Here is a 55,247-nt window from a genome sequence, read left to right on the forward strand (position 1 = left end):
CCGTGACCAAACCGTTGCATTCGTTACCTCGCCGTTATACAGTGATCACACGGTGAATGTTTGCTGTGGCACTCACCGCATGTGATTGCAGGACACTCTTGGTGCAAGGGACAAGGGCCGGTCGGGAGCCTCTCCGACCGGCCCTTTACTGTCCCCGCTATCCTGTGAGCATGACCGATCGCAAGCTCGCCCTGGAGGCATGGGAGAGCCTGTTCCGCGCGCAGCACGAACTGTTCGACGAGATGCTCGTCGACTTCGAGCACGGCGACCTCGCGCAGGCCGAGTACGACGTGCTGCTCACCGTCACCCGCGCCCCCGACATGACGGCCCGCCTGCGTGATGTCACGACGAACATGCTGATCAGTCAGCCCAGCGTCTCTCGTCTCGTCGATCGCATGGTCACCCGCGGTCTCGTCGCGAAATGCCCTGACCCGGAAGACGGCCGGGGCGCACTCATCCGCGCGACGGATGCCGGTGCCCGCACCTTCCGTGCCCTGGCCACGATCCACGGCCGCTCGATCGCCCAGCGCATGTCGCGGCTCGACGACGACGAGCTCCGCACCCTCCGCGACCTGGCCGAGAAGCTCCGCCGCGGCTGATCCTTCGCTCCCGTGGCACCTATGGCGGGTGCGGGGCACTTCTACCCGCCACGAGTGCCACCGGAACGCACGCGCGGCATCCGGCATCTGGCAGGGTGGACCCTGAAGGCGCGCAGCATCGCGCGTCGGGGGGAAAAGGAGACTCACTATGGAGATCGCCGGAATCATCGGCATCCTCGTCATCGTCGGCATCGCTGTCGTCGTCGTCGTCGTTCTGCTGCTCATCCTGCTGCTGTTCGCACGCAGCTGGATCAAGGTCGCCCGAGCGGACGAGGCGCTCGTCATCTCGGGACGCAAGCAGAAGGTGCAACTCGCCGTCCTGAGCGCTGACGGCTCGAGCCGCGACGAGATGACCGAGTCGCCCGTCACGGTCATCGTGAACGGCAAGGCCGTCGTCAACCCGATCACGCAGCGCCACGAGATCATCTCGCTGCGCTCGCGTCAGGTCTCCCTCAACGCCGAGGCGCAGTCGCTCGACAGCGTCACGCTGAACGTCGACGGGGTAGCGATCGTGAAGATCGGCTCCGACCCTCTGCTGGTGCGTCGCGCCGCGGAACGCTTCGCCTCGCAGGACTCCGCGATCGAGCAGTTCACGACCGAGCAGCTCGAGGGCGCCCTCCGCGGCATCGTCGCCACGCTCTCGGTCGTCGAGCTCATGCGCGAGCGGAAGAAGTTCTCCGACCAGATCGCCGCCGACGTCTCGCAGGAGCTCGCCGAGCAGGGTCTGATCCTCGATTCGTTCCAGATCAAGGGCATCACCGACAAGGTCGGCTACATCCAGTCGCTCGGTGCTCCCGAGATCCAGGCGAAGCGTCAGTCGGCGGAGATCTCGCAGACCAACGCCGACCGTGCGATCAACCAGAAGAACATCTCGAACCAGGAAGCCAACCTGATCGAGCAGACCGCGCTCGACACCAACACCGCCAACTCCAACGCCGGCATCGGCCGTGCGCGGGCGGAGGCGGAGCAGGCCGAGAACCTCGCCCGCGAGCAGGCGCAGCAGGCCGTTCTGCAGCAGCAGGCCGAGAACCGGCAGGCACAGCTGGATGCCGACGTCAAGCGCGTCGCCGACGCCCAGCGGTATGAGGCCGAGACCCGCGCGCAGGCCGAGCTGTACACACGCGAGAAGGCTGCCGAGGCCGCGTCGATCGAGCAGGTCAAGCAGGCCGAGGCCCGCACCCGCATCGCCGAACAGCAGGCAGAGGCCGACAAGGCCCGCGCCGCCGGTGAGGCCGCAGCGGCTGTCGCCAGCGCCACAGGTGAAGCCGACGCCCTGCGCTCCAAGGCTGAGGCCGAAGCGCACGCCCGACGGCTGCGCGCCAACGCCGAGGCCGATGCCATCCGCGCTGAGGGTGACGCCCGGGCCGCCGCGCTCGAGGCAGAGGCCAAGGCCATCGCCTCCAACCAGGACGCGTTCCTCTCGCAGCGCGTGCTCGAGGTGCTGCCGTCGATCATGGCCGAGTTCGCGAAGGGCTACTCCGCGATCGGCAACGTGTCGATCATCGGCAGCTCCGGCCAGGACGGAGCCTCAGACGTCGTCGGTGCCGACAGCGCGAAGGCACTGCGCTCGGTGTTCGACAGTGTCCACGCGGCCACCGGGCTCGACCTCGCCGGCATCATCCAGGGACAGGCTGTCGGCCGCGGAATCGGCGAAGGTGTGGTTGCGGCCGCTCCTCCGGCACCGGCGAAGACCCGCACGGCGAAGCCCACCACTCCTCCGCCCCCGCCCGCGCCGCCGGCTGCGGCCGAGTAGCACCAGTCACAGCGGATGCCGCGGCCGATTCGGTCGCGGCATCCGCTGTTCTCTCGGCCGGCACGCGTGCACAACTCAGCAAGAATCTCGAGAAACCGGCGAGATCGGCCTTGATCGGCCCGATCTGACAAGTTCTTGCTGAATTGTGCACGGGCATCCCGGCTGCCGGCGCCCGACGACCCCGACCCGACCCGGCAGACTGGGGAGATGACCCCCGCCGCCTTCGATCTCGCGACCATCGGCGCGGGCCTGTCGTTCGCGGCGGCTGTCGACGAGCTCTCGTCGACCCTGGACACCAGCACGTCGGCGGTCGTCAGCGCCCCTCCCGGCACCGGCAAGACGACGCTCGTGCCGCCGCTGCTGGCCTCGCGCTCCCCCGGCCGCGTGGTCGTCACCCAGCCGCGCCGAGTCGCGGCCAGGGCAGCCGCGCGCCGTCTGACGCAGCTCGACGGCTCGCCGCTCGGAACTCGAGTGGGGTTCACTGTCCGCGGCGAGCGCGTGGTCACCCGCGAGACCCGGGTCGAGTTCGTCACGGCGGGTGTGCTGCTCCGGCGCCTGCTCGACGACCCCGGCCTCGCGGGGGTGGATGCCGTGATCATCGATGAGGTGCATGAGCGGGCGCTCGAGACGGACCTGCTGATCGGCCTGCTCTCGGAGGTGCGCGAGCTGCGCGACGACCTGGTGCTGATCGCGATGTCGGCGACCCTCGACGCGGCACGGGTCGCCGCCGTCCTCGGCAGGGACGACCGGCCCGCGCCGATCATCCACCACGACGTCCCCGCCTTCCCGCTGACCGAACGGTGGGCCCCGAGCCCCGCGCCACGCCTCGATGAGCGCGGAGTCACCTGGGCCTTCCTCGATCACGTCGCAAGGACCACGGCATCCGCCGCCCTGGAGCAGAACCGCGACGACCCCACGGCCGACGTGCTGGTCTTCGCGCCGGGTGCGCGCGAGGTGTCGGAGATCGCGCGCCGCATCCGCGACGCGACCGAGGCGTTCGATGTGCGCGCGTTGCACGGCCGAATGCCCGCCGCCGAACAGGATGCCGTGATCCGCGGTCGCCGCCCCGACGAGCAGGCCCGCATCATCGTCACCACCTCGCTCGCGGAGTCCTCGCTCACCGTGCCGGGCGTCCGGCTCGTGGTGGACACCTGCCTCGCCCGCACCCCGCAGCGCGACGCCGCACGCGGGATGACCGGACTCGTGACCGTCGCCGCCTCCCGCTCCTCGTGCGTGCAGCGTGCCGGCCGCGCCACCCGCCAGGGACCGGGCATCGTGGTCCGCTGCGTCGACGAGCGCACCTATGCCGCGGCTCCCGCTCGCCCGACTCCCGAGATCGCCTCGACCGACCTCGCCGATGCGGCCCTGCTGCTGGCTTGCTGGGGCGCGCCGGGCGGCGCAGGATTGCGGATGATCGACCCGCTGCCCGCCGACAGCCTGACGGAGGCCGTCACGGTGCTGCGCGGCCTCGGCGCGATCGACGACGGCGGCCGAGCCACGGCAGAGGGCCGTGCCCTGGCTCGCATCCCGACCGATCCGCGGCTCGCCCGGGCCCTGCGCGACGGCAGCCCGGTCGTAGGCACCCGGCTCGCCGCCGAGGTCGTGGCACTGCTGGGCGGCGACGTTCGCAGCGCGGACGCCGACGTCGCGCAGACCCTCATCGCTCTGCGGGGCGGACGAAAGCCGGATGCGCGTCGGTGGCGCAGCGATGCCGATCGCCTCGAGCGCATGACGACGTCGGCTCCAGCTGTGCGCTCCGGTCTCGACGGCGTCGGCCTCGTGATCGCGCTGGCGTTCCCCGAGCGGGTTGCCCGGCGCGTGGATCGCACGGCCACCGGGGCGACCTTCCTGCTGGCATCCGGAACCCGCGCGGGAGTGACCGGCCCGCTCGCGGCGGTCGAGTGGCTGGCCATCGCGGATGTCGCCCGCGCCTCCGGGCGTGCGGCAGCCGGCTCCGGCGCGATCGTGCGGTCCGCGGCGACGCTGACCGAGCAGCAGATGGAGCAGGCGGCGAGCCACCTGATCACCGACCGCGTCGAGGCGGAGTTCGTCGGAGGTCGCATCCAGGCACGTCGCGAGCGCCGCGTGGGCGCGATCCTGCGTTCCTCCGCGCCGGTGCGTGCGTCGGCCGACGAAGGGCGGGATGCTGTTCGCCGAGAGCTACGGCGTGAAGGGCTGGGCCTGTTCACCTGGTCCGCGTCCGCTGTCGCGCTACGGAGCCGTCTGGCGCTGCTGCATCGCGAGCTGGGATCACCGTGGCCCGATGTGTCGGATGCCGGACTCCTCGCAGCCCTCGACGCGTGGCTCGCACCCGAGCTGGACTCCCTCGCCGGCGGGACCCCGGTGGCACGGTTGGATCTGACGTCGGCACTGGGCCGCCAGCTGCCGTGGCCCGCGGCGGCCCGTCTCGATGAGCTCGTGCCGGAGCGGCTCGAGGTGCCCAGCGGGTCCCGCGTCCGCATCGCGTACCCGAGCGTCGACGACCCGGACGCCCGGCCCGTCGTCGCGGTCAAGCTGCAGGAGTGCTTCGGCTGGGCGGAGACCCCCCGGCTGGTCGACGGCCGGGTGCCGGTGCTCTTCCACCTGCTCTCCCCCGGCGGACGCCCGCTCGCCGTGACCGACGACCTCACCTCGTTCTGGTCGGGCCCGTACGCCCAGGTTCGTGCCGAGATGCGGGGCCGCTACCCGAAGCATCCGTGGCCGGAGGATCCCTGGGCCGCCGCGCCGACACGGCACACCAAGCGCCGGGCCGGGGGCTGAATCTCGCCCCGCCGGGCGTTCGCAATTCAGTCAGTTCTGCGCGCGGCACCCCGAAACCGACCTCCTCGGCCGGCCTCGGCCACGTCCTTGCTGAATTGTGAACGCCGGACGCCGTCAGCGGATGCGCCGGACCACGGCACGGGTCCGTTCATCAGTCGAGAAGATGGCGAAGATACCGGTCCGGCTGGTCGAGGAACGAGCGCCAGTGGTTCACGATCTCGAGGTCGTCCCACTCGGCGGACCGGATGCCCCAGTCGCCGACCTCGAGGATCTTCGCGCCCGGCAGTGCGGCGAGCACCGGTGAGTGGGTCGCGCACAGCACCTGCCCGCCCTCGTCGGCGATGCGGCTCAGGACCGCGATCAGCGCGAGCGTCGAGTTGAAGGAGAGCGCCGCCTCGGGCTCGTCGAGGCAGTAGAAGCCGGGTTCGTCGAAGCGGCTCTCCAGCAGTGCGAGGAACGACTCTCCGTGACTCATCTCATGGAAAGGCACGTCGGGTGCGCTGGTCGAGGGGTTCTCCTCGAGATACGTGTAGAAGGAGTGCATCGTCTCGGCGCGCAGGAAGAATCCCCAGCGGCTCGATCCCACGCCGCGCTGCAGGCGCAGCCATTCCGACAGCGGAGACTCGGTCGGGCGCGTGCGGTGCATCGCCTGCCGGGATCCGCCCTCCGGCGACAGTCCGTACGCGATCGCGATCCCCTCGACGATCGTCGACTTGCCGCTGCCGTTCTCCCCCACCAAGAACGTCACGCCCGGGTCGAGTTCGATGCCCTCGCGCAGCACCTGGGCGACCGCGGGGATATCGGTCGGCCAGCCTGATCCGGCGGCCGGCGCGTCGTCGGACGGCTGCACGGTCACGACCGGCTGCTCGCGTCGTCGGCGGCTGCCGGCCTCCCAGATCGACTCCATGCCGCTCCCTCCGCCCACTCCGAGGATCCTAAGCGCGTGCACCGACACGGCCGACCGGCCCGTCTCTGTGCGAGCGGCCCCTCTGCGACGCGCCATAAAGGGGCGGCTCGCACACAACGGGAATGGTCGGCGTAAGAGAGCAGGGGCTCAACACTCGATGACGTTGACCGCGAGGCCGCCCTCGCTGGTCTCCTTGTATTTGGTCGACATGTCGGCACCCGTCTGTCGCATCGTCTCGACGACGGCATCAAGAGAGACGTAGTGGCTGCCGTCTCCGCGCAGCGCGAGGCGTGCGGCGGTGACGGCAGTGGAGGCGGCGATCGCGTTGCGCTCGATGCACGGGATCTGCACGAGACCGCCGATCGGGTCGCAGGTGAGGCCGAGGTGGTGCTCCATCGCGATCTCGGCCGCGTTCTCGATCTGCCTGTTCGTGCCGCCCATCACGGCCGTGAGGCCGCCGGCCGCCATGGCGCAGGCGGAACCGACCTCGGCCTGGCATCCGCCCTCCGCCCCCGAGATCGAGGCATTCGCCTTGAACAGCGACCCGAGAGCCGTTGCGGTCAGCAGGAACCGACGGATGCCGCGGCGGCGGTTCGCCTCGGCGACGAGCTCATCGTCGAGCGGCGTGCGTTTCGGCACTTCGTCTCGCTGCGCTCGCTCAGCACGGCGCTCGTCGCTGCGCTCCTCGCTCAACGACCGGCGTGCGTCCGTCGACGCCCCGCCCCCATCGAAGCCGAGCAGCGCGCTGCCGACGAGCTCGCCGTACGGGGTGACGGCGTTGCCTGCACCGAGCCCGGAGTCCGCCATGAACCGCCACCAGTACATGCCCACGGCAGGAAGGATGCCGGCGGCGCCGTTCGTGGGCGCCGTGACGACCCGTCCGCCCGCGGCGTTCTCCTCGTTCACGGCCAGCGCGAAGGCGCCGAGCCACTCCCCGGGAAGCTCGCGATGTCCTCCGGCCTCGGACTCCTCGAGCTGCGCGCGGATCGTCCCGGCCCGGCGCTTCACCTTCAGGATGCCGGGAAGCACACCGTCCGCGTGCAAGCCGGCCTCGACGCACTCGGACATCGCATCCCAGATCGCGTCGAGCCCCGTGGCGACCTCCTCCTCGCTCCTCAGCGCCGTCTCGTTGAGTCGCGCGATCTCGGCGATCGACAGCCCGCTCTCATCGCAGAGCGCGAGCAGCGATGCGGCATCCGCATACGGGTACGGGAAGCCCGCTTTCGTGAGGCGGGCCTCCTCGCCGTCGCGGCGGATGAAACCGCCGCCGATCGAGTAGTAGGTGTCTTCGGCAACGACCGCGCCGGCTGCGTCCGATGCGGTGAGGGTCATCGCGTTCGGGTGACCGGGGAGGCGCGTGCGCGGCGCGAACACGATGTCGTCCTTCGCGAACGGGACGTCGTGCTCGCCGTGCAGGCGCAGCATCTCCCCCGGCACGAAAGCGGTCCATGCCGACCGGACCTCCGCGGGGTCGCAGGTCTCCGGCGAGAGTCCGCGGAGCCCGGCGATGACGGCATCCGGTGTGCCGTGGCCGATGCCGGTCGCACCGAGCGAGCCGTACAGGGTGCACCCCACGCGCGCGACCCGACCGAGCGCTCCGCTCGCGGCGAGACGCTGCGCGAACTCGAGCGCCGCCCGCATCGGTCCGACGGTGTGCGAGCTCGACGGCCCCACGCCGATGGAGAAGAGGTCGAAGGCCGAGACGTACGCTGTCACTGCTTCAGGCTACGCCGCATTCCCCCGTTTCGGTTCATCATCATTAACTTGATCACGCGGACGCCTGCCGCGTCGCGCGTCAACCCCCTTCGCCGGTGGTGGGAGCGACGGCATCCTGATCGGGACGACATACGAAAGGGGCGATCATGACCGACAGCACGCCGAACCAGGAATCCACGCCGGGCGACGAGGCGGGCGAGGTGAACGCGCTGACGCCGGAGCAGGTGCACACCACGGGTGACGCCGAGACGTCCGCCGGCGCACAAGCGACCGACGAGGTTCCCGCCGAGGGTCAGGTGCAGAACCCCGGCCAGCAGTCGACGTCGGACCAGGAGTCGACGTCGGAGCAGGCAGAGACACCCGCCGAGGCCGATTCGCCGGAGCAGGCCGACCCGGCAGAAGTCCCCAGCACCGAAGAGCTCGAGGAGCCCAGCACGGAGAAAGACCCCGGCGAGGAGCCGAAGGCCCCGAAACGCGATGAGCCCGAGCCCGACCATGAGGCGGTCGGGATCGGTGTCGTCGACACGGAGGAGCCGCCGGCCGACTGACCACGGGCGACGCTCCGGTCGCACTTTCTGCCGCCGGGCGATGTTCCGGTCGCATTTTCTGCCGTCTGAATCGCCGTGGGGCGGCAGGAAATGCGACCGGAGCCACAACCCGGGCTCAGGAACCCGAGGGAGGGTAAGGAGCCACTGAGCCCCGGGCCCTGAGCCGGTCGGTGGGTCGAGCGCCGCTACTCGACGAGCTTGCCCTCGGTGTCGACCTCGCACATGAGCTCCGTGATCTCGGCGGAGATCTCCGGGATCGGCTCGCGCGTCACGCCGTCGCGCGGGCTCCACACCAGGTTCACCTGCAGCGTCGGGTCGGTGTCGGGGAAGTCGCTGCGGTTGTGGCATCCGCGGGTCTCACGGCGCTCCAGCGCCGCCTCGAGTGTGGCGCGTGCGGCGAGGGCCGACGCCTTGAGGTCGAAGGCATGCGCCAGATCCTGGAACCCGGCGATGTCGGGATGGATGCCGATGTCCTCCATGCGCCCCTCGATCATGTCGAGGTCCGCGAGACCGGCGAGCAGCCCCTCCTCGGAACGGACGACGCCGGCGTAGTCGGTCATCAGGTTGCGGATCGCGCGCTGCAGGGCCCGCACGTTCTCGCGTCCGTCCGCGCTCAGCAGGTCGTCGATCTCAGCGCGCGCCTGAGCGACGGCATCCGCCGAGCGGCGCTGCGCGTCGAGTCCCGCCGCATGCGCGATGGCCGCCTGCCCGACGATGCGTCCGTACACGAGAAGCTCGATCAGCGAGTTGCCGCCGAGCCGGTTCGCGCCGTGCAGTCCGCTCGATGCCTCGCCGATCGCGTACAGCCCGTCGACATCGGTCTGGTGATCTTCGGGACGCACCCACACGCCGCCCATCGAGTAGTGCGCCGTGGGCGCGATCTCGATCGGGTCGGTCGTGATGTCGAGCATCTGCAGCTCCATCATCGTCTGGTAGACGCGGGGCAGACGGGTCATGATCGTCTCACGCGGCAGGTGGGAGACGTCGAGCCAGACGCCGCCGTTCTCGGTCCCGCGTCCTTCGGCGATCTCCGTGTAGGCGGCGAGTGCGACGCGGTCGCGGGTCGACAGCTCCATCCGCTCGGGGTCGTATTTCTCCATGAACCGCTCGCCGAGCGCGTTGCGCAGGATGCCGCCCTCGCCGCGTGCCGCTTCGGAGATGAGCGTGCCCGCGGCATTCTCGGGCTCGATGATGCCGGACGGGTGGAACTGCACCAGCTCGGGGTCGCGCAGACGTGCCCCGGCGTCGACCGCGAGGCGGAACGAGTCGCCGGTGTTCTCATCGCGTCGGGAGGAGGTGCGCCGCCAGATGCGGTTGTGCCCGCCGGCGGCGAGGATCACGGCATCCGCATGGATGAGGTAACGCGTGCCGTCGGCCTGGTCGAAGCCGTACGCGCCGAACACGACGTTGTCGCGCACGAGCAGGCGGGTGATGTAGACGTGGTCGAGGATCGGGACCTCGAGCTGCTCGGCCTTGCGGACGAGAGTCCGCTGGATCTCGAGGCCGGTGTAGTCCCCGGCGAAGGCGGTGCGGCGGAACGTGTGCGCTCCGAAGAAGCGCTGTGAGATGCGGCCGTCGTCCTCGCGCGCGAAGTCCATGCCCCAGCGTTCGAGATCGCGGATGCCGCGCTCCGCGCCCTGCGTCACGATCTCGACGGTGTGCGGGTTGGCGAGCAGGTAGCTCTCCTTGATCGTGTCGGCGGCGTGCTGCTGCCAGCTGTCGTCGGCATCCATGGTTCCGAGAGCGGCGTTGATGCCGCCGGCCGCGAGCGAGGTGTGGGCATCCTGTCGGGGGCGCTTGCCGACGGCGAGGACGTCGATTCCGTGCTCGGCGACCTCGATCGCCGCCCGCAGGCCGGAGCCGCCGGTCCCGATGACGAGGACCGTGGTGGAGATCTGACGTTCGCGTGTACTCATGAAATCCACGCTAGTCAGGCGGTCGTCAGTACTCCAATGCATAGTTCCTCTTCGAACGATGCAGCTACGCTATGACTATGAACCTCGAGCAGTTGCGTGGGTTCGTCGAGGTTGCCCGCCTCGGCCACTTCACCCGCGCCTCAGAGCACCTGCATCTGGCGCAGCCGTCGCTGAGCCGCCAGATCTCCACGTTGGAGCGCGAACTGGGTGCCGAGCTGTTCCATCGCGCACGCGGTCACATCGCGCTCACCGCCGCCGGTGAGACACTGCTTCCGCGTGCGCAGCGCATGCTCGCCGAAGCCGACGCCATCCGCGATGAGATGGAAGAGCTGCAGGGATTGCGCCGCGGACGCGTGCGGCTCGGCGCTCCTCCCACGCTGTGCATCAGTCTCGTGGCCGAGGCGCTCAGCGACTTCCACGCCGCGCACCCCGACGTCGACCTGCACCTCATCGAGAGCGGCTCTCGTCTGCTCGTCGAGCAACTCGCCGTCGGCGCCGTCGACATCGCGCTCATCACCGAGTCCGACGGGCCGCCGCCGTCGGGCTTCAGCCTCACGCGCACGCCGCTGCTCACCGAGGAGCTCGTCGTCGTCTCTGCCGCTTCCCGCCCACCGGTGGCGGTCACCCCCGCGATCGGGCTCGATCATCTCGCCACGCTTCCGCTGATCGCCCTCGACGCCACGTACGAACTGCGCGCCACGACGGATGCCGCATTCCGCTCGGCGGGCCTCGACCCGACGCCGGTGCTGGAGGGGGCCGAGATGGATGCCGTGCTCCGCTTCGCCGAACGCGGTCTCGGCGTGGCTGTGGTGCCGGCGATGGTGCTTCTCGATCGCCCGGCGCTGCGATCCGTGCGGCTGACGCACCCGATGATGACCCGCGTCGTGAGCCTCGCCCACCGCTCCGATGTGACGCCCGCCGTCGCGGTCGCCGCCATGCGGAAGGTGATCCTCGCGACCGCAGCCGAGGTGGCCCGCAAGGATCCGGCGATCACGAGCCTGCTCTAGGTAGCGCGGCGCGAACGAGACAACTTCACGGTCGCCTGTACCCAGCCCATGATCGCTGAGATCACCATTGCGCCGAGCAGAATCGCACTCACGATTCCGAACGCGGGAACCCCTTTCCCATCGACGTCTCCGACGAGAGTCGGGAAATTGGCGATGATGAGCACCGCAGCTCCAATGAGGCCCACGAAGGCCAGACCCGGCGCGACGATGCGGGACCACATCGACTCTGAGACCCGCTCGCGTCGACTGTAGACGATGACGGCGACGGAGGTGGCGGCCATGATCAGGACGACGGGGAGCACGGCACCGCTGGAGAACCAGCCGAACACCTGCCGAACTGGGTCGAGTCCGAGCACCGCGAACAGCACGACGAGCACCGCTGCGGTCGACGTCTGCACCAGCGAGGAGACATGCGGTGAACGGTGGCGTGCATGCACATGGGCGAGCCGCCGGGGAAGAGTGCCCGACATCGCCATCGAGTGCTGATAGCGGCTGATCACGTTGTGGAACGACAGGACGCATGCGAACATCGAGCTCACCAGCAGCACGTTCGTGATCGTGGCTCCCGCGGCACCGAAGTACTTCGCCGCCGTTACCAGAATGGTCGAGCCGGGGTCCTCGGCGACGACGTCCATGATCTTCGACGGTCCCCAGGCCATGATCATCCCCCAGGACGCGATCACATAGAAGACGCCGACGAGGATGACCGAGAGGTAGGTCGCCCGGGGGATGGTGCGGTGGGGATCACGCGCCTCGTCACGATAAACGGCGGTCGACTCGAACCCGATGAAGGCCGCGACACCGAACATCAGTCCGACGCCGGGCGACCCGCTGAGCACATTCGCGGGCGCGAACGGGGCGAGGGAGAGACCCTCCGCGCCTCCTGACACCGTTACAGCACCGACGATTACGAGCACCACCGCGACCTCGGCGATCAGCACGACAGCGAGCACCTTGGAAGACAGATCGATGTCGCGATAGCCGAGGATGCCTACGACGGCGATGGAAGCGAGCGCGAAGAGCCACCAGGGGATGTCCGGCCTGCCGACGGCAGCGACGGCGTTGCCGAGGATATAACCGATATAGCCGAACACGGCAACCTGGCTCATCGTGTATGCCACGACGGCCACGTAGGCAGCGGCGAGACCCGATCGTTCGCCGAGACCGTAGCGGATGAAGGTGTAGAACGCTCCCGGGCGCGGAACATGGCGCGCCATCATCGCGAAGCCGACGGCGAAGAGAACGAGGAGGACGGCGGCCGCAGCATACATGGTGGGAAATCCGACACCGTTGCCGATCAGGATGCCGAGTGGCACTCCCCCGCCGACGACGGTCAGCGGGGCGGCGGCAGCCACGACCATGAAGACGATCGACGACACCCCCAATGAACCCACGAGACGTGCACGGTCGGGTCGATCCTCCCGAACCGGACTGTCGGCGGCGAGGTCTTCAGCGCGCTGAGTCATCATCATCCTTCCGTCCCCATTCTCGCCGGCCGAGCCACCGTCGGCACCGCCCCTGTCTGTCATGATTTCGCCTCCAGCAATCGAATACGGTCGACCTTGGCCGCGGAAGCGCTCTCCGGATCGAAGCGGTAGCCGAGCCATTCGCTGACGAGCCGCCGAGCAAGCTCGAGGCCGACCACCCGCTGGCCCATCGTGAGCACCTGCGCATCGTTTGACAGCACCGAGCGCTCCACGGAGTACGAGTCGTGCGCGGTCACCGCACGGATGCCGGGAACCTTGTTCGCAGCGATCGCGACACCGAGGCCCGTCCCGCAGACGAGCAGCGCGCGATCAGCGTCACCTGCCGCGACCTGCCTCGCTGCTGACGCGGCGACATCCGGGTACGGCGTATGCCCGTCGGCATCAACGCCGACGTCGACCACGGAGACGACCCGCGGATCACCCTCGAGATCGCGTTTCAGCGCTTCCTTGTATTCGAATCCTGCGTCGTCGCTGCCGACAACGATGCGCCACTGCGTCATGCGTCCACCTCCATGTGTGAGAGTGCCTCCACGATGTACCCGAAGGAGATTGCTCCGGCGTCGGGGTGACCGATGCTGCGTTCGGCAAGCGGGCGCGCTCGGCCGAGCCGCGGGGCGAGGGACGCGGTCTCATGGGCGGCGCGTCGCGCGACGTCGACCGCGAAGGACCAGGAGTCCGACAGTGACGTTCCACCGTCGTGGCGCGCGCGCAGTTCGGCGGCGAAAGGCTCGAACGCGTCGACCATCGTCTTGTCGCCGACCTCGGCCTTACCCAGCCGCTGAACAGCAGCGAGCCCCGCCTCGACGGCGGACACCACGGCATCCGCATTCCCACCGCCCCCGTCGCGCAAGGCTCCCGCCGCCGCGGAGATGGCGGCGGCCCAGAGGGCTCCCGAGGTACCGCCGGCTCGTTCCGACCAAGCATCGGCGGCGGCCGTGAGCGCGGCATGAGCGCCGGCGCCGGACTCGACAGCGGACCGGGCCGCGTCGTCGGCGGCGGCGATTCCGCGCGCCATCCCGATGCCATGATCTCCGTCTCCGGCGATCGCATCGATTCGGCCCAACTCTTCCTGATGTTCGACGAGAGCCGCCCGCACGAGACCTGCGGCCTCCAGTACTGCCGGGGCCAGCCGGGCGAGGGTCGCCGTTTCGGCGGTGAACCCGGCGTCTTCGGCAACCTCTCCGACCAGCTCGGCGGTCGCCTGCCCCATCTCCAGCGCTCCCTTGCGGTACGCGGGAGTCGCCGCCGCCGCACGCCACAGCGGTTCGAGCTCGTCATCCAGCCACACGAGTGTGAGGGACAACCCGCCCATGTCGAGACTCGTGACGAGTTCACCGCACTCCGGTTCGACCAGGTCGAGACCCGCGTCGCGAAGAAGTCGGCCCGCGGCACCGAAGACCACGAAGAGCTCCTCGTACGAGACCGATCCCAGCCCGTTGACGAGAACCGCCACCCGGCCATCGGCTCCGTCGGGCCGCTCCGCAAGAAGGGCTTTCACCAGCGTGGACGCGAGATCGGACGCCGTTGCCAACGGCACATCGCGGATTCCCGGTTCCCCGTGGATTCCGAGCCCGACGGACATCTGCCCATCCGGAACGGTGAACAACGGCTCCGTCGCGCCCGGCAGCGTGCATCCGGAGAAGGCCACTCCCAGTGTTCGGGTGCGGGCGTTTGCGAGACGGGCGAGACGCTCGACCTCGTCGAGAGAATCGCCTCGATCCGCCGAGGCTCCGGCGATCTTGAAGACCGCGAAGTCACCGGCGATTCCTCGCCGCTTGGCTTGCTCCTCGGCCGGGGCGCTTGCGATATCATCCGTCACGAGCACCGTCCGCACGTCGATCCCGTCGCCGGCGAGGCGCTCAGCAGCGAGGCCGAAGTGCAGGACGTCGCCGGCGTAGTTTCCGAAGCTGAACAGGACGCCGCCTCCGCTGTCGGCCGCTTTCGCCACTCGATACGCCTGTCCGGCCGATGGCGATGTGAACACGTTCCCGCATACCGCGCCTGTCGCCAATCCGGGTCCGACGATGCCGGCGAACGCCGGGTAGTGGCCTGAGCCCCCGCCGATCACGACCGCGACCCGCCCCGGAGTCGTCGCGGTGCTGCGCACCACACCCCCGTCGACGCGTCGCACGTAGCGCCCGTATGCTGCGACGAGACCGTCGATGGCGTCGTCGGCGAACTCCTCGACCGTGTCGATGACTCTGGTCATGGGCGGTGTCCTTCCGTCGGAGCGGTACGCGGGAGGATGGTTCGCAGGTAGTCGCGGTTCTGCGCACTGACGCTCAATCCGTCGCCGCCGTAGTGCTCGCAGGTGATGGTGCCCGCGAAACCAGCGGCGATCGCCTCCTGCACAGCCCAGCGGTAGTCGATGAGGCCGAGCGCCATCGAGGTGGGGACGGCAGTGTAAAGACCCGCTGTCGCATCCTCATCACGCGCGTAGTTCTTGACATGCCAATAGTTCGTGTATGGCAGCACGCGGGTGAGAACCTCGCGCCAGTCCTCGATGGGACGGTGCAGGCGGATGAGGTTCCCCGTGTCGGGGTTGAGCCCGACGTTGTCACGGTCGATCTCCTCGACGAGTCGCACCGATGACTCGGCGGTACCGAGGTACGTGTCCTCGTACATCTCCAGGGTGAGCAGCACGCCGACCTCGCTCGCGTGATCGGCAAGTTCCCGGATGCTGCGCACCGCAGCATCCCACCGGTGAAGGTCCGCGGGGTCGTTGACGGCGCCCGATTCGGTCCAGAACCACAGCGCCTGCTTCTGCGCGGGATGAAGAGGCTCGTGCAGCCCGAGCGAGAAGACGGGTGCCCCGAGCTCCGCGGCGGCATCGATCGAGCGGTGGCTGTACGCGAGGTTGGCCTTCGCGGAATCGGCGTGGATCACCGATCGACGGATCGCTGCGACGGCGGCGATCCTGAGACCGGCGTCGTCCGCCGCGGCGCGCAACTCCGCGCGTTCCGCAGCGTCGAGATCGCCGGCCTTCAGCCACACGTCGGTGAGCTCGACCTGATCGAATCCGGCGTCGGCGACCTGGAGCAGACTGGCTCGCCAGGCGTCGGGGCCGAGGGCGCGCACGCTCGTCCCGTCGGGCAGAGGGTCGGGGAACTGCAGTAGTCCCGCGGCGATCGGCCAGCTTTGACGGTCGAGGGTCGCCGCGTCGTGCGTTTGCGCGCGCCGTGATGCGGCCGGGAGGGAGGTGATGCTCATACGAGTCTCAACCCGCCTTTCTTGACGAGGTAGCGCATGCCGCTGACGGCGAGCGCGAGGATGGTGACGACATAGGGCAGTGCCAGGATCGGGTCGGTGGGAATGGTGGTGCGCACCTGCAGCACCGTTGCGAGCGCCTCGAAGAGCCCGAAGGCAGAGGCGGCCAGCAGTGTGCCGATCGGATGCTTGAGTCCGAGGTACACCGCGGCGAGCGCGATGAATCCGCGGCCCTGCACCATGTCGCGCACGAAGGTACTGGTCGTGAACAGTGAGAGCTGGGCTCCGGCGAGCCCAGCCAATGCGCCCGACGTGATCAGCGCGCTCCACTGCACGCGCTGAGGCGAGATGCCGGCTTCGATGACGGCCGATGGATTGTCGCCGACCGCCCGCGTCCAGAGACCCCAGCGGGAGTTGAAGTACATCCAGACGAACACCGGAACGCCCAGGATGAGGAGCCAGGTCAGTGGAGATGCGGCGGACAGGGCGTCGAGCACCGGGATGCCCGACAGGAAGGGCAGCTCCACGGCGGGCAGCGGGGTCGACCGGACGTTCTGCGCCGTGCCTGTATCTCGGGTGAGCGCGACCAGTGCGAGCACCGTCCCGCCGGCGGCGAGGAGGTTCACGGCGATGCCGGAGAGGATGATGTCGGCGCCGAAGCGCAGGTGCGCGACCGCGAGGATCATGGCCAGGATGGCGCCGATCGCGCCCGCTGCGAGCAACCCCACCCACGGACCGAGCACGGTGGCCGACACGGCGGCTCCGACGAACGCGCCCCCGAGCATCATGCCGTCGAGTCCGATGTTCACCACCCCGGCGCGCACCGTGAGGAGGCACCCGAGGGCGGCGAGGATGAGAGGCGTGGCGAGCTCAAGAACGCTGGCGAGGAACACGGCTGCTCCTTTCGGTGTCCTCTTCCGCCGTGGGAGTCACGTCGACGGAGGAGGTGTCGGATGCGGAAGTGGTCGGTCGGCCTGAAGCGCCCTTCGGGCGGCCGAGCAGGGACTTCGCCGGGTGCGCGGTCGCCAGGGCCACGGTGGTGCTCGACGCGGCCGGATCGACCACGGTGCGATCCGCCCGCTGCTCCCAATACCGCATGCCGGCGGCGAGCACGAGGATGATCACTCCCTGGAGCACCACCACGATGTCGCGCGGGACGTTGGATGTGATCTGGATGACGTCGCCTCCGGTGCGGAGGAAGCCGTAGGCCAAGGCCATGACCGGCACGAGGATCGGACGATTCGCTGCGAGCAGAGCGACGAGGATGCCATCGAAGCCGATGCCGGTCGCCATGCCGAGGATGAGACGGTTCGTGCCTCCGAAGGCGATGGCCGCACCCGCGAGACCGGCGACAGCACCGGAGACGGCGATCGACAGCCAGATGAGTCGCGCCACGGGCATGCCGTTGGCGTGGGCGAACCGCGGACTCGATCCGACGACGCGCAATCGGTATCCGAAACGGCTGCGGTTGAGCACGAGGCTCGTGATGAGGCAGACCGCCACACCCAGGACGAGGGTGGTCGAGATCGCCGGACTCGATCCGACCGTGGGGAACCACGACGACGGATCGAAGAACTCCGACACCGGGAATCCTGCGTCGGCGGGTTGCAGGAACTCCTTGACGACGAACGCGAACAGGAAGGTCGCGATGTAATTCATCATGAGCGTCGTGACGATCTCGTCGGCGCCGAGATAGGCCTTCATCAGACCGGAGATCACTCCCCAGAGAAATCCTGCGAGGGCGGCCGCGACGATCGCGAGCGGTAGCGCGAACGGCGAGGGACCGAGCATCAGCACGAGAGCGCCCGAGAGCAGGGCCGCGACGAACACCTGACCTTCGGCGCCGATCGAGAACATCCCCACGCGGAACACCAGGCACACGCTGGCTCCCGTGATCATCAGGAAGCTTGCATACGACAGCCACTGCGCGATGCGGCCCGGGCTCGAGACCGCACCCGAGAACAGACCCTGAAGTGCGGACATCGGGTTATCGCTCGTCAGAGCAAAGAGGCCGTAGAGACCGACGACGACGCCGAGCAGGACGAGGCCGACTGTGACGGCGGTCTTCGGACGGATGGACATTCTCATGGGGATTCCTCGGTCTTGTCTCCGAGCATCAGGGTGCCCAGACGCGCGATGTCGACGTCTTCAGAGTTCTGCAGGTCGGCCACCGCTCTCCCCTCGCGGAAGATGACGATGCGGTCGGCGATCGCCAGAACCTCGTCGAGATCGCTGGACTGCACGATCACCGCGGCGCCCCGATCCGCAGCGTCGGACAGACGCTGGTGGACACTCGCGATGGCCCCGATGTCCAGCCCACGAGTCGGCTCGCACACGATCAACAGCCGTGGGTCGGTCGAGATCTCGCGGGCCAGGACGATCTTCTGGATGTTGCCGCCGGACAGCGTGCCCGCTCGTTGTTCCGCGTCACGACAGCGAATGTCGAACCGTGCAATCATCTCGTCGGCGTGGGACCTCGAGGCGCGTCGGCGGAGGAAGCCGCCGCGGACGAATCGAGGATCGGTCAGACGGTTGGCGATGAGGTTCTCCCGGATCGAGAGGTCGCGCGCGACGCCGGCCATCAGGCGGTCTTCGGGAACGTAGGACACCCCTCGGCGCATGGCCGTGAGGCGATCCCATCGGGTGCGCACCTGACCGTCGAAGAAGATCTGACCGCCCGTGCGCGGGCGCGCACCGGCGAGGGCCTGACAGAACGTCTGGTGCCCCTGCCCGTCGATTCCGACGAGCCCGAGGATCTCGCCGCTCCGCACGCTCAGCGAGACCCCCTGGACGCGGGCTGAGGAGTCGGCCGCCACATCGAGATCCGTGACGGTCATGACATCCTCCCCCGGTGCGCGGCCGGAGCGCGTCACCACCGGACTCTCTCCACCGACCATGTCCGACACCAGCCGATCGGTCGTGACCGAGCCCGTCCGGTGTGCGGCCACGACGCGACCGTGTCGCATGACGGTGATGTCCTGCGTGAGCAGCTCGACCTCCTCGAGCTTGTGCGTGATGAAGAGGACGGAGACCCCGGAGGCACGCAGACGTCGCACCGCCTCGAAGAGCCCGAGGCGCTCTTGCGGGGCCAACAGAGCGGTCGGCTCATCGAGGATCAGGATGCGGGCGCCTCGGTAGAGGGCCTTGAGGATCTCCACTCGTTGCTGCTGAGCGATGGTGAGCTGATCGACGCGCCGGGTGAGCGGCACAGCGAGCCCCGACTCCTGGGCGACCTGAGCGATGCGTGCGCGGGCGACGGATCGTTTCACACCGAGGGGTGAACTGACTTCTGCGCCGAGCGAGATGTTGTCCAGGGCAGTGAGCTCGCCGACGAGACCGAAGTGCTGGAACACCATTCCGACACCCGCGGCGATGGCATCGCCGGGTCGGCGGAAGTCCTGAACCGCGCCGTCGATGACGACTTGGCCGGAGTCGGGTCGTTCCACGCCGAAGAGGATCTTCATGAGCGTCGACTTGCCCGCGCCGTTCTCGCCGAGCACCGCGTGCACGGTGCCCCGACGGAGGGTGAGATTCACACCGTCGTTCGCCGCGACACCGCCGTACCTCTTGACGATGTCGTGGAGCGTGAGCACGACCTCGTCCTCGGGGGGCGCTCCGCCCTCCGACGACGAGGCCTGCAGTGTCCGGGTCATGTCACTCGCCCGTCAGGAGGGATTCGTATTCGCCTGCCGCCACGGCCTCGGTGATCGCATCCACCTGATCCCGGATCTCCTGCGGGACGGTCTCCGTGTACAGGTCGGACTCCACGATCCAGATCGATCCGTCCGCCACGCCGAACGAGCGCGTCTCTCCCACTGGCAGGGTGCCAGCGCCGGCCTGGGCGACGGCGTCCTGCACCGACTCCCGTGTGCTCGTGGTCGCCGCGGTAAGGACCACCGGGGTCCCGTTGATCTCCGGACTCGTCGTCTGCACCTCGGCGTTGCCGATCGCCCAGACCTCGCCGTCTGCAGCCGCCTCGAAGACGCCGGTGTCGGTGCCTCCGGACGCGGTGAAAACGATCTCGGCCCCCTGTCCGATCATGTCGGCGGCGATCGCCTTACCCTTGACCGGGTCGGCGAACGAACCCGCATATGCCTTCAGCACTTTCACGTCGGGAGCTACGGAGGCGACTCCGGCCTCGAAACCGTCGATGTAGTCGTTGATGGTCGGGATGTCCTGACCCCCGACGACTCCGACGACGCCGGTGCCGGTGACGCGGTCGACACCGGAGGATGTCTCGAGCAGTCCGGCGAGCACTCCGGCAAGGAAGCCGGTCTCGTCATAGCGGTAGGTGATCGAGTAGACGTTCGGAGCGTCGACCACGGCGTCGAAGATCGCGAACTGCTTGTCGGGGAAGCGGGTGGCCGCCTGTGTGAGCAGGTCGACCATGGCGAAGGTCGACGTGATGATCGTGGCGCTCTCACCGTTGGCGAGATCGTCGAGCGCAGGTTGCCAACGGGTGGGCTCGTACCCGGCCTCCACGATCTGAGTGGTCCAACCGGCCTGCTCGGCGCCGGCCTCCACGCCCGTAATGGCCTGATCGAAGAATCCGCCGTCGCCGGCGGTGCCGGGCACCATCATCGCTACGGATTCTGAGCCGGTCGAGCCGGAACCGGAATCGGATGATGTCCCGGAGCATCCGGTGAGAACGAGCGCCGCGACGCTCGTCGCGCCGAAGGCGACGGAAAGGCTTCTGGTACGCATGGTCACTCCTCTTCGAGGTCCACATCACCGGCGTGCGGGATTGCAGGGTGGGTGGTCCGACTGGTATAACCAGTAATACCGCAGATCGAATCCAAGACGCAAGCACGTCGAGCGGAAATAACGCAGGCGAAACAAGATCGCAACATCCCAAGGAGGGGTCATGACCACGGTCACCTCGGCGCTGGAGCTCTATACGCACAGGACGCCGACCTCGAAGCGCCTGTTCGACGAAGCGCGACGAATCATTCCCGGTGGAGTGTCGCGCGCGACCCTCGCGTTCGAGCCGTATCCGTTCTACGCTGCCGACGCGGCCGGAGCGGTCATCACCGACGTCGACGGCAACGACTACATCGACCTCGTAAACAACTACACGAGCCTGCCGCACGGCCACGGACATCCTGGGACCACCCGTGCTGCCACCGCGCAACTCGCGGTCTCATCCGCGATCGGCGCCGCGCACACGCTGGAAGCCGAGTTCGCCGCCGAACTCCGCGGCCGCATTCCCGCCGCGGAACGTCTCCATTTCACGACCACTGGCTCGGAGGCTGTCGGCTTCGCCGTGCGCATGGGTCGCGTGGCTACTGGACGCACGCGTGTGCTGAAATTCGAGGGCGGGTTCCACGGTTCGCACAACGAGCTCTACCAGGACATCGCCGTCTCGCCCACCCTCGATAGTGGCACCGCCGTGCCTGCGCGTCCGGCGTCGGCAGGACTCGAACCGACGGGCACCATCACAGCGGTCTACAACGATCCCGAATCCGTTCGGGCCGCCTTCGCTCGCTGGGGCGGAGAGATCGCCGTGGTCGTGGTTGAACCGTTCCTCGGAAACGCCGCGCTTGTCACGGCAGAACCCGCATTCCTCGACGCGATCTTCGAGATCGCTCATGGGCACGGCGCGCTCGTGCTCTTCGACGAGGTACAGTCGCTGCGGGCCGGCTTCCATGGCGCGCAGGGCATCTGGGGATATACGCCCGACCTCGTCGCCCTCGGCAAGATCATGGGCGGAGGTCACCCGCTCGCGGCATTCGGCGGACGTGCAGAACTGTTCGAGTCGTTGCAGGGCCCGGATCCGGCGGTGCTGCAGACGGGCACGTTCACCGCGACCCCCGTCGCCCTCGCGGCGGGGCAGGCCGCGATGGCCGAACTGGATCCCGCCGCATATGAAGGTCTCGAGCGTCGAACCGAGAGGCTTCGGAGCGGCATCCGCGACCGTTTCGGTCGCGCGGGCGTCCCGGTACGGGTGAACGGCATCGGATCGATGTTCAACATCTCGATCTCGGATGTGGACGTGCGGTCGTTCCGAGCATTCCGCGCCGCCGACACGTCGTTGTTCTCGGCGCTGCGACTTGAGATGCTGAACCGGGGCGTGCTCATCATGCCTCGCGGAACGGGGTGCCTGAGTACCGCCGTAACCGATTCACAGGTCGACCATGTCCTGGTCGCGATCGAGGAAGGTCTGACGGCCGTGAGGGGAAACCGATGATCGCAATCGATCTGTCCGGACGCACGGCCGTGGTCACCGGCGGCTCCGCCGGCATAGGCGCGGCGTGCGTCACCGCACTGCAGGCCGCAGGAGCCCGTGTGCTCTCGCTCGACCCGAGCCTTCCCAGCTCCAGCGCGCCCGACGTGGCAGTGGTCGGCGACGTGACCGACCCCTCGGCCCGCCGCGACGTACTTCGCCGGGCCGAAGGTGCAGACATTCTCGTGAACAACGCGGCGATCCAGTACGAGCAGCGCTTGGGCGAGACGAGTTTGGAAGATCTTGAACGGCTGCTGCGCGTGAACGTCATCGGCGCGGTCGAGATGACGCGCGAGTTCGGCGCCGATGCGCCGGCCGGGGGCGCGATCATCAACATGGGTTCAGTGCTCGGAGTCACGGGCGACCCCGCTCTGGCGGTCTACAGCGTGAGCAAAGGCGCTGTGATTAACCTCACGCGCACGGCCGCGCTCGAGTACGCCGGCCGACTGAGAGTGAACGCCGTTCTCCCAGGAGCGATACGCACCCCGCTGACCACCAGGGCATGGGATGCGACCGGCGATGCGCGCGGCGCCGAGAAACGCATGTCTGCGATCTATCCAGTCGGCCGCGTCGGCGAGCCGCATGAGGTCGGCGCCGTGGTCGCGTTCCTCGCCAGCCCGCTCGCCTCCTTCATCAACGGCGCGCTCCTCACTGTCGACGGAGGGCTTCTGGCAGCCAACGCCGAGTGGGCCCTGGAGCGGCTCGGCTGAGTACCCCGAAAGCAGCCAGGCCCCGCCGGACCGGCGGGGGCTCCGCCCGGGGGGCGAGCAGGCTCAGCCGAGCAGCGAGCGGAGGAAGTCCCGGTGGTGGTCATACAGCGCCCGTGTCGCGGCGAGTGCGCCGACCAGCTCGCCGTCGATCACGCCCTCGGCGAGAGCGCGATGGTCCGCGAGGATCTCCTGACTCATCGCCCGTCCGTGCGGGCTGACGCGGATGGTCTGCGCGATCTCGTCGTTGATGTCGTCCCACAGCTTTTGCAACAATGGCGAACGCGCCGCTCGCACGATCGCCCTGTGTAACTCCAGGTCCGCGGCGGAGGTGTCGTCCGCGCTACGCACAGCACGCTCGAGCGCGTCCAACGCGGCACGCACCGCGGCCTTCTCGTGTGTATCGGCGCGTACCGCAGCGAGGCGGAGGGCCCCCGACTCGATCGCCTCGCGCGCATCGACGACATCGATCAGGCCGTAGTCCGTCGTCTGTTCTGTGGAGACGTCCGCATTGACGACGAACGCCCCCCTTCCCATCTGCACATCGATCACGTCGAGCATGCTCAGCATCCCCAGCGCTTCTCGGACGACCGGACGGCTGACGCCGTAGGTCTCCGCGAGCTGTCGTTCCGACGGGAGCTTCCCGCCCACCGGGTGAAGTCCCTCGCGGATCTCCCGCAACAGGTCGTCGGCGACGCGCGCCCGTTGCGTGCTCGTGCCGTCTTTCATGGCTTCCTCCTGGACCGGATAATTGGTCTATCCGGTAAGACCAGTTTGAGTATACTACGAACATGACTCAGGACAGCGAGGGTGACGGTGCCCGGAACAGATTCATCGACCTGACGATCCCGATCGCGCACGGGATGGACGCCTTTCCGGGCGAGCCGACAGCTCGCTTCACTCCATTCTCGACGCATCAGGATTCGGGCATCGAGATGTGGAGCGTCGACATCTTCAGTCAGCTCGGCACGCACGTCGACGCCCCCTCGCATTTCATCGCTGGAGGCCCGACCAACGAACGTCTGCCTCTGGAATCGATGATCGGTCGCGTCGCCGTCGTCGACGTGACTGCGGCTCCCGGAACACCTCTCACCGCGGCACATCTTGCAGATTCTATCCAACGCATCCGCTCCGCCGGCAGGGTGATCCTTCGCTCAGGCTGGGACACCCGGCTGGGCACCTCCGCGTATTGGGAGGGATTCGCTGAGATGACGCCGGAGGCCGCGGAGCTTCTCGTCGAGGCGGGTGTTCGCTTTGTCGGCATAGACACTCCCACACCGTCGCTCACACACCTGCACGACGTGCATCGCATCCTGCTCGGTGCCGGGTGCGTGCTGGCGGAGTGCCTCGTCAACACGGCAGAACTCTCCGCCGAGTCCTTCGTCATCTGTCTGCCGCTCCCTCTGGTAGGGATCGACGGAGCCCCGGCTCGAATCATCGCCATGGAACCCCTGCGCGACTGAACCCCAAGGAAAGGAACCATCATGACGACGAAAGTCATCATCGACACCGACACTGGCGTGGACGACGGCATGGGCCTGATCTACGCTCTGCTCTCTCCAGAACTCGACATCGTCGGGGTGACCACGAGCTTCGGCAACGTCGACGTGGACAAAGTCACGCGCAACACCGCTGTGATCCTGGAGCAGCTGGGCTCGGACGCACCACTGGGCAAGGGCGCAGGAATTGCTCTGGCCGGTGAGGTCCCTGTCTTCAACCCTCAGATACACGGGGACGACGGATTCGGCAACGCGAACCTGCCCGACCCTGCATTCTCGAATCTCGACCCGCGCTCCGCCGCGCAGATGACGATCGACCTGGTGAACGAGCACCCCGGCGAGATCGTCTGGATCGGCCTGGGTCCCGTCACCAATCTCGCTCTCGCCCTGCACCTCGACCCGTCGCTGCCTCAAAGGCTTCGCAAGATCGTCTGGATGGGCGGCGCCGTCGTGCATCACGGCAATGTCACCCCTGTCGCGGAGGCCGATGCGCTGCACGACCCGGAAGCCCTCCGGATGGTCCTCGACCAGGACTGGGAGTTCGTGCAGGTGGGCCTGGATGTGACCGACGATACCGTCTTCGGTCAGGCGGAGCTCGACGCCGTGCGCGCCTCGGGTACGCCGGGCGCGAAGCTCGTCGCTGCGGGTGCGCCGTCGTACATGGAGTTCTACGAGCCCATCCTCGGTCGCTACGCCTGCGCCATGCACTCCCCGCTGACCGTCGGCATCGTGGCGCATCCGGAGCTCGTCCTCGCGTCGGAGAAGCTTCGCCTGCACGTCGAACTCGAAGGCCGATACACGAGAGGTATGACGGTCGCCGACCGCCGCGTGGGTCGTGACGGGGGGCCGGTATGGAGCACCGCGCCTCTCGTGGACGTGGTTTTCGACGTCGACAGAGCGACCTTCATCGATCGTTATGTCCAACGAGTGACGGGCGCGGAATGACCGGCGTGATCGAGATCCGCGACGACGTGCGGACCTGGCTGCGCCAGGCTCCGCCGATCGAGGATGCGCTCGCGGAGATGGTGTCGATACCGAGCTTTCCGGCCACCGTCGAGCAGAACGACGTGCTCGACCGAGTGGATGCCCTGGTCGGCACTCCGGCGAAATCCTCGCATGACCGCTGGACCCCCGATTGGGAGCAGGTGGAGAGCCTGGAATCGCCGGTCGACGCCCAGCGCCTGTGGTCGCAGCTCATCGAACGCGATGAACGTTATGCGACCACCCTCCCGCAGCTCGACGTCTCGGTGCACACCGTCGGCGCTGCCGGCCCAACCCTCATGCTGAACGGCCACGTCGACGTGGTACCTGCCGACGGCCAGCCGTGGGGACATGACCCCTATCGTCCGTCGGTCTCTAACGGACGGATGTACGGCCGCGGCACCATGGACATGAAGGGCGGCCTCGTCGCGGCCGCCCTCGCATACCGCTACCTGGCCGAGAACTGGAGCGGCCCCGGCCGCATCTCCTTCGCCGCCGTCCCCGAGGAGGAGTCCGGGGGGAACGGCACGATGGCCGTCATTGCCCGGGGTCACTTCGCGGACGCCGTCGTCTTCGCCGAACCGACGAATCTCGAGGTCGTGCATCGCCACGTCGGCATCCAGGCCTTCGGCATCGATGTCGTCGGTCGCGCCGGGGGCATGCTCCGTCGCTCCTGGGGAACGTCGGCGGCGCCGACGCTCGCCCGCGCCGCCGTGGCTCTCGAAGAGCTGGAAGAGCGTCGTACCGCACGGGCGCACGTCGCCGGCGGCTACGACCCAGACGACCTTCCGGGGTTCGTCAACTTCCTCATCCACTCCGGCGATTGGCTGGCCACCCGCGCCGGCACCGGCGAGCTGCGCGGACTGATGGGGGTGCTTCCCGGCGAGACGCAGGAGCAGGCCGCTGCCGAGCTCGCAGAGGCCGTCGAGCAGGCGACCGCCGGTCGCCCTGGGGACGTCACCGTCTGGTCTCACGGAGGCCATCGGGGCGCCGAACTGAAGGCGACGCATCCCCTCGTCACGTCCTTCACCGGCGGAGCTGGGACACCCGACATCCTCGCCCGTCCGACCACATCGGGCACGATGGTCTGCGACGCCAAGATCGTGCACGGCGGCGGCTGGGCGCCGGCGATCGTGCTCGGTCCGACCGGCGACAACCTGCACGCTGCGGACGAGTGGGTCGATCTCGCATCGATCGCCAAGACCGTAGAACTCCTCGTCAGCGGGGCGTACCGGTACTTCGATGCATGATCTCTTTGACGAGTCTGCCATCCGCACCCTCCCGAAGGTCGTCCTGCATGACCACCTCGATGGCGGAATTCGCGTATCGACGTTGATCGAGCTGGCGGCGGCGAAGCGCGTCGCGCTCTCCTCGCAGGACCCCGAGGAGCTGCAGGCCTGGATTGTCGAAGAGTGTTCCGGCTCGCTGGATCAGTACCTGATCGTCTCTGATCTGATGGTGAAGCTTCTTACCGGTGACGCGGAGGCGCTCCAGCGCGTCGGCCGAGAGTTCGCTCACGACCTAGCGGCCGATGGCATCGTGTACGCCGAGGTGCGCTGGGCTCCGGAAGAGATGGCCACGCGGGGTCTGACCATCTCCGACGCCCTCGCTGCGGTGACTGCAGGGTTGGACGCCGGCGTAGCCGAGGTGAGCGCTCAGGGAAGACAGCTGCATATCGAGCAGATTCTGTGCGCGATCCGCACGGGCACCCGCTCGCTCGAGATCGCACGGCTCGCTCTCGCCCACCGCGGGAAGGGTGTGGTCGCCTTCGACCTCGCTGGCGCCGAGGCGGGACACTCTGCCGAGGATCACCGCTCAGCCCTCGATCTCCTCAAGCGGGAAGGAATGCCGGTGACCTTGCACGCCGGTGAGGCCGACGGCCCCGCGAGCATCCGCAGTGCAGTCGAAACTGGAGGAGCCGCCCGGATCGGACACGGCGTGCGGATCATGGAGGACATCGCCGATGACGATCAACTGGGCCCTACCGCGACTCTGATCCGAGACAGCGGTATCGCGCTGGAGATCTGCCCTCGTTCGAACATGCAGACCGGCGCCTCGGCGAGCCCGCTCGTCCGGCATCCGTTCGACCGGCTGCAGCGACTCGGGTTCCGTACGACCGTGAGCACTGACAACCGGCTTTTGAGCGGCACCACTCTGAGCGACGAGCTCTTCGACCTGGCCCGCGTCTTCGGTTACGCGTTCGAAGACATCGTGCAACTCCAGCTTGCCGCCGCCGAGGTCGCATTCATCTCGTCTGCGGAACGAGCCGCTCTTCGAATGAGCATCCGAGCCGGGGCCTCAGCGATCGCGCGATGAGTCCGGATGCCTTGGCCCTGTCACGGGGATAAAGCGAAAACCCCGCCGCTCTCGCGACGGGGTTTCCGTACTGTCTCAACACAGTGTGCGCCCGAAGGGACTCGAACCCCTAACCTTCTGATCCGTAGTCAGATGCTCTATCCATTGAGCTACGGGCGCATGGCCTCTGGCGCAGAAACCGCTCAGCGGGCCGACGATAAGCCTACAACAGTCCCGACGGGATTGCGAAACGAGGCCTCAGGCGTCGGCGGCCTCCGCCTTGTCCTGCTTCTTCCGCCGCTTGGCCCTCGCGCGCTGCTCGGACGAGAGCGCCTGAAGGTCGACCAGACGCAGCGCCTGCATCCGCGCTTCGCGCATCTTGCCGTACTCGGGATCATGGTCGGGGCGCATGCCCTCGACGCGCAGACGGCGGTCCAGATTGTGGCGCACGTCGGCCCAGGCCGCCTCGCGCGCCTCTTCGACGATCACGCTGAGTCGCTCGCGGTCCTGCATGATCTCCCGCAGTTTCACGGCCACACCGGTCGACTGCTTGGCGCGCCGACGGAGATTGCGCACGTCGCGGTCGCGGTAGTCGTGGGTGCCGTGCGGGTCGGAATGGCGACCGCGGGCCCGCTTGCGCAGCGCCGTCACGTTCGCAGCGGCCTCTTCCGCCTCGGCGGCCATCGCTCCGAGCGCCTCGCGGGCGTCGGCGATGTACTTGTCGATGTCGAACACGCCGTTCTCGGCGATCGTGCCCACGAGGATGTGGTTCTTCACCGCGAGGCGCGCGGCAGCAGTCGCGATCGCAACGCCTTCGGCGATGGCATCCGCTGTTCGTCCCACCGCGACCTCCTCTCCTCCGAGCGTACCGGTATGCCGCCGGAGCGGTGTGGGCAAGAATGGGTTCCGGATCAGCATCCCCCATCGGTCCGACATTCGCCCGACCCGCACCCGGGACTGCCCGCAGGAGGCCCCATGAAGCACCTCGATCTCGTCGGCAGCACGACCGTGATCACGGGGGCCGCGAACGGCATGGGCGCGGAGATCGCACGGCTGCTCGCGGCGCGCGGGGTGCACCTGGCGATCATCGACCACGACCGGACGGCGCTCGAGACTCTGGCCGCGGAGCTCACCCCGCCGACGGTGACCGCCCACGTCATAGACCTGCGCGACGACGACGCCGTGTTCGCCGGCATCGCCGACATCACGGAAGCGCACCCGCGCATCAACGCCCTGATCACCTGCGCCGGCTCCTCGATGCTGGGCACTCTCGACCAGCTCACGATGGAGGAGATGCGCTGGCTCACCGACGTCAACCTCTGGGGAACGGTCTCGGTCACCAAGGCGCTCCTCCCCGCGCTGAGGAAGGCTCCCGCCGCGCACATCACGCACCTCGCCAGCGTCTACGCGCTCGCCGCACCGGCCGGCCGGATCCCGTATGCGATGAGCAAGTTCGCGGTCCGCGCGTTCTCCGAAGCCCTGCGGCACGAGCTCGAGCGCACCACGGTCAGTGTCGGCGCTGTGTATCCGGCGGGTGTGCGCACCGGCATCATCCTGCACGGCCGCTACGCCGCCGCGATCGATCCCGACGTGGCCGCGCGTGCCGCCGCCGCACAGGCCGCGATGTACCACACCGAGCCGACGGATGCCGCGGCGCAGATCATCCGCGCGACCGAACGCCGTGCCGCGCGGACGATGGTCGGACGCGAGGCCCGTCTCATCGACGTACTGGTGCGGGCTGCCCCCTCGAGCTACTGGCGGGCCATGCGCCGCCCGCTCCGCGCCGCGACCGACACGACGACGCCGCTCGCCTGAGCGGGTGAGCGGTCAGCGGACCGCGCCCACCCAGATGCCCGACGCCCACACCTGCTGGTCGCCGTTGCAGCCGACAGATCCGGGATATCCCCGGACCACGGCCATGCAGTTCGCGAGGAACTCCGGGTCGCCGCCGAACATCGAGCCGTAGGACGGCGACGAGTTGAGCGCACCCCAGACCCGGAACTGGTGGATGTGCGCGAGCTCATGCGCCATGGCCCAGTTCAGGCGCCCTTCGCTCCAGTCCGCGATGTCGGCGCGGTACTTGATGTACCCGTTGCTGTTCGCGCAGGCCGGGGCATTCCCGCCGGCGCACGACGACGACTCGTACAGACCCACTCCGCCTCCGCCGACGAGGTCGAGTGCCGCGCGCACCCGCGCGTATCCGTCGGGGCCGCTCGTCGTCCATGCGGGGCCGGCTGGCCCGGCGTTCCGTGCGGCCTGCGCCGCTTCCCAGCCGGCCGTCTCGGAGCCGACCCTCTCCGTCAGAGCACGGATCGTCGCGGTCGCCGCCAGCACCGTGTCGGGGTTCACCTTCTCGGCGAGGACGGTCTGCTGCGTCGACAGCGCCGACGCGCGGTGCGTCGCTGTGTCGACTCGCCCCTCGGCACCCTCGAGCGCCGTCCCCAGCGCCGTGAGCTCGGTGAGGAACGCCGGCCGCAACTCCAGCACCGCCGCCCGATCGGCGGTGTCCTGCTCGGCGCGCTCGACGGCTCCCTCGAGGTAGTCCGTCCGTTGTGCCGCGCCATGAGCCTGGAACGCGAGACTGCGGAGTTCGGCCACGGCATCCGCTCGCTGCTGGTCGAGGCCGTCGGCCCGCCCGATGATGCCGGCGGAGAGCAGCACGGCCGAGGCGACCATGACCGCCAGCACCCGACGGATCACTTCAGGAAGCCCGTCGTGTCGGCGAGCTTGGCGTCCTGCTCCGCGATCTGCGAACGCAACGCCGTGAGCTTCTCGGCGAGCTCGAGGTTCTCCTCGTGGGACGAATCCAACTGCTGCTCGATGCGCTGGACCTCGGCTCTCACTGCGGCGACGCCGGACGCGCGCTCCTGGTCCGCGATCACGACGAGGGCGACCCCGCCGGCCAGCAGCAGACCTCCGACGACGACAGCAAGACGGCGCATCTCGCTCCCCAGGACACTCGCGAGTGTCGGAACCACTCCGACCGTGCTCAATATACAACTGAGGTGGGCAGGATCCCGGGCAGGTCGCCCGTGACGGGCGATGGCTCAGATGGTGATGTCGCTGCTCGCGAGGCGCCGCTCCGCCATCAGCTGCCCGATGGCGAGGTGCTGCGGCACGATGCGGCGCACCGCCTCGACGTCGCGGGCGGCGATCGCCTCGAGGATGACGCGGTGCTCCTCGGCCATCGCGAGCAGATCGTCGTGCTGACCGAAGAGCCAGCGCAGACGCGTGGCGAACACGTCGATCATCTCGCACAGCATGTCGTTGTCGGCGAGCACCGTCGCAACCCCGTGGAACTCGCCTGCGGCCAGACGCGCGGCCTCCGCGTCCCCCGTCTGCGCCGCGGCGAGCTCCCGCTCATACACATCGCGGAGTCGGGCGATGCCCTCCGCATCGTGCCGCTCGGCGGCGAACACGAAGACGAGGGTCTCGATGGATTCCCTCACCTCGGCGAAGTCCCGGATGTCGCGCTGTGTGAATTCGCGGACGACGGCCCAGCTGCGCGGACGGGCGATGACGACCCCCTCCGCGACGAGCGTACGGATCGCCTCACGAACCGGGAGACGCGAGACCTCGAGTTCCGCGGCGATGTCACGCTCGATGAGCCGGGATCCGGGGACGCGCCGACCCAGGATGATGTCCTCGCGCAGAATGCGCGTCACCCTGACCGACTCCAATTCGCCGGTAGCCCCCGCCCCCGTCATGCCCGCATTCTCTCACCTGAACGGCGGTTAACCAAGTTTGGTATCCCAACCCGGCGATGCGGATGACGGGGGCGACGGTCTCAGGGCAGGCGGTTCGCGATCGCGAGGTTGGCGGCGAGTTCCTCGGCGTTCTGCCGGATGACGTAAGCCGGGCGGTCACGCTCGGCCCGCCACGACTCGCTGAGGGGGCCGATGTTCACGGTGTCGAAGCCCGCCTCGTCGTACAACCGGGTGACGAAGGCCACGGCCTCCGCGTCGTCGCCCGCGGTGGCGAGCGCGCGGCGGTTCGGTGTACCGGCGGGAGCGCCGTCGGTCGTGATGTCCGCGGCGAGGATGTGGTTGAACGCCTTGGCGATCTTCGAGGTCGGGAGCCGGCGCTGCAGGAGTTCCGCGGTGGTGGTCTCACCCTTGTCGAGAGCCTCGATGCGTCCGTCGCGCTCGTGGTAGTAGTTGTTCGTGTCGAGCACGATCTTGTCCGCGAGCTGTTCGACCGGCAGGCGATCGATCTTGCCCAGCGGCACGGTCACGACGACCGCATCGCCCGCGGCCGCTGCGTCCTCCGCGGTCGCGGCCCGCGCCTTCGGTCCGAGTTCTGCCACGAGGGCGGCGAGCGTCTCCGGTCCCCGCGAGTTGGCGATCACGACGTCGTAGCCGTTCGCCACCGCGACCCGCGCGACCTGGCTGCCGATGTGTCCTGCACCGATGATTCCGAGAGTAGTCATCTTCGGCCCAACGTCCCCGGCGCGGAGCTATTCCCGATGGCGACGCTGTGTGACGCGCACCGCGGTCGGCCGTCAGCTCTTCGACAGAGCGTCTTCCGCAGCCACCCAGGCGAGCATCGCGCACTTGACCCTCGCCACATACTTCGACACACCACCGAGAGCGGCGGCATCGCCCAGCAGCTCCTCGTCGGGCTCGATCTTGCCACGCGAGCGCATCGCCTCCCGGAAGGCCGCGATGCGGACCTCGAGGTCATCGACGGACAGCCCCTCGGCCAGCTCGGCGAGAAGGGATGCCGACGCCTGCGAGATCGCGCAGCCGTGGCCTTCCCACGCGATCGCCTCGATGCTCCCGTCGGCTGCCCGGTGCACCTGGAGGGTGACCTCGTCGCCGCAGGTGGGGTTGATCTGATGCGACTGGGCGGGGATCTCCTCGCGGAGGCCATAGCCGTGCGGGCTGCGGGAATGATCGAGGATCAGTTCCTGATACAGATTCTGCAGGTCGCTCATGCGCCCCTCCGGAAGAAGTCGATCGCGCCGGCGACGCCGTCGATGACCGCGTCGACCTCGGCATCCGTCGTGTAGAGGTAGGTGCTGGCACGCGTCGACGAGGTGACGCCGAGTCGGCGATGCAACGGCTGGGCGCAGTGGTGGCCGACGCGCACGGCGATGCCGAGGTCGTCGAGGAACTGGCCCACATCATGGGAGTGGATGCCGGCGACGTCGAAGCTCGCGAGCCCCACGCGCGGGAGGTCGATGCCGGCGCCGAGCACGCGCACACCGTCGATCGCGCTCAGCCCATCGACCAGCCTCCGGCCGAACGCCGCCTCGTGCGCCGCGATGCGCGGCATCCCCACCGCGGTCAGGTAGTCGACGGCCGCAGCGAGCGCGATCGCCTGCGACACGCGCTGGGTTCCGGCCTCGAAGCGCTGGGGCGGCGGAAGGTACTCGGCCTCGGTGGTCGTGACCGTGGTGATCATCGACCCTCCTGTGAGGAACGGGGGCATCGCCTCGAGCAGTTCTCGGCGGCCGAAGAGCGCACCGATGCCGGTGGGTCCGAGCATCTTGTGGCCCGAGAGCACGGCGAAGTCGACGCCGAGAGCGTGCACGTCGAGCGGCAGATGCGGGGCCGATTGGCACGCATCGAGCAGTGTCAGTGCGCCGACCTCGTGCGAGAGGGCGACCAGCTGCTCCACCGGATTGATGACGCCGAGCACGTTCGAGACATGCGTGAACGCGACGAGCTTGGTCCGAGCGCCGATGAGTTCGGCCGCGACGTCGAGCCGCAGAGCGCCGTCGTCGTCGAGCGGGATCACCCGGAGCGTCGCCCCGGTGCGGGCCGCGAGTTCCTGCCACGGGATGAGATTCGCGTGATGCTCCATCTCGGTCGTGACGATCTCGTCGCCCTCTCGGAGCCGCAGCCGCTCGGCTGCTGCTCCCCCGCGGCCGATCGAGGCGTTCGAGAGCGAATAGGCGACCAGGTTGATGGCTTCGGTCGCGTTGGATGTCCAGACGATCTCGTCGCTATCGGCGCCGACGAAGCGAGCGAGGGTGCTGCGCGCGTCCTCGAAGAGCTCTGTGGCCTCGGCCGCGATCGTGTGCGCGCCGCGGTGCACGGCGGCGTTCAGTGTCGTCGCGAACTCCCGCTCGGCATCCAGCACCGCGAACGGGCGCTGCGAGGTGGCACCGGAATCGAGGTAGGCGAGCGGATGCCCGTTCACCTGCGTCTGCAGGATCGGGAAGTCATCGCGCAGGCGCCGCACCTCGTCGTCGCTCAGCGGGGCGATCACAGCGGGTGCCGGCGAAGTGCTCATCGTTCCAGTTTCTCATCTCGCGATCGGGGAAGGCCCGCCGGCTCACATGCGGGCGTAGCGCGAGCGCGCGATGCAGAACAGTCCGTAGACGGCGAGCCCCGCACCCACCGCACCGAGCATCAGCGGTCCGAGCGGCAGCGCCACGATGCTGTGCAGGGCGCCGTCCAGACCCGACGACTTGTCGGGGTCGTTCGTGAACGCCGCCACGACGAACAGCACACCGGTCACGGCGACCGCGATCCCCTTGGCGATGTAACCGATCACGCCGAAGGTGACGATGCCGCCGCGCTCGGCACCCGACGGCAGATGCAGCAGCTTCTTGAAGCCCCGGGTGAAGCCGCTGACGACGAACCCGACGCCCACCCCGAACACGGTGGCTCCGACGACGACGAGCACGACGATCCCGACGGGCGTCGCCAGCAACACCTCGCTGAGCGTCTGTGACGCCTTCTCTGAAGACACCCGCCCGCCGAAAGCGACGATCAGCGCCATGCCGGCGATGACGAGGTAGGCGAGCGCGATGCCGAAGTACTTGACCCGTGTGGCCCATTTCTTCGTGTCCGCCGGGTCGGATGCCAGGAAGGCGCTCGCGATCTGCCAGACAGCGAGTGCGATGAGCCCCGCCGCGACGGCCCCGAGCAGCAGCCCGCCGACCGGGTTGCTGCGGATCTGCTCGAGCGCGCCGTCCTGATCGGCGTCACCGCCGCCCCCGAGGGCGAGTGAGACGGCGAGGCATCCGATGATGATGTGGATCACGCCGACGATGATGAAGCCGACGCGGGCGACCCGACGGAAGCCGTCGGACCCCTTCGCCTCGCGAGCAGCGTGCTTGACCGAACTCATCATCGAAGACTACGCGGCCGGAATATCGGTTTCGGAGGGGCTTGCTTTCCGAGCTCGCCGATCACCCGGCATCCGTTCCCGCCGCTCGCGTCACGGGCTGGCGAAGGATCGTGCGCAGCTTCTCCGGTGCCACCCGCCGCATGTCGCTCAGGTAGATCTCGTGATGCAGACCGGTCATCTGCAATCCGTTCTCGGGGATGAACCGGTGATGCAGGTCGTCGAGGACCGGCGCCTCGTCGTCGTACGAACCGACGTGCAGGGTCTGCGCGCTCAGCCCCTCGACGAGAGTCTCCAGACGCACGGATCGGAGAGCCGGCGACGGCGTCTCCTTCTTCTTGACGGTCTTGGCGGTGACGCTGTCGACCGCCTCGGTGAACATCTCTCTTGTGACGTGGTCGCCCACCATGATCATGAGCGTCCACAACCAGGCCGACTTGTCGCGCTGCGAGGTGAAAGCCGCCATGTCGGGAGCGTGCCAGAGGCCTTCGAGCGGCATCACGACGGCGTCGATGCCGAGTTGCTCTCGACTGGCGAACTTCAGGGTGTAGGCGAGGGGGAACAGCGCCGTCACGGCATCCTTGTACGCCTGAGCGGTGTTCGGGTCGCCGGCACCGTCGACCATCAGGTACTGCAGGGGCGGGACCTCGACCAGGCGGACGGTGCCGCGAGTGGCCCGATACGCGTCGAGAGTCTTCTTGGGGTCGATCGGCATGTCAGGCCTCCGGAGGTCGTGCCCTCAGTGTGGCAGCGCCCGCCGACATCGGGTCGAGGAGCGGACAGCTCCCCGACCCGATGATTCGGTCAGCCCCCCTCGACCGGCAGCCAGAGCTCGCACGATGCGTACGCGTCGGTGAACTCGAGGTAGCGCACGATCGAGGGCCCCGGCCGCAGCCGCCAGGGGTTCGACGGGAACCATTCCGTCGCCGTCGCGGCCCAGAGATTCTGCAGCGTCTCCGGGAACGGGCCGCGAGCGGCGAAGACCGCCCAGGACCCTTCTTCGAGCCGCAGGACATCGAGGTCGTCCGGCACCGGAGTCGAGATCTGCACAGCCACGCCGTGGAGATAAGTCAGCATGCTGCCCTCCGGCGCGTCCGGCTCGACATCCGAGGTGACGGCGAGGATGCCGACGGGCTCGGCGTCACCGAGCTCTTTCAGCCGCACGTGCTCCTCCGCCGGGATGGCGGCGATGTGCTCCTGGATATGCGGATTGACGCCCGTGTGGATGAGCGGGACCTCGGCGGAATGACCGGCGAGGACGAGCTCGGGCAGGTGGGTGATGGTGACGTCCATCGGGGTGCTCCCTTCGACGCTCAGGCGGAACCGGAGCGTGGGTTGTGTACGGAGAGGACCCCCGTCTCGGCGCGCGTCGACCGGGCCGATGCCGTGCACCGCCCGGAACGCTCGCCCGAACGCCTCGATGGATCCGTAGCCGTGACGCACGGCCACGTCGAGAACGTTCGGGGCGCCCGCGACGAGCTCGGCGGCGGCGACGGTCATCCGCCGACGGCGCACGTACTCCGAGAGCGGCATGTCCGCCAGCGACGAGAACATCCGGCGCAGGTGGTACTCGGTCGTCCCGTGCTCGCGGGCGAACCGGGCGACGTCGATCTCCTCGGCGGCGTGAGCTTCGACGAGATCGATCAGTGCATTGAGCGTGCCGATCATGAGGTCCTCCTTTCTTCACCCATGGTGTCCGCGCGGCGCACCCCGTCACCCGATCATTCTGGCCCGATCCGGTCGGCGAGCGCCCCTCATCACACTGGCGCGGGTGAGTGTGAACGGCGGGCGGCTAGGCTTGAAATCCCTGGAAAACACGGCGAAGGCGAAGCAATATGAGAGTGAACGATGTCCTCGCCGGCGCCCCCTTCCAGGCACCGGAACTCACCGAAGCCGAGAACCCGTTCCGTCACACCGAGGTGTTCGACGGCGCTCAGGTGACACGCATTCTCGTCGATGTTCTGGCCGGCACCGTCGGGGTCCTCCTCGAGCTGCGGCAGGCCGAGCAGCTGCCGGCGAACACTGCGCTCCTGCGCGTGACGGGTGTCGCGCAGCAGAACTGGATCTGCACCGCCATGGCCGACGAGTTCACGGCCTGGTCGATCACCGGAGTCGTCGTGCACCAGCGCCCGGGCGAGTTCCAGCTCGTGGCCCAGTGCCTCCCCGCGGGTGCCCTTCGCGTCGTCGGCGCCTCGGCGGAATTCATCCTGCTGGATGCCGCGGCTCTCGCCGCCGCGCCGCCCGACTACCGCGCAGACGCTCGTGAGCTGATCCGCTTCGGAGTCGCGGACGAGAACACCGAGTGCCGGCTCGTCGGCGTGGCCCACTCGGTCCAGACCGAGAAGGTCTGACCCGGGCCGAGCGTCTCCTCGGGTCGTGCGCCTCAGTGTGGCCAGAGGGGACCGACGGCATCCGGATCCGTTGATTATCGCCACTCATACTTAAGGATCAGCAGTTATCCTTAAGTATGGACGAGTGGCCAGCAACGACATACGAGTCCCGATCTTGGGTCCGCTCGGGCACCGAGATGGGATCGCGGCGCCGAATCCGTGCCGCGCGGGGCCCCTATGACGCCGCCGTCCCGCCGCTCATCGCGGACGCGGTGGCCGACCTTCCCAACGACCTCGTCGCCGTGGCCGAAGACGCCGGCCGGGAACTCACCCGCTTCGATGCCGAAGTGGGTCCGATGGCGGCACCGTTCTCTGCGATCTTGCTGCGCACCGAGAGCGCCTCGAGCTCCGAGGTCGAGAACCTGACCTCAAGCGCCAAACAGCTCGCGCTCGCCGAGATCGGTGCATCCGGTTCACCGAACGCGCTCCTCGTCGTCGGAAACGTCGCGGCGATGGAGGCGGCGATCGCGCTCGCCGATGACCTCGATCCTGCGGCGATCCTGACGATGCACCGCGCCCTGCTCGAGAGGTCCGCCCCGAACATCGTCGGGCATTGGCGGGACGAGCAGGTCTGGATCGGCGGCGGCTCGGTGTCTCCGCACGGTGCGGCCTTCATCCCTCCTCACCAGGACCGGGTGCCTGAGCTGATGGACGACGTGATGCGATTCGCGCGTCGCGACGATCTTCCCGTGATCGTGCAGATCGCCATCGCCCACGCACAGTTCGAGACCATTCACCCCTTTCCCGACGGCAACGGCCGCACCGGGCGTGCGCTCGTTCAAGGGATGCTGCGCGGGACCGGCGTCACGAAGAACGTGACGGTGCCGGTGTCTGCGGGCCTGTTGGGCGACACCGACGGGTACTTTCGAGCCCTCGATGCGTACCGCGCCGGAGATATTCGTCCCATCGTCGAGACGATGTCAGAGGCGGCGTTCTCAGCGATCGCCAACGGTCGAACGCTTGAGAAGGCGATCACCGAGATCTCCGCGAGGTGGGAGTCCGCTGTTCGCGCTCGAAGCGACTCCTCGGCGCACCGACTTCTGCACGTGCTGCTGCGCCAACCGGTCGTCACGACCGGCATCGTCGCGCGCGAGCTGCAGGTGAGCGGCCCGGCCGCCCAGGCCGCCGTCGACAGGCTCACTGCGTCGGGCATCCTGTCGCAGTCCAACATCGGCAGGCGTAACCGCCGGTGGCAGGCGACCGAGATCCTGCAGGCACTCGATGCTTTCGGCGCTCGTGCGCGCCGCCGACGACCGGGAGCCTGATCGCCCCATCGAGGGAACGGATGACGTCCGCTCCCTCAGCGCCGGAAGGCGCCCAACGCCTCGTCGATCAGGTCGAGTCCGCGCGCGGCATCCTCTGCGGTGATCACGCACGGCGGCACGACGTGCAGGCGGTTGTCGGCGAAGAACGGCAGCAGACCGCGCCCGAGCAGATCGCTCTTGAGCGCGCCGATCGATGCGGCGGCGAGCGGTGCGCGGGTCTCACGGTCCTCGACGAGTTCGACGGCCCAGAAGACGCCGCTCCCCCGCACCTCGCCGATGAGGTCGTGGTTCTCGGCGAGCTGCCCGAGCCGCGGCCCGATGACGTCGGCGCCGACGCGCTTGGCGTTGTCGACGATGCCCTCCTCGCGCATGGCCTCGACCGTCGCGACGACACTGGCTGCGGCGAGCGGGTGCCCGGAGTAGGTGAGGCCGCCGGGGAAGACGCGGTCGTCGAAGTGGTGCGCGATCTCGCCGGGGATGATGACGCCACCGATCGGCACGTAGCCGGAATTGACGCCCTTGGCGAAGGTGATGAGGTCGGGTCGGACGTTGAAGGCGTCGAGCGCGAGCCATTCGCCGGTGCGACCGAAGCCCGCCATCACCTCGTCGAGGATGAGCAGGATGCCGTAGCGATCGGCGATCTCCCGTACGCCTTCGAGGTAGCCGGGAGGCGGGGTGAGGATGCCGGCCGTGCCGGGGACGGTCTCGAGCAGGATCGCGGCGATGCTGTCGGATCCTTCGGCCTGCACGACGCGCTCGAGGTGGTGGAGAGCTCGGGCGCTCTCCTCCTCGGGCGTGGTCGCCCAGAACTCCGACCGGTACAGGTACGGGCCGAAGAAGTGCACGTGACCGCGGGAGTACTCGTTCGGGATGCGGCGCCAGTCGCCCGTCGCGACGACGGCCGCGCCGGTGTTGCCGTGGTACGAGCGGTAGGTCGAGAGGATCTTGTCGCGACCTGTGAAGAGTCGCGCCATGCGGATCGCGTTCTCGTTCGCGTCGGCGCCGCCGTTGGTGAAGAACACCTTCTCGAAACCCTCGGGCGCGATGTCGACGATGAGCCGGGCAGCTTCGGCGCGCACGGCGTTGGCGTGAGCGGGCGCGACGGTCGTGAGGACCTCGGCCTGCGCCTGGATCGCCGCGACGACCTTCGGATGCTGGTGCCCGATGTTCACATTGACGAGCTGGCTCGAGAAGTCGAGGAACCGGTTGCCGTCGGCATCCCACACCGTCGTTCCCGACCCACCCGCAAGCGGAAGGGGCGCGAGCGGGCCCTGCGCCGACCAGGAGTGGAAGACGCGCGAGCGATCGGCATCCCTCACCTCGGCGTTGGTGGCGGTGGAGACGGCGGAGGGTGTGAGGTTCGACATGGCAGTCCTTCGATTCCGTGCGGGAGCGGCATCCTGATCATCCCACCCGCACCCGACGACATCGGTCGCCAATCCGTCGATCGACCACCCACTTGACGGACAGAACGGCATCGGCCAGGATGCGGGGATGCCCGCCACTCTCCGCGTCCTGCTGAACGAATCGCGCTTCGACCTGCGACCGGTCAGCGGCGTCGACGACGCCCTGCTCGCGCAGGACGTGCTGTGGGCGCACAACTCCGACCTTCCCGACCCCACTCCGTGGCTCGACTCGGGCGGACTGCTGCTCACCGACGGCGTGCAGTTCGGCGCTCCCGAGCCGACTCCCGTACGGCCGTACGTGCAGCGCCTGGTCGACCACGGGCTGCTCGCCCTCGGCTTCGCTACGGGGATCGTGCATGACCGCATCCCCGATGATCTGATCGACGCCGCGACCGCGCAGGGGCTGCCGCTGTTCGAGGTTCCCCGCGAGACCCCGTTCATGGGCATCATCCGCTTCATCTCGGATGCCGTCGCCGACGACGACCGGCAGATGCTGGAGCGCTCGCTGCGGGCGCAGCGGTCCGTCGCCCGGGCCGCACTGCGTCCCGACGGGCTCGCCGAGATCCTCCGCGAGCTCGAGCACAGCCTGGGCTGCTGGGTGGCGCTCTTCGATGCCGCAGGTGCCCGGGTGCGCGTGCCGACCCGCCGCGAGATTCCCCGGTCTCTGGCACCGGAGATCGAGGATGCGGTCGCGAGCACGCTGGCACGCAACCGCACCGCCGCCGTGCGGCTCAGCATCGCGGGTTCGGGCGAGGTGACCCTGCAGACGCTCGGGCAGCGCGGGGATCTCCGCGGCATCCTGGCCGTCGGCACCGGGACAGGGGCGCTCGACCGTGCGCGCGCCGACCTCGTCGATGCCGTCATCGCGCTCGCGAGCATCGCTCTCGAGCAGAGCCGCACGCTCGATGAGGCGAGGCGGCGACTGCGCTCGGGGGTGCTGGAACTGCTGATGGCCGGGATCACGGGCGTCGCCGAGCGCACGGTCTCGCAGGTATGGGGCCCGCTTCCCACGGACCCACTCCGCGTCGGATGCATCCGGCTGCCGGATGAGGAGGACGGCGGGGCGGCGGCCCTGCGCTCCGCCCTCGAGCTGCTCGCGGTCGAGAGCCACGGCGGGGTGTTCTTCGCCGAGCGCGGCGATCGGCTGGTGACGATCACGCCTGCGGACGGCAGGACCGAACTCCTCAGCCTGCTCGAACGCCACCACGCCCTGGCCGGCTTCTCCGCGGTCACCACATGGGACGGTCTCACCGAGGCGATCACCGAGTCGGAGCGGGCGCTTGCGCGGGCGACGACGCAACAGCCGCTGAGCGAGTTCGACGACATCGCGCGGGTGGGACTGCTCGGGCACCTCGAGCACACGCAGGCGCACGACATCGCCCGGCGGATGCTGCTTCCGCTGCAGCATCCGAACGCTCCGGCGGACCTGCTCCGCACGCTCGAGGTGTGGCTGGAGCACAACGGCGCGTGGGATCCCGCGGCCAAGGCGCTCGGCATCCATCGCCACACCCTGCGGTCCCGCGTCGACGCGGCGGGGAGGTTGCTCGCCCTCGACCTCGACACGTTCGGCGCGCGCGCCGAGGTGTGGAGCGCGTTGCAGTTGACGCGCTGACACCCTGCCGCCACCCCTGCCGAGCGGCCCCTCTACGCGCGACCCGGCCCCTTGCGAACGATCGCAAGGGGCCGGGTCCCGCAGAAGGGGCCGGATCGGCGAAGGGGGTCAGCTGTTCTGCGGGAAGCCGAGGTTGATGCCGCCCTGCGCGCGGTCATTGCGCGCGGCGGGGTCGATCCAGCGAGCAGTGACGGCCTTCTCCCGCGTGAAGAAGTCGAAGCCGTGCACGCCATAGGCCTTGGCATCACCGAACAAGCTCTTCTTCCAGCCGCCGAACGAGTGGTACGCGACGGGCACCGGGATCGGCACGTTGATGCCGATCATGCCGACCTGCACCTCGTTCTGGAACCGGCGGGCCGCTCCCCCGTCGTTCGTGAAGATCGCGGTGCCGTTGCCGAACTCGCCCGAGTTGATCAGCGCGAGCCCTTCGTCGTAGGAGTCCACCCGGACGACGGCGAGAACCGGTCCGAAGATCTCCTCGGTGTACGCACGCGACGTCGTCGGCAGACCGTCGATCAGCGTCGGGCCGAAGAAGAACCCGTCCTCGTGCCCGTCCACCGTGAAGCCGCGGCCGTCGACGACGATGGTGGCGCCGTCCGCCTCGGCGATGTCGACGTAGGAGGAGACCTTGTCGCGATGCACGTCAGTGATGAGCGGGCCCATGTCGGGCTCGACGCCGTCGACCCCGGCGCCGTCGCCGATCTTCAGGGAGCGGATGCGGTCGGTGATCTTCGCGATCAGGTCGTCGGCGACGGGCTCGACCGCCAGCACCACGCTGATGGCCATGCAACGCTCGCCCGCGGCGCCGAAGCCTGCGTTGACGGCCTGGTCGGCGACGAGGTCGAGGTCGGCATCCGGCAGGACGAGCATGTGGTTCTTCGCGCCGCCCAGCGCCTGCACGCGCTTGCCGTTCTTCGAGGCCGTCTCATAGATGTACTGGGCGATCGGGGTCGAGCCGACGAAGCTGATCGACTGCACGACGGGCGACTCGAGGAGTCCGTCGACCGCGAGCTTGTCGCCCTGCAGCACGGTGAAGACGCCGTCGGGAAGACCCGCCTCCTGCCAGATCTTCGCCAGCCAGAGTGCCGCCGACGGGTCCTTCTCGCTCGGCTTGAGCACCACCGCGTTGCCGGCGGCGATCGCGATGGGTACGAACCACAGCGGCACCATGACCGGGAAGTTGAACGGAGAGATCACGCCGACGACGCCGAGCGGCTGCTTCAGGGAGTAGACGTCGATCCCCGAGGAGGCGTTCTCGCTGAAAGCGCCCTTGATGAGGTGCGGGAAACCGGTCGCGAGTTCGACGACCTCCTGTCCGCGGAGGATCTCGCCCATCGCGTCGGAGACGACCTTGCCGTGCTCCGAGGTGATGATCTCAGCCAGTTCGCGCTTGCGGGCGTTCAGGATCTCCCGGAAGGCGAACATCACCGACTGCCGCTTGGCGATCGAGTAGCCGGACCAGACCCGGAAGCCCGCGTCGGCGGAGGCGATCGCCTCATCGATCTCGGCCTGGTCGGCGAGCGCGACGTGCGCCTGCACGGCACCGGTCGCCGGGTTGTAGACCGGGGCGGTCCGGCCGGATTCCGACGCGCGCAGCGCGCCGTCGATCCAGTGCGCGATGACGGGGACGGCGGACTCCGTCGACGAGACGGCGGATGTGTCAGTGATGGTCAAGATTCACCTCGGGGCTCAGCGGGCGGAGTGACATCAGTCAATCAACTGCCGCTCGCGCCCGCCCTGCCATTACGTCCTGTCCCGATTCGGAAGATCGACGATCAGGCAGGCGGCCGGAGGCCAGCGATCCTACCGGCGGTCGTACTCGTCGCGCGCCGCAAGCACCTCTGCGATATGCGTCTCGGCCCAGCGCCCCAGTGCCGTGAGCGGCTCTCGGAGCGTGAGGCCCAAGGGGGTCAGGTCATACTCGACTCTGGGTGGCATCTCGTCGTACGCCTTCCGCGTCAGCAGGCCGTCGCGCTCCAGGTCGCGAAGGGTCTCGGCCAGCACCTTGGCGCTGATGCCTCCGACGCGATCTCTGATCGCTCCGAATCGCGCCGCCCCATCGCTCAGGGCGATCACGATCATGGCCGTCCATTTGTTGGCGACCCGCGCCAGCGACGTGCGGGACGGGCAGGTCGCGAGCATGACGTTCCAGACCGGATCCGACATTTTCGCGATTCACCTCCATGGTTACGTTGAGGTAACAAGTTACCAGATGTAACTCTAGAGAGATCAACACTCGATCAAGGAGAACATCATGACTGACACCACCCCGACGGCCGTTGCCACCACCTACTTCGATGCACTCAGCCGCGGAGACATGGCCACGATGATCGCGCAGTTCGACCCGGCCATCGTCTGGCACCAGCCCGGCGGTCACCGCTTCTCAGGCACGCACGTCGGCATCGAGGGCGTCGGAGCACTTCTCGGCGGCATGATGGAAGCGAGCGAGGGCACATTTGCCCTCACCGTCACCGGACCGGCGATGCTGAACGGCGAACTGGTCGCCATTCCGGTGCGATTCTCGGGCGCGCGCGTCGGCGCCTCGATGGATATGTCCGGCGTGGACCTGCTCACGGTCCGCGACGGAAAGATTGTCGCCGTCCACCTCTTCTCCGCAGACGCGACCAGCGAGGACGCCTTCTGGGCCGGCCCTGATAGCCGATGACGGCCTGAATCCATCGGTCAAGTGCGTGTGCGTCGATTGCTCTCCGGCCCTCGCCGAGGCGCAACGGGCTGGCCGCATGAGGGCGCGTCCTGAGGACCGGTTCGTCAATCACACGATTCGCCCGTTCTCAACCCCCTTTTCTGCACCGGGGCTCCGGTCGGACGCTGGATGCATGAGCCACCCAGACGACATCAAGCAGCCCCTCGACCACCTGCCCCCGCTCGACGAGCGCGACAAGGCGGTCGAGATCGACGAGCCCCACTACCCGACGTCGGAGTCGCCGACCGGTCCGGCGCACGTCTCTCCGGAGACGGCGGCCGAGCCGGACAAGCCGAATCGCCACGGCGCCGAGAAGCTTCCGCCGACGTCGCGCTGAGCGTCCGGGATCAGCGGACGACCTTGCCGGGGTTGAGGATGCCGGCGGGGTCGAGGGCGGTCTTGACCGCTCGATGCATCTCGACGACGGCCGGAGAGAGCTCGGCCAGGAGCCCATCGCGTTTGAGCAGGCCCACGCCGTGCTCTCCGGTGACCGTGCCACCGAGTGCGAGGGCGGCGTCGATGATCTCCGTGAACGCCTTCTCCGCCCGAGCGCGAGCCTCGGCATCGTCGGCCGGGACGACGATGAGTGGATGCAGGTTGCCGTCGCCGGCATGCGCGATGTTGGCGACGAGCACGTCGTTCGCCAGCCCGATGTTTTCGATGCGGCCGAGCATCTCCGGCACCGCTCCCTTCGGGACGCAGACGTCCTCGGTGAGAACCGGGCCGAGGCGCTCGAGCGCTGGATACGCCAGACGACGCGCGGCGAAGAGTGCCTCCCCCTCGGCCTCGTCCGTGCTCCGGTCAGCCCACGTCGCGCCGCCGCGCTCGAAGGCGGCCAGCAACGCCGCGGCCTCTTGCTCTCCCGCGGCACCGGGTGTGTCCACGCGGCCGAGCAGGACGACCTCGGCCTCGTCGGAGAGCCCCATGCTCTTCCAGTCGTCGACGGCCCGTAGGCAGTTCCGGTCGATCAGCTCGAGTGCGGACGGCGTGAGGCCCGCCGCCGCGACCTCGCGCACGGCCTCCCCCGCGGCGGTGAGCGAAGCGAAGAAGCCCGCGACCGTCTGCTCCGGCGGGCGCGTCGGCCGGAGCCGCACGGTGATCTCGGTGACGATGCCGAGCGTGCCCTCGGAGCCGACGAGAAGACTCGTGAGGTCGTAGCCCGCGACCCCCTTCGCGGTGCGGCGCCCCAGTCGGACCAGCTCTCCCGTGCCGGTCACGACCTGCATTCCGAGCACGTAGTCCCCGGTGACGCCGTACTTCACGCAGCAGACGCCGCCGGCGTTCGTCGCCACGTTGCCGCCGATCGTCGACCACGGCGAACTCGCCGGATCGGGCGGATACCAGAGCCCGTGCTCGGCGACGCGCGCCCGAAGGTGATCGTTCACGACCCCCGGCTGCACGACGGCCAGGCGCTCGAGCTCGTCCACCTCGAGCACGGCATCCATCCGCTCCAGCGAGATCACCACGCAACCGGCAAGGGCGTTGGCGCCGCCCGAGAGTCCCGTGCCCGCTCCGCGCGCGACGACGGCCGTGCCGCGGCGCAGACACGCCTGAACCACGAGCTGCACCTCTTCGGCCGTGCGCGGTCGCACGAGACAGACGGGCAGAGACCATTCCGCCCACTCGGCATCGTCGTGCGCGTACCCCTCCAGCACATCCGGATCCGTCGTCAGACGGTCGGCGGGGAGAGCCGCTGCGAGATCGGCGATGAGCGCGGATTCACTCACCGTCGGCATCGCTCCGAACGGATATAGAACGCGTGTGGCAGGTCTTCAGGTAGCTCAGGAACGACGCCTGCAGCCCCGTGAGATGCGTCTCGTGCAGGAGGGCCTTCGTGACCTCTCCCGAGCGCCCCTGGGCATCCAGTTCCTCCACGACCGTGAGGAGGTTGCGACCGATGTCGCGGTAGATCGGAATGGCCCCGAGCAGTTCGGCCTCGTTCAGCGTGACGTGCAGCCGTCGGGCGGCGGCATCCGCGCCGTGCTCGGGCAACGCGGCGATCAACGGGAACACCTGGCTGTCCGTCGCCGCGACCCCCGGACTTCCGGCGCCGAACGTCGCGAACGGAGACGCTTCCTGCAGCCACGCATACAGCGCGAAGAGGCCGCCGTAGGAGTAGCCGAAGAGGCCGTGCCCGGTGTCGCTGACCCGCACAGTCGACTGCAGGAGCGGATGCAGCTCCTCGGTGAGGAACGAGAGGAACACGTCGGCATGGGTGTCGGCCAGGTGGGCGAGGTAGGCGTCCATATGCTCCTGGGTCATCGCCCCGGAATCCCGGGCGGCCGCGAGCGTCTTCAGCATCTGCTCGCTGACGGGCTCCCCCGGCGGCACGAGATCGCGATTGCGCAGCTGCGCCCACTGCTCGGCCTCATCGCCGGCATACCCGACGCTGACCTGGATGTAGGGGGCGATGGTGAGGTAGGGATCGGCCTGGGTGACGATGAGTGGGGCGGTCAACCCGACGGCGAAGTTGCCGTCCACCACGTAGATCAGGGGCAGGGAATCCTCGGACTCGGAGTAGCCCGGGGGCGTCGTCACCCAGACGGCGTAGCGATGCCCCGATCGTGCCGTGACCTCGAGGTACTCCGTGTCGGCCAAACAGCCGTTCAGCATCGTGCTCACTGGGTGTCTCCCTTCATGATGCGGCCGGCCTTCACGACGAAGGCGGCCATGTCCGGATCGGCGAAGATGCGGGCGTCTTCGAGCGGATTCCGCTTCCAGGCGACCAGGTCGGCGGCCATGCCCGCGCGGAGCATTCCGACGGTGTCGCCGATGCCGAGGATGTCGGCGTTGACACTGGTGGCCGAGACGAGCGCCTGCATGGGCGACTCCAACTCGGCGCGCAGCCGCAGCTCCTCGCCGCGGCGGTGCTGGCCGGAACCGAGGAGGTCGGAGCCGAGCCCGATCCGCACGCCGGCCTCGCGCGATATCCGGAGCGCTTCGACCATGCGCCGCCGGGTGCCGGCGATGCGCTCGCGCGCCGAGGGATCGACGTCGAGCGAGCTGTCGGGGTCGAGGACCTGTTCGATCACCGCGAAGGTGGGGACGAGCGCGACGTCATGCTCGCGCATGAGCTGCGCGGTCGGTTCGTCGATGTCGGTGCCGTGCTCCACGCATCGCACACCCGCTCGCACGGCGTTGCGGATGCCAGCGTTGTTGTGCGCATGCACGGTCACGTAGGTTCCCCGCGCCGCGGCCTCCTCCACCGCGACCGCGATCTCCGCGGTCGTGAACTGCGTGTCGTCCAGGCGATCATGGCCTCCCACGACACCGCCCGTGACGCACAGCTTCAGAAAGGTGGCACCACGGCGGAACGATTCCCGCACGTTGCGTCGCAGCTCGTCGGCATTGCCCGACATGAGCGACAGAGCGGCGAGGCCGGGGATGTGGTGCGTCTCCCACAGTTCCGTCGGCTCCCACGCCGCGCCGTAGTATCCGTGTCCGCCGGTCTGGCACTGCACGGGGCCGCACGACAGCACACGCGGCCCGCGCACCTTGCCCTTCGCGATGACGTCGACGATCCCGCCGTCGATGCCGCCTGTGTCGCGCACCGTGGTGAAGCCGGCGTCGAGGGTGCGGCTCGCGGTGGTGAAGATGTCAGCGGCGATCTCGGCCGCCGACAGCTGGAACCCGAACTGGGCACGGATGGGGCTCGAGAGTCCGAAGTGGACGTGAGCGTCGATCAGCCCGGGGGTCAGGAGCATGCCGTCGAGGTCGACGGTCACTGCCCCGGCAGGCGCGGTTCCGATCCTCGTGATGACGCCGTCCTCGACGCATACGTCTGCGGCGAAAGGCTCGATACCGGTTCCATCCGCGACGATGCCGCCGGCGAACCAGATCTCGGTCATGGAGCCTCCCTTCCGGAGAACGGCTCTGTCCTCAACAGTGGTGAATTCGTTGTACGATAACGTACTCAACAGTGGTGAAGGTGTCAACGGAGGCAGCATGCGAGCATCGGTCGGTGAGGGGAAGGCACGCCTCCTGCAGGCGCTGTTCGACGAATTCGGCGAGACGGGGCCGAGTCCGAACCTGTCGATGCGCCAGGTGGCCGAGCGCCTCGGCGTGCATCACACGCTCCTGACCTACCACTTCGGGTCACGACCGGGTCTGCTGAGCGCCGTGCTGTCGGAGGCGCGCCGTCGTGACAACCTCGTCATCGCGGCGACCGGCGACGACCTCTGCTTCGTCGACATGCTGCGTGCCATCTGGGGCTTCTACGCCAACACCGGCCACGAGGAGCGCACCCGCGCCTTCTTCCACCTCATCGGCCTGGCGGTGTACGAGCGCGGCGCCTTCGACGGTTTCGTCGCCGACCTCGACGACCTCACCCGCCTTCTCGAGGCGGCAGCTCGACGCGAGGGACTGTCGGAAGCGGAGGCGGTGCAGCAGAGCCTCATCGCCATCGCCTGCATACGCGGTCTGCTGCTGCAGCGACTGTTGAGCCCGTCCGCGGAAGTGGATGCCGCGGCCGAGCGCTTCATCGGATCGTTCGCGACAACCCGCCTCGACGATCGACGGAAGGACGGAACGGCATGAACCAGGGCTACTCGCACATCGTCATCGGCGCGGGAGCCATCGGATCCGCCGCCGCCTACTGGCTGACGCAGGCGGGCGCAGAGCGGGTCCTCGTGCTCGAGCAGTTCGAGCTCGGCCATGCTCTCGGATCGTCCGGCGACCACTCCCGGATCATCCGTCGGGCCTACCATCGCGACGACTACACGAAGCTCACCGACGCGATGTTCGCCGCGTGGGCCGAGGTCGAGGAGCGCTCGGGGCTGAAGATCTACACGCCGACCGGAGGCATCGACCTCGCGGTCGCGGACAGCTCCGGCGCGGCGGAGATCGACGACTACCGTCGGGCGATGGATGCCGCCGGCATCCCCTACGACGAACTGACGATCGACGACATCCGCGGCCAGTATCCGCAGTGGAACGTCTCGGACGACACGATCGGGATCCATCAAGCGGATGCCGGCATTCTCGACATCCGCCGATCCGTGTCCGCCCATGTGTCGCTCGCGAAGACCGCCGGCGTCGAGTTCCGCTCCGGTGTCGTCGTGACGGGCGTGCGCGTCGATGCCGATGGGGTCACCGTGTCGACCTCGGAGGGGTCGTTCGACGGCGGGCATCTCGTCGTCGCCGCGGGATCGTGGCTCGGAGACCTGATGCCAGACCTCGGCCTGTCGTTCGCGCTCACCCTGAGCCAGGAGCAGGTGGGGTACTTCTCCTCCCAGAACCTCTCGGACTTCACCCCCGAACGGTTCCCGATCTGGATCCACCACAGCGACGAGGTGCACTACGGATTTCCGGTCTACGGCGAGGCGGCGATCAAGCTCGCGCGCGACATGCGCGGCCATTTCATCTCACCCTCGGAGCGGTCGTTCGTCCCGGACGACGACGAGCCGGAGCGGCTCCGCGCGTTCCTCCGTGCGCACCTGCCGGGTGCCGATGGACCGCTGCTGATGAGCAAGACCTGCGTGTACGACATGCCCGCCGACCGCGACTTCGTGCTCGACACCCTGCCGGGGCACCCTCACGTCGCCGTGTTCAACGGCGCAGGGCACGCGGGGAAGTTCGCGAGCCTGGTCGGACGGATCCTCGCCGATCTGCTCACGGTCGGCCGCACCGAGCACGACATCTCTGCCTTCAGCCTGACGCGACCGGCGATCGTCGACCCGGACTTCGTGCCGCTGTTCCGGCTCGGGACCGGCGATGGGGCGGCGAGCGCGTCACCAGGGGCGCCGTGACCGACGCGATCTGACCGCGCTCTGCGGCAGACACTTCAGTCGAGATGCCGCCCGAGTTCCTCGAGCAGCCCGCGCATGCCCTCTTCGCGCTGCGGCGCATCGGCCCAGAACTGGTCGAAGAACACGCCCTGCTCCACCTGGGTGAGCCGGGTGCCCTCCGCCGCGGCCTCGAATTCAAACGACGTGATCGAGGTCGACATGTGCGTGCCGTCGAGCCACATGTCGTAGGTCGTGACGATGCGTTCGTGTTCGAGGATGTCGGCGTAGACGCCTTCGTACCGCGAGAGCGGGCCGCCGTGGAACCGGGCCTCGTCGACGTCGCGGCCGCCGACGCGGAAGTCGAAGGCCCAGGCCGTGCGATCGAACGAGTCGCCGTCGCCGAACCACTCGCGCTTGCGCTCCTCCTCGGCGAACGCGCGCCAGACGTGCGCGACGGGTGCGGGGTATTCGCGGGTGAGCGTGAAGCTCGAGTGCGCGAGTCGGCGTTCGGTGGTCATGGCTCAGGCCTTCCGGGTGAAGGTGACGTGGATCGTGCCGCTCTCCGACACCTCGGACTTCACGGCGTGCGTGTGCTCCAGACCGCGCAGACCTTCCCACACGCTGTTCCCTCGGCCGAGGATGATCGGCGCGACCTGCACGTGCAGGTCGTCGACGAGCCCGGCGCGCAGGAACTCCTGAGCAGTGCGGATGCCGCCGCCGACGCGCACGTCGAGCCCGCCTGCCGCAACCGTCGCCTCGTCGAGGACTTCCTCGATGGCGCCGCTGCGGAAGTGGAAGGTCGTGCCTCCTGCCATCGAAATCTCCGCACGGGGTGCGGAGCTCGTCAGCACGTAGACCGGGCAGCCGAAGGGCGGCTCGTCGCCCCACCAGCCCGCCCACCCGTCTTCGGGATGGGCGTGCAGCCCGAACATCGCGGCGCCCATGATCTCCGCGCCGACGCCGTCGAAGAACGCGCGCGCGTGGGCGTCGTCCAGGCCGGTCGTGCCGGCACCACTGGTGTCGCCGAACACCTTCTCCCGGAACGTCCGCGTTTCGGCATACGCGGCGGTCAGTGGACCCCAGTCGTCGCCCATCGGGTTGTCTGAGGTCGGATCGGGCGCCGCGGTGAAGCCGTCGAGCGACGAGAACAGGTCGATGCGAACGCGAGTCATGTCAGATCTCCAAAAGATGAGCGGGAAAGGTGGATGCCGAGCCGGTCGGCCTGGCGCTCGGCCGGGGTGCGCTGCTGGTCGAGCCAGAGGTGCAGCACGTCGAGCGCGCCGGGGCGCAGGGTCACGGTGCGGACGCGCCCCTGCTTGCTCGACGTGACCACACCCGCGTCTTCGAGGATGCGCAGGTGCTGAAGCAGCGACGGCAGAGCCATCGACAGAGGGCGCAGCAGTTCCGACACCACGGCCGGCGACTTCGACAGGCGCTCCACCACAGCCCGACGCGTCGGATCCGCGAGCGCGCGTAGCACGGCGTCGACGTCCTCCAAATAGTTAGGCATTCACCTATCTATTCAGGATTCGGATGCTCTGTCAACCCTTCGACGACGTCCAGGGTGGTGAGCCGGGGGACGACATGACATGGCAAGACGCAGGACACGTGGATCGGCCGCAGACGGGTGACGCTCATCCCGGCTGGGGGTGGGGCGTCGTGCTGGTTCCGGCGGCGGTGGGACTCAGCGCTCTCGGCATCTTCCTCATGCGCGAGCTCGGCGCCGGGATGGGCGTCCTGATCGGCGTGGCGCTCATCGCCTGGGCCATCTCCCTCGCGATGCCGTTCTTCGTGATCACCTGGTACGCGGTGCAGGCGGCGTGGAAGTCGTCGCAGGAGCAGCGCGGTCAGACCTTCCGCACACCGTCGCACGACCTGCGGCGTATCGGATTCCGCATCCGCTGGAGCTTTCCCGCCCGCGGCCTCATGTTCAGTGCCGCCGACTACGACGGACCCGACCTCCCGATGCTGGTCGTCGGCAAGGTCGTCCACATCATCGCGATCGTGATCCTGGTGGACGCGGGACTCATCGCCGCGCTCGTCGGCCTGGCCACGCGCTGACCCGGCTCCGCCTCGTCGACCTCGACCCGGAGGCGCAGTACCGCGTGCGACCGGTGCCGGAGCTGCGGATGCCGCGGGCGATCGAACCCACCCCGCCGCCGTGGCTGGACCGAGGGCACCTGGTGCTGACGGGCGCGGCTCTCGCGCAGCGCGGCATCCGTCTGCCTCTGCTCGGGCCGGGTCAGGCGCTGGTGCTCGAAGTGGAACGGCAACCGGCGGCGGACTGACGGGAGACGCCGTCCGGAAGCGGCACGCGACCATACACTGGAGCGGTGAACGAGGCAGATCGCGTCGAACTCATCGCCGCGACGTCAGGAATTACCGCACGCACCGTGACGATGCTTCCCGGAGGCAATCAGAACGTCGTCGCGCGGGTCCAGAGCGAGACCCGCGACGTGGTGGTTCGGTTCGCGCGGGATCCTTCGCAGGCGGTCGACCCCTTCGACATCGAGGTCTGGGCGTTGGAGGCCGCAGCGGATGCCGGCATCCACACCTCCGCCGTCGTCGCTCGCGGATGGGCCGCCGACACGTCCTACCTGGTGGTGGAGTACATCGCCGGCTCGACGGCCTCTCCGGATGACCTGGAAGCCTGGCATGCAGTCGGGACCTGGCTGCGGGCGCTCTCCACAGTCGACACGACGAGTGCGCCGGCCGAGTTGTTCTCTCGTTTCGGGCGTGACCTCGATGCCGCGTGGCGCGCACATGTGGTCTACAACCTCGCAGAGCTCACCGACGACGACCCGTTGATTGAGCTCGGGGTGTACGAGCGAAGCGATCAGGACACCATCCGCGCGATGCTCGCTTCGCACCTGAACCGCGCGCTGCCCCAAGGCCTCATCCATGGCGACCTGTCGACGCGCAATGTCGTCTCCGGCGATCGGTATGCCGTCATCGACTGGGGAGCCGCGCATGCAGGACCGGTCCCGTGGGGCGACCTCGATGTGCTGCACCGGTGGCATGTGATGGAGGACCCGCAATCACCCGTCTCTGCGGACGCCTGGGCCGAAGTGCTCCGCGGCGCCGGAATCGATCCTGAGATCGCGAGACCCGTGCTCCGGGAACTCGCGGTACTGGGGGCCATGGACGTCGTCAGATGGGCGATCGCACAGTGTCCGGACCGTTTGGATGAGCTGCGGGAATCTTCCCGCCGTGTGATCCATCGCATGCTGATGGCACGGGTAGGGCGCCCTACTCCCGGATGACCGCGACCGCACCGGCCGGAAGCGGCACCCGACCCTCGTGCGCGGCGCCCGTCAGCAGGTCTGTGCCCGAGGCATCCGCCCAGCCGTCCTCGTCGGTGTGGTTGATGAGGAAGAGGTATGAGGCGTCGGCCGATGATCGACGCACCGCCTCGACGCCGCGTGAGACGACGGCCGCCGGCGCGACCGAGGCCTCGTCGAGCAGGCGCTCGACGAGTTCACCCAGACCGGCCTCGTCGAGATCGGTCGAGAGGTACCACGCCGTCCCGGCGCCGACGTTCCGCCGGGTGAGCGCGGGGTGCCTGGCGAGCGGGCCATCGGCGTAGGCCGCGACGATCTCGACGTCGTCCTCCGGCTGGGGATGCCGCAGCCGCTCCGACCAACGACGGCCGGTCCAGCCGTTGTCCAGGGCGAAGGACCGCTCGGTCTCGAGCGGGAAGAACTCCTCGCTCGTCACCCCGAGCAAGGTGCGGAACGCTCCGGGATACCCGCCGATGTGCACGGTGTTCGCCTCGTCGACGATCCCGGAGAACCAGGTCACGAGCACGGTGCCACCTGCCTCGACGTACTCGTGCACGGCCCGGGCGTTCTCCTCCGACACGAGGAACAGCCCGGGAACGATCACGAGCCGGTAGTCCCCCAGCGGAGACCACGGCGCCACGACATCCGTCGTCACCGCACGCTCGAACAGCGCGTGGTGCACGGCCCGCGCGGTGTCGGCGTAGCGGAGGTTGTTGGCGGGCTTGAGGCCCGACCGCAGCGCCCAGCCCGCTTCGTTGTCGTGGAGCAGGGCGACCTCCGCGGGCGCGACCACCGTGTCGAGCACCTCGGCGAGCGCGGCCATCTGCGAGCCCAGTGCGACGACATCGCGGAACACCCGGGTGTCCCTGCCCGCGTGGGGCAGCATCGCGGAGTGGAACTGCTCGGTCCCCGACTTCGAGGCGCGCCACTGGAAGAACATCGCGCTGTTGGAGCCGCGGGCGATGTGCGCGAGCGCGTGCCGGCTGATCTCGCCCGGCGCCTTCGGCTGATTGATCGGATGCCAGCTCGACGCGCCGGTCGCGTGCTCCATGAGCATCCAGGGCCGACCCCCGGACATGCCGCGCATGCGGTCGCCGCTGAACGCGAGGTCCTGATGCTTGAGCGGATCGGGGCCGAACGTGTAGTGGTCGTTCGCCACGATGTCCATCTCGTCGGCCCACCGGGTGTAGTCGACCACGTCGGGGCCGAGACCGACCATGAAGTTCGTGGTGATGGGGAGCTCCGGCGTGAACCGCTGCAGCGCCTCCTTCTCGGCGCGGTACTGGGCGAGCAGCTCGTCCGATGAGAAGCGCTCATAGTCGAGCAGGTGCCCCGGATTGTGCGCGGTCACGCCCCACGGGGTCGTCACCTCCTCGAACGACGAGTAGCTGTTGCCCCAGAACGACATGCCCCAAGCCGCGTTCAGCGCGTCGACCGTGACGTACTTCGCCGCGACCCACTCCCGGAACCGCTCGTTCGAGACCGGGCAGTGGCAGCGCGCGTTGCCGCCGCCGAGCTCGTTGCTCACGTGCCACATCAGCACGGCCGGGTGTCCGGCCACGTGCTCGGCGAGGCGCTCCACGATCCGCACCGCGTACTTCCGGAACACCGGGGAGGACGGGCACCAGCCGAGCCGGCCGCCGGGTGCGAGCGGATGCCCGTGGATGTCCTGCGGCAGTATCTCCGGGTGGAGGCGGTGCAGCCACATCGGCACGGCCGCGGTCGGTGTCGCGAGGTCGACGGCGATTCCGTTCTCGTGCAGCAGGTCGAGCATCCGGTCCAGCCACGAGAAGTCGAAGACGCCCTCGCGCGGCTCGTGCACGACCCAGGAGAACACCCCGAGCGTGACGAGGTTGACCCCCGCCTCGCGCATCAGCTCCATGTCTTCGAGCACGACATCCCACGACCACTGCTCGGGGCTGTAGTCGCCGCCGAAGGAGAGACCGTCGGTCGGCCACTCGACGATCCGGCGAGGGACGTCAGTCGGGGTCTCGGTGCTGCTGGTCATCGGGGGTCCTCTCGGGGGAAGGGGTGGCTGATGTCCGCGTCACGCGGAGCACGCGCGCCGTGGGCGCCGGTACCTCGACGGTGACGGCGAGCTCTCCTGCCGCCGCATCCCATCGCCAGGACCAGCCGTCGGCGGCATCGGGGAAGAACGCCTCGACCTCGATCTGCGCA

The 55,247-nt window shown here is 68.6% G+C and carries 55 protein-coding genes and 1 tRNA gene (1 of these 56 only partly in view); 22 read left to right on the forward strand and 34 right to left on the reverse strand.

Annotated elements, in window-relative coordinates; translation table 11 throughout:
* The first annotated feature begins 170 nt into the window (after window positions 1-170).
* The 3 genes from RS85_RS11995 (at window position 171) to hrpB (ending at window position 5,112) form a co-directional block, all read left to right on the forward strand.
* Window positions 171-599: a MarR family winged helix-turn-helix transcriptional regulator gene (locus RS85_RS11995; protein ID WP_046013676.1), complete on the forward strand. Its 429-nt coding sequence runs from the start codon at window positions 171-173 to the stop codon at window positions 597-599.
* A 148-nt stretch (window positions 600-747) separates the two neighbouring features.
* Entirely contained in the window at window positions 748-2,352 is a 1,605-nt protein-coding gene (locus RS85_RS12000) for an SPFH domain-containing protein (RefSeq protein ID WP_046013677.1), read from the forward strand.
* 207 nt (window positions 2,353-2,559) lie between these two features.
* The gene (gene hrpB / locus RS85_RS12005) at window positions 2,560-5,112 is read left to right on the forward strand and encodes an ATP-dependent helicase HrpB (protein WP_046013678.1); all 2,553 of its coding nucleotides are present in this window, start codon (window positions 2,560-2,562) and stop codon (window positions 5,110-5,112) included.
* Between the two features lie 151 nt (window positions 5,113-5,263).
* On the opposite strand, the gene RS85_RS12010 is transcribed toward hrpB, so the two are convergent.
* Together RS85_RS12010 and RS85_RS12015 are read right to left on the reverse strand one after the other, a co-directional pair.
* Window positions 5,264-6,019, reverse strand: a complete 756-nt coding sequence (locus RS85_RS12010; protein ID WP_046013679.1) for an AAA family ATPase — start codon at window positions 6,017-6,019, stop codon at window positions 5,264-5,266.
* Between the two features lie 147 nt (window positions 6,020-6,166).
* Window positions 6,167-7,735 (reverse strand): L-serine ammonia-lyase, iron-sulfur-dependent, subunit alpha, encoded by a 1,569-nt coding sequence (locus RS85_RS12015; RefSeq protein WP_046013680.1) that lies wholly within the window; start codon window positions 7,733-7,735, stop codon window positions 6,167-6,169.
* Between the two features lie 146 nt (window positions 7,736-7,881).
* Here RS85_RS12015 and RS85_RS12020 point away from each other — a divergent pair, with 146 nt between their 5' ends.
* On the forward strand, window positions 7,882-8,283 hold the full coding sequence (locus RS85_RS12020; RefSeq protein WP_046013681.1) for a hypothetical protein: 402 nt from the start codon (window positions 7,882-7,884) through the stop codon (window positions 8,281-8,283).
* Between the two features lie 185 nt (window positions 8,284-8,468).
* Here RS85_RS12020 and RS85_RS12025 read toward each other — a convergent pair whose 3' ends face one another.
* A complete protein-coding gene (locus RS85_RS12025; RefSeq protein ID WP_046013682.1) occupies window positions 8,469-10,199 on the reverse strand; it encodes an L-aspartate oxidase in 1,731 nt (576 codons plus the stop codon).
* 71 nt (window positions 10,200-10,270) lie between these two features.
* On the opposite strand from RS85_RS12025, the gene RS85_RS12030 reads away from it, so the two are divergent.
* Window positions 10,271-11,206 (forward strand): LysR family transcriptional regulator, encoded by a 936-nt coding sequence (locus tag RS85_RS12030; RefSeq protein ID WP_082087601.1) that lies wholly within the window; start codon window positions 10,271-10,273, stop codon window positions 11,204-11,206.
* Here RS85_RS12030 and RS85_RS12035 read toward each other — a convergent pair.
* Genes RS85_RS12035 through RS85_RS12070 form a run of 8 tightly spaced genes read right to left on the reverse strand, consistent with a single transcriptional unit; the run spans window position 11,203 to window position 20,604 of the window.
* Window positions 11,203-12,672 carry an APC family permease gene (locus RS85_RS12035; protein ID WP_152642413.1) on the reverse strand — a complete coding sequence of 490 codons (1,470 nt, stop codon included), beginning with the start codon at window positions 12,670-12,672 and terminating at the stop codon, window positions 11,203-11,205. The genes RS85_RS12030 and RS85_RS12035 overlap by 4 nt on opposite strands.
* Before the next feature lie 59 nt (window positions 12,673-12,731).
* Window positions 12,732-13,193 carry a ribose-5-phosphate isomerase gene (locus tag RS85_RS12040; RefSeq protein ID WP_046013685.1) on the reverse strand — a complete coding sequence of 154 codons (462 nt, stop codon included), beginning with the start codon at window positions 13,191-13,193 and terminating at the stop codon, window positions 12,732-12,734.
* Window positions 13,190-14,902, reverse strand: coding sequence for a dihydroxyacetone kinase family protein (locus tag RS85_RS12045; protein ID WP_046013686.1), 1,713 nt, complete (start codon window positions 14,900-14,902; stop codon window positions 13,190-13,192). Before RS85_RS12045 ends, RS85_RS12040 begins: the two co-directional genes overlap by 4 nt.
* The gene (locus tag RS85_RS12050) at window positions 14,899-15,903 is read right to left on the reverse strand and encodes a sugar phosphate isomerase/epimerase family protein (RefSeq protein WP_082087602.1); all 1,005 of its coding nucleotides are present in this window, start codon (window positions 15,901-15,903) and stop codon (window positions 14,899-14,901) included. Before RS85_RS12050 ends, RS85_RS12045 begins: the two co-directional genes overlap by 4 nt.
* Entirely contained in the window at window positions 15,900-16,793 is an 894-nt protein-coding gene (locus RS85_RS12055; protein WP_046013687.1) for an ABC transporter permease, read from the reverse strand. The genes RS85_RS12050 and RS85_RS12055 overlap by 4 nt, the downstream gene beginning before the upstream one ends.
* Window positions 16,771-17,988 (reverse strand): ABC transporter permease, encoded by a 1,218-nt coding sequence (locus RS85_RS12060; protein ID WP_082087603.1) that lies wholly within the window; start codon window positions 17,986-17,988, stop codon window positions 16,771-16,773. Before RS85_RS12060 ends, RS85_RS12055 begins: the two co-directional genes overlap by 23 nt.
* The gene (locus RS85_RS12065) at window positions 17,985-19,553 is read right to left on the reverse strand and encodes an ABC transporter ATP-binding protein (protein ID WP_046013688.1); all 1,569 of its coding nucleotides are present in this window, start codon (window positions 19,551-19,553) and stop codon (window positions 17,985-17,987) included. The genes RS85_RS12060 and RS85_RS12065 overlap by 4 nt, the downstream gene beginning before the upstream one ends.
* A gap of 1 nt (window position 19,554) precedes the next feature.
* Window positions 19,555-20,604: a BMP family lipoprotein gene (locus RS85_RS12070; protein ID WP_046013689.1), complete on the reverse strand. Its 1,050-nt coding sequence runs from the start codon at window positions 20,602-20,604 to the stop codon at window positions 19,555-19,557.
* A 160-nt stretch (window positions 20,605-20,764) separates the two neighbouring features.
* Here RS85_RS12070 and RS85_RS12075 point away from each other — a divergent pair, with 160 nt between their 5' ends.
* A complete protein-coding gene (locus RS85_RS12075; RefSeq protein ID WP_046013690.1) occupies window positions 20,765-22,087 on the forward strand; it encodes an aspartate aminotransferase family protein in 1,323 nt (440 codons plus the stop codon).
* Window positions 22,084-22,833, forward strand: a complete 750-nt coding sequence (locus tag RS85_RS12080; RefSeq protein WP_046013691.1) for an SDR family NAD(P)-dependent oxidoreductase — start codon at window positions 22,084-22,086, stop codon at window positions 22,831-22,833. The genes RS85_RS12075 and RS85_RS12080 overlap by 4 nt, the downstream gene beginning before the upstream one ends.
* A gap of 63 nt (window positions 22,834-22,896) precedes the next feature.
* Here the strand turns inward: RS85_RS12080 and RS85_RS12085 are convergent, their stop codons facing one another.
* Window positions 22,897-23,559, reverse strand: coding sequence for a FadR/GntR family transcriptional regulator (locus tag RS85_RS12085; RefSeq protein ID WP_046013692.1), 663 nt, complete (start codon window positions 23,557-23,559; stop codon window positions 22,897-22,899).
* Window positions 23,560-23,621: 62 nt separating this feature from the next.
* Here RS85_RS12085 and RS85_RS12090 point away from each other — a divergent pair, with 62 nt between their 5' ends.
* Genes RS85_RS12090 through add form a run of 4 tightly spaced genes read left to right on the forward strand, consistent with a single transcriptional unit; the run spans window position 23,622 to window position 27,626 of the window.
* Window positions 23,622-24,293: a cyclase family protein gene (locus RS85_RS12090; protein ID WP_046013693.1), complete on the forward strand. Its 672-nt coding sequence runs from the start codon at window positions 23,622-23,624 to the stop codon at window positions 24,291-24,293.
* 21 nt (window positions 24,294-24,314) lie between these two features.
* On the forward strand, window positions 24,315-25,274 hold the full coding sequence (locus RS85_RS12095; protein ID WP_046013694.1) for a nucleoside hydrolase: 960 nt from the start codon (window positions 24,315-24,317) through the stop codon (window positions 25,272-25,274).
* Entirely contained in the window at window positions 25,271-26,560 is a 1,290-nt protein-coding gene (locus RS85_RS19050; protein ID WP_052703548.1) for a M20/M25/M40 family metallo-hydrolase, read from the forward strand. Before RS85_RS12095 ends, RS85_RS19050 begins: the two co-directional genes overlap by 4 nt.
* Complete coding sequence (add, locus tag RS85_RS12105; RefSeq protein ID WP_046013695.1) at window positions 26,553-27,626, forward strand: adenosine deaminase; 1,074 nt, start codon at window positions 26,553-26,555, stop codon at window positions 27,624-27,626. The genes RS85_RS19050 and add overlap by 8 nt, the downstream gene beginning before the upstream one ends.
* 86 nt (window positions 27,627-27,712) lie before the next feature.
* On the opposite strand, the gene RS85_RS12110 is transcribed toward add, so the two are convergent.
* Together RS85_RS12110 and RS85_RS12115 are read right to left on the reverse strand one after the other, a co-directional pair.
* Window positions 27,713-27,785 (reverse strand) — tRNA-Arg (locus tag RS85_RS12110).
* 78 nt (window positions 27,786-27,863) lie between these two features.
* Complete coding sequence (locus RS85_RS12115; protein ID WP_046013696.1) at window positions 27,864-28,448, reverse strand: hypothetical protein; 585 nt, start codon at window positions 28,446-28,448, stop codon at window positions 27,864-27,866.
* A 132-nt stretch (window positions 28,449-28,580) separates the two neighbouring features.
* On the opposite strand from RS85_RS12115, the gene RS85_RS12120 reads away from it, so the two are divergent.
* Window positions 28,581-29,420 carry an SDR family NAD(P)-dependent oxidoreductase gene (locus RS85_RS12120; RefSeq protein WP_046013697.1) on the forward strand — a complete coding sequence of 280 codons (840 nt, stop codon included), beginning with the start codon at window positions 28,581-28,583 and terminating at the stop codon, window positions 29,418-29,420.
* Between the two features lie 12 nt (window positions 29,421-29,432).
* Here RS85_RS12120 and RS85_RS12125 read toward each other — a convergent pair whose 3' ends face one another.
* The 9 genes from RS85_RS12125 to RS85_RS12165 all read right to left on the reverse strand — a co-directional run bounded on the left by RS85_RS12125 (window position 29,433) and on the right by RS85_RS12165 (window position 36,353).
* Complete coding sequence (locus tag RS85_RS12125) at window positions 29,433-30,305, reverse strand: hypothetical protein (RefSeq protein WP_235282424.1); 873 nt, start codon at window positions 30,303-30,305, stop codon at window positions 29,433-29,435.
* Window positions 30,302-30,547, reverse strand: a complete 246-nt coding sequence (locus tag RS85_RS12130) for a hypothetical protein (protein WP_046013756.1) — start codon at window positions 30,545-30,547, stop codon at window positions 30,302-30,304. Before RS85_RS12130 ends, RS85_RS12125 begins: the two co-directional genes overlap by 4 nt.
* Before the next feature lie 105 nt (window positions 30,548-30,652).
* Window positions 30,653-31,270: a GntR family transcriptional regulator gene (locus RS85_RS12135; RefSeq protein ID WP_235282425.1), complete on the reverse strand. Its 618-nt coding sequence runs from the start codon at window positions 31,268-31,270 to the stop codon at window positions 30,653-30,655.
* Between the two features lie 122 nt (window positions 31,271-31,392).
* The gene (locus RS85_RS12140) at window positions 31,393-32,034 is read right to left on the reverse strand and encodes an NADPH-dependent F420 reductase (protein WP_046013699.1); all 642 of its coding nucleotides are present in this window, start codon (window positions 32,032-32,034) and stop codon (window positions 31,393-31,395) included.
* Window positions 32,035-32,106: 72 nt separating this feature from the next.
* Window positions 32,107-32,541 (reverse strand): Fe-S cluster assembly sulfur transfer protein SufU, encoded by a 435-nt coding sequence (gene sufU / locus RS85_RS12145; RefSeq protein ID WP_046013700.1) that lies wholly within the window; start codon window positions 32,539-32,541, stop codon window positions 32,107-32,109.
* Entirely contained in the window at window positions 32,538-33,845 is a 1,308-nt protein-coding gene (locus RS85_RS12150; protein WP_152642414.1) for a SufS family cysteine desulfurase, read from the reverse strand. Before RS85_RS12150 ends, sufU begins: the two co-directional genes overlap by 4 nt.
* A 42-nt stretch (window positions 33,846-33,887) precedes the next feature.
* Window positions 33,888-34,688, reverse strand: a complete 801-nt coding sequence (locus RS85_RS12155; protein ID WP_046013758.1) for a DUF1206 domain-containing protein — start codon at window positions 34,686-34,688, stop codon at window positions 33,888-33,890.
* A 61-nt stretch (window positions 34,689-34,749) separates the two neighbouring features.
* Window positions 34,750-35,400, reverse strand: coding sequence for a GyrI-like domain-containing protein (locus tag RS85_RS12160; RefSeq protein ID WP_046013701.1), 651 nt, complete (start codon window positions 35,398-35,400; stop codon window positions 34,750-34,752).
* An 89-nt stretch (window positions 35,401-35,489) separates the two neighbouring features.
* Window positions 35,490-36,353, reverse strand: a complete 864-nt coding sequence (locus RS85_RS12165; RefSeq protein WP_046013702.1) for an AraC family transcriptional regulator — start codon at window positions 36,351-36,353, stop codon at window positions 35,490-35,492.
* A gap of 173 nt (window positions 36,354-36,526) precedes the next feature.
* Here RS85_RS12165 and RS85_RS12170 point away from each other — a divergent pair, with 173 nt between their 5' ends.
* Both RS85_RS12170 and RS85_RS12175 read left to right on the forward strand, forming a co-directional pair.
* Entirely contained in the window at window positions 36,527-37,036 is a 510-nt protein-coding gene (locus RS85_RS12170; protein WP_046013703.1) for a hypothetical protein, read from the forward strand.
* 116 nt (window positions 37,037-37,152) lie between these two features.
* Window positions 37,153-38,340, forward strand: a complete 1,188-nt coding sequence (locus tag RS85_RS12175) for a Fic family protein (RefSeq protein ID WP_046013704.1) — start codon at window positions 37,153-37,155, stop codon at window positions 38,338-38,340.
* 35 nt (window positions 38,341-38,375) lie between these two features.
* Here RS85_RS12175 and RS85_RS12180 read toward each other — a convergent pair whose 3' ends face one another.
* Window positions 38,376-39,707 carry an aspartate aminotransferase family protein gene (locus RS85_RS12180; protein WP_046013705.1) on the reverse strand — a complete coding sequence of 444 codons (1,332 nt, stop codon included), beginning with the start codon at window positions 39,705-39,707 and terminating at the stop codon, window positions 38,376-38,378.
* Window positions 39,708-39,834: 127 nt separating this feature from the next.
* Here RS85_RS12180 and RS85_RS12185 point away from each other — a divergent pair, with 127 nt between their 5' ends.
* Window positions 39,835-41,358, forward strand: coding sequence for a PucR family transcriptional regulator (locus RS85_RS12185; RefSeq protein ID WP_046013706.1), 1,524 nt, complete (start codon window positions 39,835-39,837; stop codon window positions 41,356-41,358).
* Window positions 41,359-41,466: 108 nt separating this feature from the next.
* On the opposite strand, the gene RS85_RS12190 is transcribed toward RS85_RS12185, so the two are convergent.
* Both RS85_RS12190 and RS85_RS12195 read right to left on the reverse strand, forming a co-directional pair.
* On the reverse strand, window positions 41,467-43,032 hold the full coding sequence (locus RS85_RS12190; protein WP_082087605.1) for a CoA-acylating methylmalonate-semialdehyde dehydrogenase: 1,566 nt from the start codon (window positions 43,030-43,032) through the stop codon (window positions 41,467-41,469).
* Between the two features lie 129 nt (window positions 43,033-43,161).
* Window positions 43,162-43,524: a winged helix-turn-helix transcriptional regulator gene (locus RS85_RS12195; protein WP_046013707.1), complete on the reverse strand. Its 363-nt coding sequence runs from the start codon at window positions 43,522-43,524 to the stop codon at window positions 43,162-43,164.
* An 88-nt stretch (window positions 43,525-43,612) separates the two neighbouring features.
* Here RS85_RS12195 and RS85_RS12200 point away from each other — a divergent pair, with 88 nt between their 5' ends.
* Both RS85_RS12200 and RS85_RS12205 read left to right on the forward strand, forming a co-directional pair.
* On the forward strand, window positions 43,613-44,023 hold the full coding sequence (locus RS85_RS12200) for a nuclear transport factor 2 family protein (RefSeq protein ID WP_046013708.1): 411 nt from the start codon (window positions 43,613-43,615) through the stop codon (window positions 44,021-44,023).
* Window positions 44,024-44,195: 172 nt separating this feature from the next.
* Window positions 44,196-44,399: a hypothetical protein gene (locus RS85_RS12205; RefSeq protein WP_046013709.1), complete on the forward strand. Its 204-nt coding sequence runs from the start codon at window positions 44,196-44,198 to the stop codon at window positions 44,397-44,399.
* 10 nt (window positions 44,400-44,409) lie between these two features.
* Here the strand turns inward: RS85_RS12205 and RS85_RS12210 are convergent, their stop codons facing one another.
* Genes RS85_RS12210 through RS85_RS12220 form a run of 3 tightly spaced genes read right to left on the reverse strand, consistent with a single transcriptional unit; the run spans window position 44,410 to window position 47,910 of the window.
* Entirely contained in the window at window positions 44,410-45,798 is a 1,389-nt protein-coding gene (locus RS85_RS12210; protein ID WP_046013710.1) for an FAD-binding oxidoreductase, read from the reverse strand.
* Window positions 45,782-46,675, reverse strand: a complete 894-nt coding sequence (locus RS85_RS12215) for an alpha/beta hydrolase (protein WP_235282428.1) — start codon at window positions 46,673-46,675, stop codon at window positions 45,782-45,784. The genes RS85_RS12210 and RS85_RS12215 overlap by 17 nt, the downstream gene beginning before the upstream one ends.
* A gap of 5 nt (window positions 46,676-46,680) precedes the next feature.
* Window positions 46,681-47,910, reverse strand: coding sequence for a metal-dependent hydrolase family protein (locus RS85_RS12220; RefSeq protein ID WP_046013712.1), 1,230 nt, complete (start codon window positions 47,908-47,910; stop codon window positions 46,681-46,683).
* A 97-nt stretch (window positions 47,911-48,007) separates the two neighbouring features.
* Here RS85_RS12220 and RS85_RS12225 point away from each other — a divergent pair, with 97 nt between their 5' ends.
* Together RS85_RS12225 and solA are read left to right on the forward strand one after the other, a co-directional pair.
* Window positions 48,008-48,598, forward strand: coding sequence for a TetR/AcrR family transcriptional regulator (locus RS85_RS12225; RefSeq protein ID WP_046013713.1), 591 nt, complete (start codon window positions 48,008-48,010; stop codon window positions 48,596-48,598).
* Window positions 48,595-49,809: an N-methyl-L-tryptophan oxidase gene (solA, locus tag RS85_RS12230; protein WP_046013714.1), complete on the forward strand. Its 1,215-nt coding sequence runs from the start codon at window positions 48,595-48,597 to the stop codon at window positions 49,807-49,809. Before RS85_RS12225 ends, solA begins: the two co-directional genes overlap by 4 nt.
* A gap of 35 nt (window positions 49,810-49,844) precedes the next feature.
* On the opposite strand, the gene RS85_RS12235 is transcribed toward solA, so the two are convergent.
* Genes RS85_RS12235 through RS85_RS12245 form a run of 3 tightly spaced genes read right to left on the reverse strand, consistent with a single transcriptional unit; the run spans window position 49,845 to window position 51,298 of the window.
* Window positions 49,845-50,306 carry an SRPBCC domain-containing protein gene (locus RS85_RS12235; protein ID WP_046013715.1) on the reverse strand — a complete coding sequence of 154 codons (462 nt, stop codon included), beginning with the start codon at window positions 50,304-50,306 and terminating at the stop codon, window positions 49,845-49,847.
* A gap of 3 nt (window positions 50,307-50,309) precedes the next feature.
* A complete protein-coding gene (locus RS85_RS12240) occupies window positions 50,310-50,960 on the reverse strand; it encodes a dihydrofolate reductase family protein (RefSeq protein WP_046013716.1) in 651 nt (216 codons plus the stop codon).
* Window positions 50,957-51,298, reverse strand: a complete 342-nt coding sequence (locus RS85_RS12245; RefSeq protein ID WP_046013717.1) for an ArsR/SmtB family transcription factor — start codon at window positions 51,296-51,298, stop codon at window positions 50,957-50,959. The genes RS85_RS12240 and RS85_RS12245 overlap by 4 nt, the downstream gene beginning before the upstream one ends.
* Before the next feature lie 74 nt (window positions 51,299-51,372).
* Here RS85_RS12245 and RS85_RS20055 point away from each other — a divergent pair, with 74 nt between their 5' ends.
* The 3 genes from RS85_RS20055 to RS85_RS12260 are packed head-to-tail and all read left to right on the forward strand — an operon-like array spanning window position 51,373 to window position 53,051.
* Complete coding sequence (locus tag RS85_RS20055) at window positions 51,373-51,849, forward strand: hypothetical protein (protein WP_235282430.1); 477 nt, start codon at window positions 51,373-51,375, stop codon at window positions 51,847-51,849.
* Window positions 51,846-52,076, forward strand: a complete 231-nt coding sequence (locus tag RS85_RS20060) for a GH36 C-terminal domain-containing protein (RefSeq protein WP_235282429.1) — start codon at window positions 51,846-51,848, stop codon at window positions 52,074-52,076. The genes RS85_RS20055 and RS85_RS20060 overlap by 4 nt, the downstream gene beginning before the upstream one ends.
* Before the next feature lie 45 nt (window positions 52,077-52,121).
* The gene (locus tag RS85_RS12260) at window positions 52,122-53,051 is read left to right on the forward strand and encodes a phosphotransferase family protein (protein WP_046013720.1); all 930 of its coding nucleotides are present in this window, start codon (window positions 52,122-52,124) and stop codon (window positions 53,049-53,051) included.
* On the opposite strand, the gene RS85_RS12265 is transcribed toward RS85_RS12260, so the two are convergent.
* Together RS85_RS12265 and RS85_RS12270 are read right to left on the reverse strand one after the other, a co-directional pair.
* A complete protein-coding gene (locus RS85_RS12265) occupies window positions 53,038-55,077 on the reverse strand; it encodes a beta-galactosidase (protein WP_046013721.1) in 2,040 nt (679 codons plus the stop codon). The two genes, RS85_RS12260 and RS85_RS12265, sit on opposite strands and share 14 nt — an antisense overlap.
* Window positions 55,049-55,247 carry the end of a glycoside hydrolase family 36 protein gene (locus RS85_RS12270; RefSeq protein ID WP_052703549.1) on the reverse strand. It continues 2,012 nt past the right edge of the window, so 199 of the gene's 2,211 nt are visible here — the last part of the coding sequence; its start codon lies beyond the right edge, outside the window; the stop codon is at window positions 55,049-55,051. The genes RS85_RS12265 and RS85_RS12270 overlap by 29 nt, the downstream gene beginning before the upstream one ends.

The organism is Microbacterium sp. SA39, from assembly GCF_000967865.1.
Taxonomy (GTDB): Bacteria; Actinomycetota; Actinomycetes; order Actinomycetales; family Microbacteriaceae; genus Microbacterium.

What these genes read in the sequence shown, in the direction of transcription:
- RS85_RS11995 (WP_046013676.1), top strand. Translation starts at nt 171, where the DNA reads ATGACCGATCGCAAGCTCGCCCTGGAGGCATGGGAGAGCCTGTTCCGC.
- RS85_RS12000 (WP_046013677.1), top strand. Translation starts at nt 748, where the DNA reads ATGGAGATCGCCGGAATCATCGGCATCCTCGTCATCGTCGGCATCGCT.
- hrpB (WP_046013678.1), top strand. Translation starts at nt 2,560, where the DNA reads ATGACCCCCGCCGCCTTCGATCTCGCGACCATCGGCGCGGGCCTGTCG.
- RS85_RS12010 (WP_046013679.1), bottom strand. Translation starts at nt 6,019, where the DNA reads ATGGAGTCGATCTGGGAGGCCGGCAGCCGCCGACGACGCGAGCAGCCG.
- RS85_RS12020 (WP_046013681.1), top strand. Translation starts at nt 7,882, where the DNA reads ATGACCGACAGCACGCCGAACCAGGAATCCACGCCGGGCGACGAGGCG.
- RS85_RS12025 (WP_046013682.1), bottom strand. Translation starts at nt 10,199, where the DNA reads ATGAGTACACGCGAACGTCAGATCTCCACCACGGTCCTCGTCATCGGG.
- RS85_RS12030 (WP_082087601.1), top strand. Translation starts at nt 10,271, where the DNA reads ATGACTATGAACCTCGAGCAGTTGCGTGGGTTCGTCGAGGTTGCCCGC.
- RS85_RS12035 (WP_152642413.1), bottom strand. Translation starts at nt 12,672, where the DNA reads ATGACTCAGCGCGCTGAAGACCTCGCCGCCGACAGTCCGGTTCGGGAG.
- RS85_RS12040 (WP_046013685.1), bottom strand. Translation starts at nt 13,193, where the DNA reads ATGACGCAGTGGCGCATCGTTGTCGGCAGCGACGACGCAGGATTCGAA.
- RS85_RS12045 (WP_046013686.1), bottom strand. Translation starts at nt 14,902, where the DNA reads ATGACCAGAGTCATCGACACGGTCGAGGAGTTCGCCGACGACGCCATC.
- RS85_RS12050 (WP_082087602.1), bottom strand. Translation starts at nt 15,903, where the DNA reads ATGAGCATCACCTCCCTCCCGGCCGCATCACGGCGCGCGCAAACGCAC.
- RS85_RS12060 (WP_082087603.1), bottom strand. Translation starts at nt 17,988, where the DNA reads ATGAGAATGTCCATCCGTCCGAAGACCGCCGTCACAGTCGGCCTCGTC.
- RS85_RS12065 (WP_046013688.1), bottom strand. Translation starts at nt 19,553, where the DNA reads ATGACCCGGACACTGCAGGCCTCGTCGTCGGAGGGCGGAGCGCCCCCC.
- RS85_RS12070 (WP_046013689.1), bottom strand. Translation starts at nt 20,604, where the DNA reads ATGCGTACCAGAAGCCTTTCCGTCGCCTTCGGCGCGACGAGCGTCGCG.
- RS85_RS12075 (WP_046013690.1), top strand. Translation starts at nt 20,765, where the DNA reads ATGACCACGGTCACCTCGGCGCTGGAGCTCTATACGCACAGGACGCCG.
- RS85_RS12080 (WP_046013691.1), top strand. Translation starts at nt 22,084, where the DNA reads ATGATCGCAATCGATCTGTCCGGACGCACGGCCGTGGTCACCGGCGGC.
- RS85_RS12085 (WP_046013692.1), bottom strand. Translation starts at nt 23,559, where the DNA reads ATGAAAGACGGCACGAGCACGCAACGGGCGCGCGTCGCCGACGACCTG.
- RS85_RS12090 (WP_046013693.1), top strand. Translation starts at nt 23,622, where the DNA reads ATGACTCAGGACAGCGAGGGTGACGGTGCCCGGAACAGATTCATCGAC.
- RS85_RS12095 (WP_046013694.1), top strand. Translation starts at nt 24,315, where the DNA reads ATGACGACGAAAGTCATCATCGACACCGACACTGGCGTGGACGACGGC.
- RS85_RS19050 (WP_052703548.1), top strand. Translation starts at nt 25,271, where the DNA reads ATGACCGGCGTGATCGAGATCCGCGACGACGTGCGGACCTGGCTGCGC.
- add (WP_046013695.1), top strand. Translation starts at nt 26,553, where the DNA reads ATGCATGATCTCTTTGACGAGTCTGCCATCCGCACCCTCCCGAAGGTC.
- RS85_RS12120 (WP_046013697.1), top strand. Translation starts at nt 28,581, where the DNA reads ATGAAGCACCTCGATCTCGTCGGCAGCACGACCGTGATCACGGGGGCC.
- RS85_RS12130 (WP_046013756.1), bottom strand. Translation starts at nt 30,547, where the DNA reads ATGCGCCGTCTTGCTGTCGTCGTCGGAGGTCTGCTGCTGGCCGGCGGG.
- RS85_RS12140 (WP_046013699.1), bottom strand. Translation starts at nt 32,034, where the DNA reads ATGACTACTCTCGGAATCATCGGTGCAGGACACATCGGCAGCCAGGTC.
- sufU (WP_046013700.1), bottom strand. Translation starts at nt 32,541, where the DNA reads ATGAGCGACCTGCAGAATCTGTATCAGGAACTGATCCTCGATCATTCC.
- RS85_RS12150 (WP_152642414.1), bottom strand. Translation starts at nt 33,845, where the DNA reads ATGAGCACTTCGCCGGCACCCGCTGTGATCGCCCCGCTGAGCGACGAC.
- RS85_RS12155 (WP_046013758.1), bottom strand. Translation starts at nt 34,688, where the DNA reads ATGAGTTCGGTCAAGCACGCTGCTCGCGAGGCGAAGGGGTCCGACGGC.
- RS85_RS12160 (WP_046013701.1), bottom strand. Translation starts at nt 35,400, where the DNA reads ATGCCGATCGACCCCAAGAAGACTCTCGACGCGTATCGGGCCACTCGC.
- RS85_RS12165 (WP_046013702.1), bottom strand. Translation starts at nt 36,353, where the DNA reads ATGATCGGCACGCTCAATGCACTGATCGATCTCGTCGAAGCTCACGCC.
- RS85_RS12175 (WP_046013704.1), top strand. Translation starts at nt 37,153, where the DNA reads ATGGACGAGTGGCCAGCAACGACATACGAGTCCCGATCTTGGGTCCGC.
- RS85_RS12180 (WP_046013705.1), bottom strand. Translation starts at nt 39,707, where the DNA reads ATGTCGAACCTCACACCCTCCGCCGTCTCCACCGCCACCAACGCCGAG.
- RS85_RS12185 (WP_046013706.1), top strand. Translation starts at nt 39,835, where the DNA reads ATGCCCGCCACTCTCCGCGTCCTGCTGAACGAATCGCGCTTCGACCTG.
- RS85_RS12195 (WP_046013707.1), bottom strand. Translation starts at nt 43,524, where the DNA reads ATGTCGGATCCGGTCTGGAACGTCATGCTCGCGACCTGCCCGTCCCGC.
- RS85_RS12200 (WP_046013708.1), top strand. Translation starts at nt 43,613, where the DNA reads ATGACTGACACCACCCCGACGGCCGTTGCCACCACCTACTTCGATGCA.
- RS85_RS12205 (WP_046013709.1), top strand. Translation starts at nt 44,196, where the DNA reads ATGAGCCACCCAGACGACATCAAGCAGCCCCTCGACCACCTGCCCCCG.
- RS85_RS12210 (WP_046013710.1), bottom strand. Translation starts at nt 45,798, where the DNA reads ATGCCGACGGTGAGTGAATCCGCGCTCATCGCCGATCTCGCAGCGGCT.
- RS85_RS12215 (WP_235282428.1), bottom strand. Translation starts at nt 46,675, where the DNA reads ATGCTGAACGGCTGTTTGGCCGACACGGAGTACCTCGAGGTCACGGCA.
- RS85_RS12220 (WP_046013712.1), bottom strand. Translation starts at nt 47,910, where the DNA reads ATGACCGAGATCTGGTTCGCCGGCGGCATCGTCGCGGATGGAACCGGT.
- RS85_RS12225 (WP_046013713.1), top strand. Translation starts at nt 48,008, where the DNA reads ATGCGAGCATCGGTCGGTGAGGGGAAGGCACGCCTCCTGCAGGCGCTG.
- solA (WP_046013714.1), top strand. Translation starts at nt 48,595, where the DNA reads ATGAACCAGGGCTACTCGCACATCGTCATCGGCGCGGGAGCCATCGGA.
- RS85_RS12235 (WP_046013715.1), bottom strand. Translation starts at nt 50,306, where the DNA reads ATGACCACCGAACGCCGACTCGCGCACTCGAGCTTCACGCTCACCCGC.
- RS85_RS12240 (WP_046013716.1), bottom strand. Translation starts at nt 50,960, where the DNA reads ATGACTCGCGTTCGCATCGACCTGTTCTCGTCGCTCGACGGCTTCACC.
- RS85_RS12245 (WP_046013717.1), bottom strand. Translation starts at nt 51,298, where the DNA reads ATGCCTAACTATTTGGAGGACGTCGACGCCGTGCTACGCGCGCTCGCG.
- RS85_RS20055 (WP_235282430.1), top strand. Translation starts at nt 51,373, where the DNA reads ATGACATGGCAAGACGCAGGACACGTGGATCGGCCGCAGACGGGTGAC.
- RS85_RS12265 (WP_046013721.1), bottom strand. Translation starts at nt 55,077, where the DNA reads ATGACCAGCAGCACCGAGACCCCGACTGACGTCCCTCGCCGGATCGTC.